Annotated in this window: 54 protein-coding genes, 1 pseudogene and 1 riboswitch (1 of these 56 only partly in view); of the genes and pseudogenes, 29 read left to right on the top strand and 26 right to left on the bottom strand. The window is 71.3% G+C overall.

Annotated elements, in window-relative coordinates:
- From AB0Q96_RS11665 to AB0Q96_RS11595, 15 genes and pseudogenes are all read left to right on the top strand, one after another.
- Positions 1-335 carry the 3' portion of a hypothetical protein gene (locus AB0Q96_RS11665; protein WP_365324160.1) on the top strand. The gene continues 49 nt to the left of window position 1, outside the view, so 335 of the gene's 384 nt are visible here — the last part of the coding sequence; its start codon lies beyond the left edge, outside the window; its stop codon occupies positions 333-335.
- On the top strand, positions 332-1,132 hold the full coding sequence (locus tag AB0Q96_RS11660) for a DUF317 domain-containing protein (RefSeq protein ID WP_365324158.1): 801 nt from the start codon (positions 332-334) through the stop codon (positions 1,130-1,132). Before AB0Q96_RS11665 ends, AB0Q96_RS11660 begins: the two co-directional genes overlap by 4 nt.
- Positions 1,133-1,161: 29 nt before the next feature.
- The gene (locus AB0Q96_RS11655; protein ID WP_365324155.1) at positions 1,162-1,989 is read left to right on the top strand and encodes a DUF317 domain-containing protein; all 828 of its coding nucleotides are present in this window, start codon (positions 1,162-1,164) and stop codon (positions 1,987-1,989) included.
- 90 nt (positions 1,990-2,079) lie between these two features.
- Positions 2,080-2,610, top strand: coding sequence for a hypothetical protein (locus AB0Q96_RS11650; protein WP_086831706.1), 531 nt, complete (start codon positions 2,080-2,082; stop codon positions 2,608-2,610).
- A complete protein-coding gene (locus AB0Q96_RS11645; protein ID WP_365324153.1) occupies positions 2,607-3,359 on the top strand; it encodes a DUF317 domain-containing protein in 753 nt (250 codons plus the stop codon). The genes AB0Q96_RS11650 and AB0Q96_RS11645 overlap by 4 nt, the downstream gene beginning before the upstream one ends.
- Positions 3,360-3,405: 46 nt before the next feature.
- Positions 3,406-5,199 (top strand): TraM recognition domain-containing protein, encoded by a 1,794-nt coding sequence (locus tag AB0Q96_RS11640; protein ID WP_365324150.1) that lies wholly within the window; start codon positions 3,406-3,408, stop codon positions 5,197-5,199.
- A gap of 170 nt (positions 5,200-5,369) precedes the next feature.
- Positions 5,370-5,609 carry a hypothetical protein gene (locus AB0Q96_RS11635; protein ID WP_365324148.1) on the top strand — a complete coding sequence of 80 codons (240 nt, stop codon included), beginning with the start codon at positions 5,370-5,372 and terminating at the stop codon, positions 5,607-5,609.
- Positions 5,610-5,659: 50 nt separating this feature from the next.
- A complete protein-coding gene (locus AB0Q96_RS11630; protein ID WP_365324146.1) occupies positions 5,660-6,442 on the top strand; it encodes a hypothetical protein in 783 nt (260 codons plus the stop codon).
- 98 nt (positions 6,443-6,540) lie between these two features.
- Positions 6,541-7,353, top strand: a complete 813-nt coding sequence (locus AB0Q96_RS11625) for a hypothetical protein (RefSeq protein ID WP_365324144.1) — start codon at positions 6,541-6,543, stop codon at positions 7,351-7,353.
- 432 nt (positions 7,354-7,785) lie between these two features.
- The gene (locus AB0Q96_RS11620) at positions 7,786-9,075 is read left to right on the top strand and encodes a DNA cytosine methyltransferase (RefSeq protein WP_365324143.1); all 1,290 of its coding nucleotides are present in this window, start codon (positions 7,786-7,788) and stop codon (positions 9,073-9,075) included.
- On the top strand, positions 9,075-10,220 hold the full coding sequence (locus tag AB0Q96_RS11615) for a DnaB-like helicase N-terminal domain-containing protein (RefSeq protein WP_365324721.1): 1,146 nt from the start codon (positions 9,075-9,077) through the stop codon (positions 10,218-10,220). The genes AB0Q96_RS11620 and AB0Q96_RS11615 overlap by 1 nt, the downstream gene beginning before the upstream one ends.
- 15 nt (positions 10,221-10,235) lie before the next feature.
- The gene (locus AB0Q96_RS11610) at positions 10,236-11,519 is read left to right on the top strand and encodes a DUF317 domain-containing protein (protein WP_365324141.1); all 1,284 of its coding nucleotides are present in this window, start codon (positions 10,236-10,238) and stop codon (positions 11,517-11,519) included.
- A gap of 36 nt (positions 11,520-11,555) precedes the next feature.
- Positions 11,556-14,807 (top strand): hypothetical protein, encoded by a 3,252-nt coding sequence (locus AB0Q96_RS11605; RefSeq protein ID WP_365324139.1) that lies wholly within the window; start codon positions 11,556-11,558, stop codon positions 14,805-14,807.
- 173 nt (positions 14,808-14,980) lie between these two features.
- A pseudogene (locus AB0Q96_RS11600) lies at positions 14,981-15,196 on the top strand (DUF6087 family protein); the annotation flags it as partial.
- Positions 15,197-15,458: 262 nt separating this feature from the next.
- Entirely contained in the window at positions 15,459-16,301 is an 843-nt protein-coding gene (locus AB0Q96_RS11595; protein WP_365324136.1) for a hypothetical protein, read from the top strand.
- Here AB0Q96_RS11595 and AB0Q96_RS11590 read toward each other — a convergent pair.
- The 4 genes from AB0Q96_RS11590 to AB0Q96_RS11575 form a co-directional block, all read right to left on the bottom strand.
- Complete coding sequence (locus AB0Q96_RS11590; protein ID WP_365324134.1) at positions 16,286-17,098, bottom strand: aldo/keto reductase; 813 nt, start codon at positions 17,096-17,098, stop codon at positions 16,286-16,288. The genes AB0Q96_RS11595 and AB0Q96_RS11590 overlap by 16 nt on opposite strands.
- Entirely contained in the window at positions 17,008-18,219 is a 1,212-nt protein-coding gene (locus tag AB0Q96_RS11585) for a cupin domain-containing protein (RefSeq protein ID WP_365324132.1), read from the bottom strand. Before AB0Q96_RS11585 ends, AB0Q96_RS11590 begins: the two co-directional genes overlap by 91 nt.
- Before the next feature lie 8 nt (positions 18,220-18,227).
- Positions 18,228-18,404: a hypothetical protein gene (locus tag AB0Q96_RS11580; protein WP_365324130.1), complete on the bottom strand. Its 177-nt coding sequence runs from the start codon at positions 18,402-18,404 to the stop codon at positions 18,228-18,230.
- Positions 18,405-18,895: 491 nt separating this feature from the next.
- Positions 18,896-19,783, bottom strand: a complete 888-nt coding sequence (locus AB0Q96_RS11575; protein WP_365324129.1) for a DUF5655 domain-containing protein — start codon at positions 19,781-19,783, stop codon at positions 18,896-18,898.
- A 268-nt stretch (positions 19,784-20,051) separates the two neighbouring features.
- On the opposite strand from AB0Q96_RS11575, the gene AB0Q96_RS11570 reads away from it, so the two are divergent.
- Positions 20,052-21,425: a hypothetical protein gene (locus tag AB0Q96_RS11570; RefSeq protein WP_365324127.1), complete on the top strand. Its 1,374-nt coding sequence runs from the start codon at positions 20,052-20,054 to the stop codon at positions 21,423-21,425.
- 59 nt (positions 21,426-21,484) lie between these two features.
- On the opposite strand, the gene AB0Q96_RS11565 is transcribed toward AB0Q96_RS11570, so the two are convergent.
- A complete protein-coding gene (locus tag AB0Q96_RS11565) occupies positions 21,485-22,567 on the bottom strand; it encodes a hypothetical protein (protein ID WP_365324125.1) in 1,083 nt (360 codons plus the stop codon).
- Between the two features lie 421 nt (positions 22,568-22,988).
- Here AB0Q96_RS11565 and AB0Q96_RS11560 point away from each other — a divergent pair, with 421 nt between their 5' ends.
- On the top strand, positions 22,989-24,011 hold the full coding sequence (locus AB0Q96_RS11560; RefSeq protein ID WP_365324124.1) for a hypothetical protein: 1,023 nt from the start codon (positions 22,989-22,991) through the stop codon (positions 24,009-24,011).
- A gap of 1,032 nt (positions 24,012-25,043) precedes the next feature.
- Here the strand turns inward: AB0Q96_RS11560 and AB0Q96_RS11555 are convergent.
- A complete protein-coding gene (locus tag AB0Q96_RS11555) occupies positions 25,044-25,169 on the bottom strand; it encodes a hypothetical protein (RefSeq protein WP_365324764.1) in 126 nt (41 codons plus the stop codon).
- A gap of 96 nt (positions 25,170-25,265) precedes the next feature.
- Between AB0Q96_RS11555 and AB0Q96_RS11550 the strand changes: the two genes are divergently transcribed.
- Both AB0Q96_RS11550 and AB0Q96_RS11545 read left to right on the top strand, forming a co-directional pair.
- A complete protein-coding gene (locus tag AB0Q96_RS11550; RefSeq protein ID WP_365324719.1) occupies positions 25,266-25,937 on the top strand; it encodes an adenosylcobinamide amidohydrolase in 672 nt (223 codons plus the stop codon).
- 181 nt (positions 25,938-26,118) lie between these two features.
- Positions 26,119-26,601, top strand: coding sequence for a Rieske (2Fe-2S) protein (locus AB0Q96_RS11545; RefSeq protein ID WP_365324122.1), 483 nt, complete (start codon positions 26,119-26,121; stop codon positions 26,599-26,601).
- Between the two features lie 9 nt (positions 26,602-26,610).
- Here the strand turns inward: AB0Q96_RS11545 and AB0Q96_RS11540 are convergent, their stop codons facing one another.
- Positions 26,611-27,267 (bottom strand): cysteine hydrolase, encoded by a 657-nt coding sequence (locus AB0Q96_RS11540; RefSeq protein ID WP_365324120.1) that lies wholly within the window; start codon positions 27,265-27,267, stop codon positions 26,611-26,613.
- 114 nt (positions 27,268-27,381) lie between these two features.
- Between AB0Q96_RS11540 and AB0Q96_RS11535 the strand changes: the two genes are divergently transcribed.
- Positions 27,382-27,843: a pyridoxamine 5'-phosphate oxidase family protein gene (locus AB0Q96_RS11535; protein ID WP_365324118.1), complete on the top strand. Its 462-nt coding sequence runs from the start codon at positions 27,382-27,384 to the stop codon at positions 27,841-27,843.
- Positions 27,844-27,858: 15 nt separating this feature from the next.
- Here AB0Q96_RS11535 and AB0Q96_RS11530 read toward each other — a convergent pair whose 3' ends face one another.
- The gene (locus AB0Q96_RS11530) at positions 27,859-28,764 is read right to left on the bottom strand and encodes a LysR family transcriptional regulator (RefSeq protein ID WP_365324116.1); all 906 of its coding nucleotides are present in this window, start codon (positions 28,762-28,764) and stop codon (positions 27,859-27,861) included.
- 74 nt (positions 28,765-28,838) lie between these two features.
- On the opposite strand from AB0Q96_RS11530, the gene AB0Q96_RS11525 reads away from it, so the two are divergent.
- Positions 28,839-29,876: a DMT family transporter gene (locus AB0Q96_RS11525; RefSeq protein ID WP_365324114.1), complete on the top strand. Its 1,038-nt coding sequence runs from the start codon at positions 28,839-28,841 to the stop codon at positions 29,874-29,876.
- A 38-nt stretch (positions 29,877-29,914) separates the two neighbouring features.
- On the opposite strand, the gene AB0Q96_RS11520 is transcribed toward AB0Q96_RS11525, so the two are convergent.
- Positions 29,915-31,246, bottom strand: a complete 1,332-nt coding sequence (locus AB0Q96_RS11520; protein ID WP_365324112.1) for an aminotransferase class I/II-fold pyridoxal phosphate-dependent enzyme — start codon at positions 31,244-31,246, stop codon at positions 29,915-29,917.
- A gap of 35 nt (positions 31,247-31,281) precedes the next feature.
- Here AB0Q96_RS11520 and AB0Q96_RS11515 point away from each other — a divergent pair, with 35 nt between their 5' ends.
- Both AB0Q96_RS11515 and AB0Q96_RS11510 read left to right on the top strand, forming a co-directional pair.
- A complete protein-coding gene (locus AB0Q96_RS11515) occupies positions 31,282-31,950 on the top strand; it encodes a pyridoxamine 5'-phosphate oxidase family protein (RefSeq protein ID WP_365324110.1) in 669 nt (222 codons plus the stop codon).
- Between the two features lie 10 nt (positions 31,951-31,960).
- Entirely contained in the window at positions 31,961-32,608 is a 648-nt protein-coding gene (locus tag AB0Q96_RS11510; protein ID WP_365324108.1) for an FMN-binding negative transcriptional regulator, read from the top strand.
- A 52-nt stretch (positions 32,609-32,660) separates the two neighbouring features.
- Here the strand turns inward: AB0Q96_RS11510 and AB0Q96_RS11505 are convergent, their stop codons facing one another.
- The 3 genes from AB0Q96_RS11505 to AB0Q96_RS11495 form a co-directional block, all read right to left on the bottom strand.
- Positions 32,661-33,740 carry an EamA family transporter gene (locus AB0Q96_RS11505; RefSeq protein ID WP_365324106.1) on the bottom strand — a complete coding sequence of 360 codons (1,080 nt, stop codon included), beginning with the start codon at positions 33,738-33,740 and terminating at the stop codon, positions 32,661-32,663.
- Positions 33,741-33,913: 173 nt separating this feature from the next.
- Positions 33,914-34,933 (bottom strand): EamA family transporter, encoded by a 1,020-nt coding sequence (locus AB0Q96_RS11500; protein ID WP_365324104.1) that lies wholly within the window; start codon positions 34,931-34,933, stop codon positions 33,914-33,916.
- A gap of 41 nt (positions 34,934-34,974) precedes the next feature.
- Positions 34,975-35,484, bottom strand: a complete 510-nt coding sequence (locus tag AB0Q96_RS11495; RefSeq protein WP_365324716.1) for a Clp protease N-terminal domain-containing protein — start codon at positions 35,482-35,484, stop codon at positions 34,975-34,977.
- A gap of 280 nt (positions 35,485-35,764) precedes the next feature.
- On the opposite strand from AB0Q96_RS11495, the gene AB0Q96_RS11490 reads away from it, so the two are divergent.
- Both AB0Q96_RS11490 and AB0Q96_RS11485 read left to right on the top strand, forming a co-directional pair.
- Entirely contained in the window at positions 35,765-35,977 is a 213-nt protein-coding gene (locus tag AB0Q96_RS11490) for a hypothetical protein (protein WP_365324103.1), read from the top strand.
- A 69-nt stretch (positions 35,978-36,046) separates the two neighbouring features.
- Complete coding sequence (locus AB0Q96_RS11485) at positions 36,047-36,475, top strand: SRPBCC family protein (RefSeq protein WP_365324101.1); 429 nt, start codon at positions 36,047-36,049, stop codon at positions 36,473-36,475.
- A 70-nt stretch (positions 36,476-36,545) separates the two neighbouring features.
- Here the strand turns inward: AB0Q96_RS11485 and AB0Q96_RS11480 are convergent, their stop codons facing one another.
- Positions 36,546-37,169, bottom strand: coding sequence for a PadR family transcriptional regulator (locus AB0Q96_RS11480; protein WP_365324100.1), 624 nt, complete (start codon positions 37,167-37,169; stop codon positions 36,546-36,548).
- Between the two features lie 185 nt (positions 37,170-37,354).
- Here AB0Q96_RS11480 and AB0Q96_RS11475 point away from each other — a divergent pair, with 185 nt between their 5' ends.
- Positions 37,355-38,164 carry a PhzF family phenazine biosynthesis protein gene (locus AB0Q96_RS11475; protein ID WP_365324098.1) on the top strand — a complete coding sequence of 270 codons (810 nt, stop codon included), beginning with the start codon at positions 37,355-37,357 and terminating at the stop codon, positions 38,162-38,164.
- Positions 38,165-38,482: 318 nt separating this feature from the next.
- On the opposite strand, the gene AB0Q96_RS11470 is transcribed toward AB0Q96_RS11475, so the two are convergent.
- Both AB0Q96_RS11470 and AB0Q96_RS11465 read right to left on the bottom strand, forming a co-directional pair.
- A complete protein-coding gene (locus AB0Q96_RS11470; protein ID WP_365324096.1) occupies positions 38,483-39,274 on the bottom strand; it encodes a type II CAAX endopeptidase family protein in 792 nt (263 codons plus the stop codon).
- A gap of 63 nt (positions 39,275-39,337) precedes the next feature.
- A complete protein-coding gene (locus tag AB0Q96_RS11465; protein WP_365324095.1) occupies positions 39,338-40,846 on the bottom strand; it encodes a glutamate--cysteine ligase in 1,509 nt (502 codons plus the stop codon).
- A 484-nt stretch (positions 40,847-41,330) separates the two neighbouring features.
- Between AB0Q96_RS11465 and AB0Q96_RS11460 the strand changes: the two genes are divergently transcribed.
- Positions 41,331-41,930 carry a hypothetical protein gene (locus AB0Q96_RS11460; protein ID WP_365324093.1) on the top strand — a complete coding sequence of 200 codons (600 nt, stop codon included), beginning with the start codon at positions 41,331-41,333 and terminating at the stop codon, positions 41,928-41,930.
- 304 nt (positions 41,931-42,234) lie between these two features.
- Positions 42,235-42,441 carry a DUF5999 family protein gene (locus AB0Q96_RS11455; RefSeq protein WP_365324091.1) on the top strand — a complete coding sequence of 69 codons (207 nt, stop codon included), beginning with the start codon at positions 42,235-42,237 and terminating at the stop codon, positions 42,439-42,441.
- A gap of 76 nt (positions 42,442-42,517) precedes the next feature.
- On the opposite strand, the gene gcvP is transcribed toward AB0Q96_RS11455, so the two are convergent.
- A complete protein-coding gene (gene gcvP / locus AB0Q96_RS11450; RefSeq protein WP_365324090.1) occupies positions 42,518-45,403 on the bottom strand; it encodes an aminomethyl-transferring glycine dehydrogenase in 2,886 nt (961 codons plus the stop codon).
- A 180-nt stretch (positions 45,404-45,583) separates the two neighbouring features.
- Positions 45,584-45,682, bottom strand: a riboswitch (glycine riboswitch).
- 113 nt (positions 45,683-45,795) lie between these two features.
- Between gcvP and AB0Q96_RS11445 the strand changes: the two genes are divergently transcribed.
- Positions 45,796-46,179 carry a PRC-barrel domain-containing protein gene (locus AB0Q96_RS11445; RefSeq protein ID WP_365324088.1) on the top strand — a complete coding sequence of 128 codons (384 nt, stop codon included), beginning with the start codon at positions 45,796-45,798 and terminating at the stop codon, positions 46,177-46,179.
- Positions 46,180-46,221: 42 nt separating this feature from the next.
- Here the strand turns inward: AB0Q96_RS11445 and AB0Q96_RS11440 are convergent, their stop codons facing one another.
- The 10 genes from AB0Q96_RS11440 to AB0Q96_RS11395 all read right to left on the bottom strand — a co-directional run bounded on the left by AB0Q96_RS11440 (position 46,222) and on the right by AB0Q96_RS11395 (position 56,526).
- Positions 46,222-47,652, bottom strand: a complete 1,431-nt coding sequence (locus tag AB0Q96_RS11440) for a DNA polymerase IV (RefSeq protein WP_365324086.1) — start codon at positions 47,650-47,652, stop codon at positions 46,222-46,224.
- Between the two features lie 122 nt (positions 47,653-47,774).
- Entirely contained in the window at positions 47,775-48,386 is a 612-nt protein-coding gene (locus AB0Q96_RS11435; RefSeq protein WP_365324084.1) for a MerR family transcriptional regulator, read from the bottom strand.
- Positions 48,387-48,569: 183 nt separating this feature from the next.
- Positions 48,570-49,043 carry a bifunctional nuclease family protein gene (locus tag AB0Q96_RS11430; protein WP_329418820.1) on the bottom strand — a complete coding sequence of 158 codons (474 nt, stop codon included), beginning with the start codon at positions 49,041-49,043 and terminating at the stop codon, positions 48,570-48,572.
- 53 nt (positions 49,044-49,096) lie between these two features.
- Complete coding sequence (locus AB0Q96_RS11425) at positions 49,097-49,837, bottom strand: MerR family transcriptional regulator (RefSeq protein ID WP_365324082.1); 741 nt, start codon at positions 49,835-49,837, stop codon at positions 49,097-49,099.
- Between the two features lie 28 nt (positions 49,838-49,865).
- Positions 49,866-50,813 carry an FHA domain-containing protein gene (locus AB0Q96_RS11420; protein WP_365324714.1) on the bottom strand — a complete coding sequence of 316 codons (948 nt, stop codon included), beginning with the start codon at positions 50,811-50,813 and terminating at the stop codon, positions 49,866-49,868.
- Positions 50,814-50,895: 82 nt separating this feature from the next.
- Positions 50,896-51,927, bottom strand: coding sequence for a DUF881 domain-containing protein (locus tag AB0Q96_RS11415; protein ID WP_365324080.1), 1,032 nt, complete (start codon positions 51,925-51,927; stop codon positions 50,896-50,898).
- 5 nt (positions 51,928-51,932) lie between these two features.
- Complete coding sequence (locus AB0Q96_RS11410) at positions 51,933-52,265, bottom strand: small basic family protein (protein WP_015032176.1); 333 nt, start codon at positions 52,263-52,265, stop codon at positions 51,933-51,935.
- Positions 52,262-53,194 (bottom strand): DUF881 domain-containing protein, encoded by a 933-nt coding sequence (locus AB0Q96_RS11405; RefSeq protein ID WP_365324078.1) that lies wholly within the window; start codon positions 53,192-53,194, stop codon positions 52,262-52,264. Before AB0Q96_RS11405 ends, AB0Q96_RS11410 begins: the two co-directional genes overlap by 4 nt.
- A 111-nt stretch (positions 53,195-53,305) precedes the next feature.
- A complete protein-coding gene (locus AB0Q96_RS11400) occupies positions 53,306-55,801 on the bottom strand; it encodes a mannose-1-phosphate guanyltransferase (protein WP_365324077.1) in 2,496 nt (831 codons plus the stop codon).
- A gap of 116 nt (positions 55,802-55,917) precedes the next feature.
- The gene (locus AB0Q96_RS11395; RefSeq protein WP_329418828.1) at positions 55,918-56,526 is read right to left on the bottom strand and encodes a CDP-alcohol phosphatidyltransferase family protein; all 609 of its coding nucleotides are present in this window, start codon (positions 56,524-56,526) and stop codon (positions 55,918-55,920) included.
- Between the last annotated feature and the right edge of the window lie 174 nt (positions 56,527-56,700).

Here is a 56,700-nt window from a genome sequence, read left to right as displayed (position 1 = left end):
GGCAGCTCGGCCTGCTGACCGACCACCTCGCCCAGCTCCCTCCCCACGAAGCGGTGCAGGTCATCGCTCATGTACTCGACCCGGACGGCGGACTGCTCGACCGCGTCACCGGCCTCATGTCCGTCAGCAGCACGTTCGCGAAGACGCAGGCCGAGCGGGGCGTCCTGCCGGCCGAGGTGTGGCTCGCTCTCGGCCGGGCCACCAATGAACTCGACGCCATCGGAGGAGACCTGGACGAACACTGCGAGCCCCTCCATCACATCAACAACCGGCCTGCCGCCCAGACGACAAAGCAGCCGTCCCCTGCTCCACTCGTCATCCGGCGGCACCGATGAAGAGGACCTGGCGGGGCTGGGGACCGGACGAGCAGGCCGAGCAGCACTACCTCGTTTACCCCCGCGGCCTCGTCGGCGGTGGTGACGTCCGGCACATCTCCGAGTTCCTGCGCGCCTCGGGCTGGCGCGACCACTCCAGGACCGGCGGCCCCCTGGCCATGGAGAGCCCGGACCGCACCGTCCGCATCTCTTACGACCCCTACGTCCAACCCGGCGGGTGGATGATCCACGGTGCCGCGACCGGCCACAGCGCCGAGTGGGCGGCACGCCTGGGCCGGCAGACCCCGGTGGAGATCGTCGCCGGCCTCACCGACGCCCTCACCCGTCCGCGCTCCGCGCACGCCCCCAACGTCTGGGCGCCACTGCAGGAGCAGAACTGGCACACGCGCTTCGAGGGCGAGCACTACACCGCGACCAGCCCCGACGGCACTGCGTGGATGCAGTATCACCAGGGCCCCGAAGGCGAGGCGATGTGGTGGACCGGGGCGAAGGACCGGCAGGGCAACGGCTGGACCGCGAACTTCTCGCCGAGCACGCCGATGCACCTGGTGCAAGCCTTCTCGGCCGAACTCGCCAACCCCGACCCCGTGATGCGTCCGCGCGGACACGTTCCGCCGAGCGCGCAGATCCGCACCTGGTCGGTCTCCGTCAAGCCCTCCCAACTCAGCGCGTGGCAGCAGGCCCGGATCACGGCCGCCCGGGCCGCCACCTGGGCCCGTAACAGCGCCCGGAGTGCCCGGCCGCGCGCCACCGCCCGCCCTTACACCCCCGCCAGCGACGCCCGGACCCGCCGCTGACCCCGTTCTTAGCCAGATGGAGGACCACCGTGATCACCTGGCGTCAGCTCGACGCCTTCGCCAACGAGTACGCGAGCAAGCTCGGCTCGCGGGTCTCCCCGCGCTACCTCGCCGGCCCCGGCGACCCCCGGCACGTCACACACGCCCTGTGCGCCGCCGGCTGGAGCACGCCCTGCGACCCGCTGCACCCGGTCATCCGCATGCAGAGCCCCGACCAGCAGCACGAGCTGGTCTTCAAACCCTGCGCCCAGTACACGCGCAACTGGTGGACGGTGCACAGCGGATTCGGTCCCAGTAACTGGTACGCCGCGTTCAGCGGCTCCACGCCGGTGGAGATCGTCGCCGGGCTCACCGACACCCTCCTGCTCCCCGAGCCGGAGGAGACCGCCCGGGAAGACTTCGCGGCCATCCTCACCGAACGCGGCTGGGAGCACACCACCGATGAACTCGGCGGTCACCAGATCATGTCGCCCGACCGCACCGCGATGGTCGAGCAGCGGATCTCGCCCTCCATGGGCCGTTGCGGCTGGGAGATCGAGGTCGCCCGAAGCCACGGACCGCATGGGCCGGAGGGGCTGTTGTGGCGGGCCTCGTTGGACGTCCGAACGCCCGGCCATGTGCTCGGCGCCGTCGCGACCGCCCTGTCCGACCCGGCACCCGTGCCGCGCCCGCGCTTCGCCATCGACGAAAGCCCGCACCTGGCCGTGGGCCGGGAAATCGTGATCGGCGAACAGATCGTGACCGCGCACCAACAGCGTCTCGCCGAGGCTCGCCGGCACCGTCCCACCACGCCGCCGGCCGCGGCCAGGCCGGCGCCGAACCCACCCGTCGACGCGTCGCCCGCACGCAGCCGCTGACCACCGCCTTCGACACAAGGAAACACCCTGACCACACCGTCCACCACCTTCCCTTCCGACCCGCACGCCCTCCTGCTGAGGCGGCTGGAGGTGTTCCTGATCGAGAGCGAGGCGATCCTCGCCGCCTGGGACGCCTACTCCGACGAGCACACCGACGCCGACGGCTGGCCGTACGACGAGGTGTCGTACGGCTGGCGCATGGTCCAGCGGGACTCCGAGACCTGGAGAGCGTTCCAGGAGGTCCGCCCCTCGGCCCGGGAGCTGCTCGCCACGGCCGCCGTCCAGCTCCAGCACATCAACGCCGATGACATCGAGCCCCGATGGGCGTGGCAGCTCGCCGAGCTCGCCCGCGCCCTGGAGAAGCTGGAGACGCTCCAGCGCGGGCATGCCGAAGTCCGCGAAGCCCGCCGGGACCTGCCGCCGGTGTCGCAGGAGGAGTTCGTCGACTCTCTTGCCGAGCGCAACGAGGAGGCGTGGGACTGCCTGGACACCTGGGCCACCCAGGGCCGGGCCCTCCTCGACATCCACGCCGTCGCCCTCAAGGCGCCGACACGGATCCTGGGTGCCGTACCGGCCCCGGCGGCGTCGCCGGTACGACGCCCGGCGGGGAGGCGCGGGTGAGCGTCAAGGTCGAGCAGGCACTCATCTCCCCCCGCTACCTCGCTGGCCCCGGCGACCCGGCCTGGGTCACCGCCGCCCTGCACGCCGGCGCCGGGTGGAGCCACGGCCACGACCCGCTCATGCCCCGTGTCATCCTGACCAGCCCTGACCAGAAGTCGATGCTCCGCCTCGAGCCCCATCCGAACGAGCCGTGGTGGCACCTCTCGCATCGCGACGGCCGCACCGGATCGGTCTGGAACGCCTCCTTCGACGGCGGGACGCCCGTCGAGCTGATCGCCTCGGTCACCGACGCGCTCACCGACCCCGGCTACAACGCGCGGGCGATATCCGCCCCCTACCAGCCGCTGTGGGATGCCGGATGGGACGCCATTGGCAAGGGGGAGTTCCGCTCGCCGGACTGCCGTGTGAGGGGCGAGCACTTCCGTCTCTCCGGCAGCCGCAACTGGCGTATCACGGCCAGCCTCGACGAGGACGACCCCGTGTGGAAAGCCTGGTTCAGCGGCGGGACGCCCCGAGTTCTCGTGGCCGCGTTCATGCAGGCGCTCGCTGATCCGGAGCCGGTACGCCGCTTCCACGAGCAGACCGTCGGTCTCTCCCGCCGAAGGATCACCCTGCACTGGCGGGAGTGGCCGGCCGAGAGTGTCGCACGCGCGCTGCCGGAGCGGATCGAGCGTCTCGCCGCCCGCCGCGCCAGTCCGCCACCGCCCGCGCCTCCCACCCCGCCGTCGGCGCCCCGCCGCGCCCGCTGACGCTCCCTCGCCCCACCAGGGTCCGCACCGTTCAAGGAACCACCGCTTGCGCTCCGCTCCCTCCTCCAGTTCCGACGGCTACGACATAGCCCTGAAGGTCCTCCTCGGCGCCTTCGCCGTCGGCCTTCCCCTCGCCTCCGTCGCCTGGCTCGGCGGCAACCTCGCCGCCTGGGCCACCGGCACCGGCACCTGGGTGCCCTACCGGCCGGCCGATGCTCTCCTGCGTCCCGAACAGCTGTGGCCGCAGGCCGGAGAAACGTCTCTGCTCCTGGCCACCCGCGTCATCCCCGTGCTGGTGACGCTGCTGCTCGCCGCCGCTGGTGGAGCCGTGTGGCTGCGATACAAGAACCGAGGTGGTGGCCGGAAGAAGAAGGTCGACGGGATGGCCAAGGCCCGCGACATCGAGCCGCTTCTCGCCAAGGCCATCGAGTCCAAGGCGCGCTCGCTGCGGCCGAGCCTGAAGGCCGCCAAGCACATCGAGCCGCGCGACGCCGGCGTCCTCCTCGGCAACCTCGCTGGGACCCGTCACGAGGTCCGCATGGGCTTCGAGGATGTCGCCGTCGCGATCATGGCCCCGCGCTCCGGCAAGACCACCAGCTTGGCGATCCCCTCCATCCTCGCCGCGCCTGGACCGGTCCTGCTGACCTCGAATAAAGCGGCCGGCGACGCCTACACCGCGTGCCTCGACGCGCGCGCCGCCGTGGGACGGGTGTGGTCGATGGACCCGCAGCAGATCGCCCACGCGGAGCGGACCATGTGGTGGAACCCGCTCGCCGACGCCAAGACCCTCGACGGCGCCGGACGGCTCGCCGGGCACTTCCTCGCCGCGAGCGTCGACGCCTCCCAGCAGGGCGACTTCTGGTCGAAGGCCGGCAGCAACATCCTGTCCCAGCTGCTCTTGGGCGCAGCCCTGGACGAGCGGCCGATCACCGACATCATGCAGTGGCTGGCCTTCCCGGCCGACCGCACCCCGCTCGACATCCTCCGCGATCACGGCTTCGCCGCGGTCGCAGCCCAGCTCAAGGGCACCGTCGAGGGCCCGCCCGAGACGCGGGACGGCATCTACGAGACCGCCCGCCAGTACGCCGCTGCCCTGCTCAACAGCGAGATCGCCGCGTGGGTCACCCCGCAGAAGGACGTCGCAGAGTTCCGGCCGGCCGAGTTCGTGACGTCCACGGACACGCTGTTCCTGTTGTCGAAGGACGGCGGAGGCGGCGCGAGCGCGCTGATCGCGGCGTGCGCGGACTCCGTGATGCGGGCGGCAACCGCCCAGGCCGAGCGCGCCGGCGGCCGGCTGGACCCGCCGATGCTCGCGATCCTCGACGAGGCCGCCAACGTCTGCAAGATCTCGGACTTGCCCGACCTGTACTCCCACCTCGGGTCGCGCGGGATCATCCCGATCACGATCCTGCAGTCCTACCGCCAGGGCCAGAAAGTGTGGGGCGACGCGGGCATGGACGCCATGTGGTCGGCGGCCACCGTGAAGGTCATCGGTTCCGGGATCGACGACCCGGACTTCGCCGACAAGCTGAGCAGGATGATCGGCGACCACGACGTCGAGACGACCAGCACGTCGGTCTCCGAGTCCGGCAAGTCCACCTCGATCAGCATGCGGCAGGAACGGATCCTGCCCGCCGACGCCATCCGCGCCCTCCCCAAGGGCAGCGCGTTGTGCCTGGCCACCGGCATGCGCGTCGCCATGCTCGACCTGCGCCCCTGGTACGCCGAGCCCGGTGCCGACGAGCTCGCCGCCGCCTCCGCCCGCGCCTCGCAGGCCATCACCGCCCGCGCCGTCGCCAAGCAGCAACCGTCCAAGGGCGACTTCGAGCAGGCCGCGTGACGGTCCTCTTCCCCTGCCGCTGACGGGCCTCGGCCCTGTCCGCGCCCACCGGCCCCTCGAACAGGACGTTCCTGAACGGAGGTTCTCCCACGTCTCTCAGCACCCCGATCGCGCATGGCGTCGCCTGTGCGCTCACCGGCCGGATCCGTCCCGGCACCGCACCTCGTGACGTGACCGTGAACTTCGCCGCCCGTCGGCAGGCGGTGGCCGGCGACGGCCCCCGCTCCTGCCGCGGTCCGATCACGGCCTTCGCCCAAGCGATCCCCGCCACGCTCTTCGGCCTGCCCACGGACGCTGATCCACTGCCCACCGCCCGCGATCACCACCTCCTCGTCCAGACCGGCACCCGCATGCCCCCGGTCGCTTCCCCGACCGTCACGCGAACCACCAAGTCGGGGCGGGGCCTGTGACGCCGTCCGAGCACGAACACTCCGTCAGTCCGCAGTCACCGGAGATCCCGATGCCTGCTCGTCTCCTCGCCCTGGCCGAGGAGTTCGCCAGCTTCCACGACGACCTGCGACTCCTGCGCGTCGGAGAGCACCTCTCGCGGGAGATCGCCGATGCCCTCGCCATGCGGGCGGGCGCCATCTCCTGGTACGTCCAGGATGTCCAGAAGGCCGCCGCACGGATCCGCCTGCCCCTCACTCCCATCGCCCACGACGTGTACATCCGGATGACGCTGCTCGCCACGCAGGCCGCGACAGCCGCCGACGACCTGCGGATCACCGAGAGCCTCCTGCACACCCTCTCCGCTGAGGAGATGGCGCAGCGGCCCGGTGGCCGTACGAAGCACGTCCAGGACACGCTCATCGAGGCGGGGCGGCACGTGGATGCGGCCAGGACCCTGACCGCCCTGGGAGCACCCGACCTCGTCGGTGCCGCCGCCGACCTCGCGGGCGCGGTGCGCGCCCAGCACGGCGCCGAGCCCGCCGCTGTGATGTCGTCCTCCCAGTACCTGTGCCTCCTGGCCGTCGCACAGGGCTACGTCAGCGTGGACGCCCGAGCGGTCGAAGAAGCCTGGCTGCGGTTGGACCGGCTGTCCATGGCCACGGTCCGCTCCTTGGAGGCTCGGAGCTGGGTCACCCGCGCGCCCCACCCGCTGGAGACGTCGCTCTCGGTGCGCTTGTACCTGACCGACGCCGGCCGCATAGCGCTCGCCTCTCGGCTCGACCGTTCCCCCGCCCCCGCTTCGAAGCGGCCTGCCGCGCTCGCGGCGCAGCCCGCCCGAACCCGGCTTCGCTGATCCAAGGACCGCCGCGCCGGCGCCTGCGCTGCGCCCCCCGGGGGCAGGGCCGGTGCTCGCGCTTCCCTCGTCTTCTCTTCTCCAAGGAGTCCCGCTTCTTGACACACCCGTTCACTCCCGGCCCCATCGATGAGGACCTGTGGGCCCTGACCCAGTACCTGCTGAAGTGCGGCGACTTGCTGGACGACCTCACGCGGCAGCCGGGCGAGACATCACAGCGGCTGGCGGACACCATCCGTACGGGCAGCGCCCTGTACCGGACCTCGCTGCACACCGGCAAACTTCTGGCCCAGGCGTCACTCTCCGACGCGGCGACCACCGTCGACGGCCAGGAAGCGATCACCGTCCTCCGTCGACTCACCGAGGCCACCTCGAACGCCGCCGCGCGCGCATCGGACGCCGTCTCCGCCCTCGCCCACGGCGACACCGCCTCGGCCGACCAGTTGCTGAAGCAGTCGCGCGCGCACCTGTACCGAACGCCAGTGGCCGTCCAGGACGTCAGCGGCGCCCTGCTGCGGCACGACGGCTACCTCTACGCCCAGGAACAGGCGGCGCGGGAGAACCTCGGCACCAGCGCCCCCACCGTCAAGGTCAGCGAAGCCCAGCGCAGGGGCCTCGCCGCGTTCGCCCGCGGTGAGGCCGTCGTCCACGAGAGCGCCGCGGGCACCCGAGAAGTCATTGCCCCTCTGTACGCGCACATGAGGGGGACGACCATCGACGCCCTTCTGGACAAGGGACTGATCAGCCTCACCCAGCTCGTCCAGCAGGACCGGTACGGCGTACGGCTCACGACCGCCGGCACCCAAGCCCTCCTGTCGGCGCGTCCGGCACAAAACCGCGGCCTCGTAAGCACCACGCCGGCACCGGTCAAGGCGAAGGGCACCACACCGCCCGCGCGTACGCGACGGTGACGCCCCTGCCCGGTAAGAAGCCGCTCCGCCGGCCTCCCGCGCATCCGGGCGCACCGCAGCTTCCGTCCCCGGCGCGACGGCCAGGGAAGCCGGCCCGGCTCGCCATCCCACCGCCCACCACCTTCGTCCGTCCCCCGCGGTCTGCACGAGGACATCACCGACCACATCCCCGTGCCGCCCTCGGTCGCCGTCCCGCTCGATCCGGCCCGCGCCGCCTGGCGGATCACCGATCGCGTCCTGCCCCGTTACACCGCCGCCGTGGCCGACTCCCGTGAGGCCGCCGCCGCTCTGGCCACGCGCCGCATACAAACCCCGCGCCGCACCCTGGCCCGCGCCGCACCCGCTGACGCTCCCTGCCTACCCATAGACCGACCGAGGCACCCACACAAGGAGACCGTACTGTCCAACTTCACTCATGCACTCGCCCGCGTCGTGATCCCGCCGAAGGGGCTCGTGCTCGACCTGTTCGCCGGCCCCGGCGGCTGGAGCGTCCCCCTGCACCGCTTCGGGATCCGCGACGTCGGGCTGGAATGGGACGAATGGGCCTGCAAGACGAGGGCGGCGGCCGGTCTGCTGACGATCCGCACCGATGTGGCGACGTACCCGGCATGGATCTTCGCCGGCAGGGTCCGGGGGTTCATCGCTTCGCCGCCTTGCCAGGCATGGTCCATGGCGGGCAAGCGCCTCGGCCTGGTGGACCAGCCACTCGTCCACCAGGCGGTCGCCGATCTCGCCGCCGGCCTCGACACCCGCACCAAGCTCCTGCTCGCCTGTCGCGATGAACGCTCCCTGCTCGCGGCCGAGCCGATGCGCTACCTGCATGCCCTGAACGCCGTCGGTGAGCCGGAGTGGGTGGCCATGGAAGAGGTCCCTGACGTGCTGCCGCTGTGGAAACAGTACGCGCAGATCCTGAGGTCCTGGGGCTTCTCCGTGTGGTGCGGCATCCTCAACTCTGCGGACTACGGGGTGCCTCAGACCCGGCGGCGGGCGATCCTGCTCGCCTCCCGTGTCCGTACCGCCGAACCTCCGGCGCCGACCCACGCCCCGGTCGCCGAGCCCGAGAGCCTCTTCGGGCCGGGTCGCGCCCGCTGGGTGTCCATGGCCGAGGCCCTCGGTTGGGGAGCGACCGACCGACCCGTCCCGACGGTCTGCGCCGGCGGCGGGCCGGGCGGCGGGCCCGAACCGTTCCCGTCGGGCTCCCGCAAGACCCTCACCGACGCACGGGAGCGCGGCACCTGGATGCCGCATCCGGACGGAGTGGTCCTGAACTCCCGTCGCGAAGGCGCAGGGTGGGCGGCCCGGTACGGCACCCGCGAGAACCGTGCCGCCACCGCCCCGGCGTCGACGTTCACCTCCGAGGCGCATCGCTGGTCGTGGTCTCTGCGCAGCAACAACCAGGCCAACGCCACCGTCCGGTCCATCGAGGAGCCGGCAGGCACGCTGTTCTTCGGACACCGCGCCAACGAGTGCACCTGGGTCGCCGAACCGGTCCCGACGTCGGCGCAGGACGCGGACGTGCCCGTGGTGCCGGAACCGATCCGGATCACCGCTCGCGAGGCCGGCCTGCTGCAGACCTTCCCCGGCGACTACCCGTGGGCCGGGAACAAAGGCCAGCAGTTCTCCCAGATCGGCAACGCGGTCCCCCCGCGTCTGGCCGCTCACCTCCTCGCCCCGCACCTCGGTGTCACCCTCGACCCCAACGACTTCACCCTGGCCGCTTGATGCCCCATAACCTCGATCCAGACGAGGACGACCTCGACACGAGCGCGGCGCCGCCGCCGGTGTTCCACGTCGAGCAAGCCCTCCTCGGCGCCCTTCTTCTCGATCCGCGACGTCTCGGCGACATGACCGGGATCTGCGCCGACTCGTTCTCCACCGCCGCGCACGCCGGCCTGTTCGCCGCGATCAACGCCCTGCCGCCGCCCGACCTGGACGAGCACGCGAGGAACATCACGTGGCTCAACAAGGTGCTCGCCGCGGGCCGGGAGCAGGCACGCGGCCTGACAGCCTCCTACCTGCACACCCTCATCCAGGTCTGTCCCTGGCCAAGGCACGCGGCGGCCTACGCACGGATGGTCGAGGCCGAACACGCCCGCCGCCGGCTACGCGCCGCCGCCGAGCACCTCCTCCAGACCGCCCACGACGACACCCTCCCGCACCCCGTCCCGACAGTGCTCGCCGAGGCCGACGCGCTCGCCGCGGTCGTGGACGACATCGCCACACGCTTCCCTTCACGCGCCGGCGCCCTGCCCCGCACCCCGGCCTCCCCGCCGGCCATCGTGCCGGACCACACCGATGCGGCGGAGGAGGAGCAGTTGCTGCTCGCGACCGCCACCGCCCGCCCCGCCGACATCGAGTCCGTACGGTGGCTGCTGCCCGAGGACTTCACTCAACCCCTGCACGCCGGCCTGTGGCAGTGCCTCACCACCCTCGTCCGCCGCCACGAGCCCGTCGACCCCGTCACCGTCCTGTGGGAAGCCCAGCAGCGCGGCCTCCTGCACGACGGAAGCGAGCCGAGCAACGTTCTGCGTCTTCTCGCCGAACCCGCAGGCTCCATCGAACACTGGAGCCAACGCGCCCTCACACGCTCGCTCCTGACCACGGTGCACCACGCCGCCCGCCGCATCCAGGCGTACTCCGACGACCCGATGAACACACCTTTCCAGCTCGTCGCCGGTGCCCGCCGGACCCTCGCCGACATCGGCGCCGTCCGTACCCGCTGGCAGCATGCCACCGGCCGGCCGCTGCCCCAGCGAGCGCGGGCCGCGCCCACCACACGGGCCGGCCCCTCGACGCGCCGCGCCCCCGTCGTCTCGCCGCCGTCTGCGCGCCCCGCCGCGAGGGCCGCCACCGGCCGAACCCCCTAACCTCGGAAGGACCCGATGCCGTACGCCTCCGCCGACGCCCACGTCCACTTCGCCCTCCACCCCGACCACCAGCCCGCCGTCATCGCCACCACGACGGGCCCCACAGCCGACGCCGCCCGCTCCCACCTGTACGACCACGGCTTCCGCAGCACCGGCCCGACCACAATGGTCCTGGCCCGCATCGACCGCGAAGAGCCCCACTACACCGCCCGTGCCGCCGAACAGCTCCAGCGGTACGGCTTCACTACCGAGATCGACCCCGCCCTCCAGGACGAGATCGACACCGAATGGACCTGGGCGAACCACCCCATGCCCTGGTGCACACGCGACGAGATCCGCGAGGTCGGCGCCGCGGCCCAGCGCATCCACGACGACATCGCTACCGGCCACCTGACCATTCACCTGCACGCCGACAACGGCCACACCACCGTCGCCGTCGGCTCCTACACCACCGGCGTGCGCCGGCACATCCACCTCGACGGAGAGAACCATCTCCGGCAGATCTCCACCTCGTACGACACCGAAGCCGAGGCAGTCGCCGAGTTCCACCGGCTGTACTCCGTCGCCGTCCGCCCCGGCCCTGCCCCGCTCACCGACCTCGAACAGGCCGTCCGCCGGCTCCTCGCAGGCAAGCCCCCGTCCACCGCCGAGGAGACCTCCGAGCCCACGGTCGAGCCTCCGGTCGCGGAGCCCGGCGAGCACGAGGCGTTCCTCGCCGCCCTCTTCGACGAGGACCGTCAGTGGGAGAGGTACCGCCCCTCCGACGAGACGACCATCGCCTCCCACGAATCCCTCGCCGTGCGAGCCGAGTTCGACCACGAGGCCCGGCACCGCACCGACGTGGCCTGGACGGTCGCCGAGTACGACGGCCCGGTCGGCGAGCGCCTCTGGCACGCCACCCTCACCGCCGGCACCCCCGTGCCCCTCATCCGCGCGATGCTCCAGTACCTCGACGCCCCGCCCCTCACGGCCGCGTACGGCCCGGACGACGTTCTCCACGACGCTGCCTGGCACCCGGCGAGCCACCCCGCCCGCACCACCTGGACCGCAGCCGGCGCCATCACCTTCGAGCACACCCTGCACGCCACGACCGACCGCTGGATGCTGTACGGCGGGGACAACCTCGACCGAGCGGCGTGGACTATCCGCCTCTCAGCTGGCGTTTCCCACGACCTCCTGGCCCACCTCGTCAGCACCGCTGCCGATCTCTCCACGCCACAGCCCCCTTCCGTACGCCGACCGCCCTTGGGCGCGCCAGTCCCCGTCGTCGTTCCGCAGCGCCGTGGCTGGCTCCGTTAGCCCGCACGAGACGACGAGCACGGGCATGATGGCCAGGTGACAGAGCCTCCAGCCCTCCCCCCTGCGCCGGATGACAGCAGCTCCATTCGTCGGGAGCGCATTCATCAACGATTGCAGCATCTCGGTCCCGGCCCAGCAGCCCTGTTCGAGGACATGTGTCGCCTGGTCGACCACGACTTCCAGCTCAACAGCCGATCCATGCTGATCTTCCACCTGCTCAGGGAGCTGGAGAGTTCGGTCAGGGCCGTTCTTCTACCTGATGAGGCCCGCGTACCCCGCGAAGCGGGCGCGGGTACAGCTCACAAAAAGGCGGTAGAGGCCATCCTGGCCGCCTTGAGCATCGAGAAGACATCGCCAGCGGGGAAGGCGTGGCTCAAGGCGGTCGGCACACTACAGGGACGGGCGCACAGGAGGAACCTCGAACATCCGCAGACAGTGGATGCAGACATCCTTGAGCGAGTCGACAGCCTGGAAGGCATGCTCGACGCCGTCCTCGACGCCTTCGAAGCCCACTACTTGGCGTCCGTGGAACGTCTGGAGGCCCTGGCCGACATACCGGAGCCCACCACAGCGGACGCGCAGCGCCTACGTAAGGACTTCCCTCAAAACCAGATCACCTGGGAGAGGTTCTTTTCCCGGCTCACTACCCCGGCATGGCTCGGACCACTGCGCAGCGCTGGGTTCTTCGCGGATCTCCCACCTGTGACGGTCGACGACGAGGGGAACCAGGTCTCCTATCTTCGCTGGCCGGCATCGGCATACCTCGCCCGTGTTGCGGAAGCTGACCCCGAGCAGGTACTCGTCATCGCCCGAGATGTCCCGGAGACGGACAACCCGTTCGTCAACCTCGACCTGGTGGAGGCAGCTCTACGCATGCCGCCTGCCAAGGCTGCAAAGCTCGCTCCGAGGGCCGCAACCGCAGCGCGCCGTAGTCGCGAACTGATCAACCCACTTCGATACGCGGCCCTCGTTGCCCACTGCGCCGAGAACAGCGATCAGACACCCGCACTCGGCTTGATGGCTGCCCTGATCGACGAGGCACAAAGCGGCGGTCGGCTCGATGAGTGGGAGTACGAGCAAATCCTGGGGCACTACGCGCCCCGCCTCGCCGAGTCCGTGGGGCTGCCGTGGCTGGAGATTCTTGCCGACCTCCTAGATCAGGCGAGCGGGACTCCTGAAGAAGCGGCAAGCCGGTCTGGGATGGACATGTCCCGGACGTATTGCCCGACTCTCGAACAGGATCGCCCGCACCCCTACCAGCTGCGAGAGGCACGCCTGACAGCAGCAGTCCGAGATGCCGCTCGCCGTCTTCTGACCTCGAGTCGGGCGGACCTTCACGCCGTTCTTGCCGTGCTCGACACCTACCCGTGGCTGATCTTCCGGCGTCTACGTCTTCACGTGCTGGAGCATCACGGCGACCTCACGCCGGCGCTGGTCAGTCAGGCGCTGTCCGACCGACAGTTGGCAAGAGACGATGCCCTCGCACTCGAGTGGCTGCGCCTGGCCCGGGCCCGCTGCGAACAGCTCGAACCCGAACACCGCGATGTTCTGATTCAAATCGTCCGGGAGGGGCCTCACACAGATACGTGGAAGGAAAGCCACCGTCGATACGCCAACGAGGAGATCAGCGACACAAAGCTGAGGCACCTCACGGACACATGGCGCCGGGAGCGCTACGCCTCGATCCGACCTATCCTGCCAAGCGATTTGCAGAACGACCTCCAGCGGCTCGAAACGGAGTACGGCCCGGCGGACTCGCTCGACGACATCAAGGAGCCATTCGTGTGGACTCCGCCAAGTTCGGTAAGCACGGACGAACTGGCGGCTCTCAACACCACTGAGCTCGTTGCCCGCGTTCGCGCCTTCACCCCATCGGCCGACTGGTTCACTGGGCAGTCCGAAGGGGACTTCGCGGTCCAGCTACGGTCGGCTATCAGCCAGCAGGCACGCACCCACAGCTCACGATCCGCACTGTTCGCCGACCTGGACGATGCATATCTTGTTGCCGCGCTCGGCGGCTTCACCGATGCCATCCGCCGCGGCGAGGACCTCGACAGCGAAGCCCTCGTCCAGTTGGCGGCCACTGCCACCGAGCGGTCTGCCAGTCCGCGAACCCACGACATCCTCCGCGAGAGCGCCCAACTCTTGCACGGAATGCTCGTTCGTCCCACGGCACAGCCGATACCTGACCTGGCCGAGGCCATCTGGCGAACCCTCACCTCCACCCTCCGCACTACCGACCTGCCCGCGGCCGGCGACACCGATCACTGGAGTGACCCGCGCGCCCAGGCGCTGCGCACCATGGTGACTTGGGCGCGATGGCGCCGCACCCACGATGCCGACTTTGGGCGCCTGTTCGGCGTTCTGGATGAACTGACCGAACCCGACTCACTTGCCGGCTCGCCCATCGCGGACCTGATTGTCACCGTCGTCGGCGAGCGGTTTGCGCAACTGACCGACCTCGACCATGACTGGGCCGATCGCCACGCCTATCTCCTGACAGGAAGCGAGCCGCTGGCACGCCTCGCGTGGGAGGCATACCTGGAGGTTTCACCGAACTACCGGCCCGCCATCGAACTCCTTCTCGGCGCCTACCGCACTGCGGCTTCCACCCGCACCGAAGACGGCACCAACCGACAAGAACACCTCCGCATTAAACTCGGCTCAGACATCCTTGCGCGCTACTGGGGCGGCCTCATCGAACTGGACGGCGAGGACAGCATCATCCGCGACTATTACGCCAACTCCAGCGGTGAGGCCCTCAAGCAGCTCGCCTGGAACATCGCCTCTGACCTCCGGACTGGTCCAGACATCCCCACTGCCGTCATCGAACGTGTCCGCCTCTGGTGGGAATGGCGAAAGGCGATGCTCGCCGGAGCACCCGTCGGCCCAGAGTCACCGGAACGACGAGAGCTGCTGGATATCCCCGGGGCGTTGGTGGGTAGCGGACGATTCCCGGCCACCTGGTGCCTTGATCAACTCGACGACCTCCTCCAGACCACCGGATCCTTCGGCCGGAGCACGCACGTCTTCCGCTACCTCACGAGCATCGTCGAAGATCACACCGGCCCGGTGCTGAACCTCCTACAGCAATGCCTCGCTTCACCGTCCATGGACCCCTGGCTTCCCAGCCTGCGCGAAGTCGACATCAGCACCCTGTTGCGCACCGGCCTACAGGCTCCCGAGCACACCATACTTGCCCGAGGCATCATCAACCGTGCAGCCGCCCGCGGCTACCAGCAGTTCCGCTCCCTACTGACCGCACAACCAGCGGACCCCGCCTCCTGAGCCGCCCCGCTTCGGACAGGCACCCTCACTCGCGGACGTCGTACGCGTTTCTGAGAGACGGTGCAATGCCAGTCGGATGGCTGGCGTGAGAGCTACACGGTCCCTGCCGAGGGCGCTGATGCGGCCACCGGCGTCGAGCAGCGGGACACCCTCGGCATGGGTTCCCGCGTCGGCGTGCCGAGCGCCAGGCCGCCTCGAAGGGCAGGCTGCGCGCGGTGCCGCTGGGTAGTTGCCCACGCCGTGGGGCTCATGTCGCCCCCGGCGCGCCGAGGGCGATCGAGGAGTGGACGGGCACGGAGTGGGTGGTGGTCGGCGTCGTGGAGAACCTGGCCGCTGCCCAGGCCCTGTTGTACCCGCCACCGCCCACGCGGGAGAAGCCTGCCGAGTAGGACCGGCCCGCGATGGGCAAGGGGCGTGGTCGGCATCGGGAGCCGTCCCCGGCTGAGGAGCGGGATCAGCAGGTGCAGGCTGCTTGAGAGGCTGATGGCAGACTCCGATGGCCGGCCCCGTCTCGGGCGAGGGCGGCTGCCCGCTCGCGAGCCGTTCTGCGTGGCGGCACGAGTCTGCTCACGACGGGTGTGAAGGCGCGAACGGTTCGGAGACGCTCGGTGTCGGGCTTGGCGTTCCGGCCTCTGGGGTACGTTCGGGCGCATGACGCTGCGTTCGGTGGATCTGCGTAAAGAGCCGGTGGAAGCCGTACTGGACCGTGTCGAGCGGTCGCTGGGGACGAGTCTGGACCGCGAGAGTGTGGTGCGTAAGCGCCGCTCGGTGGGTGCGCGGACGGACCGTGGTACGTGGGTGCGCATCGAGCGCCGTGGGCTGGACCGGATCGGGGTCCAGGGCGGGGACGGCACCGCGTCCGCGGAGGCGTTGTCGGATGTCGCGAAGCCAGCCTGGTTCGCCGTCGTGGCCTGGCGGGACGAGACGGATCCGGTGATGTGGCGGGCGGACGAGACGGAGCTGCTGCCCGGGCCGCCGGTGGGCAACGCCGTGCTGACAGGGGAGCCCCGGCTGTCCGAGATGTGGTGGGCCGGGTTGAACGCCTCCCTGGATGCTCTGGGTTCGCAGCGCACCAACCGGATCGCGACGCCGGACACAGAGACCCTGACGCAGGAGCTTGTCGCGGAAACGATCCGCGGTGTCTTCCCCGACGTCGATACGTCCGTGGGTGAGTGGCGTCCGGCCCATGCGGACCTCAACTGGGCGAACGTGACGGCGCCGGTGTTCTGCGTGTTCGACTGGGAGGACTGGGGCATGGCCCCGCGCGGTCTGGACGCGGCGAACCTGTGGGGGGCGTCCCTCGCCATCCCGTCCCTGGCCGACCGCGTGCGCAGCGAGCGGCGTGACGACCTGGAGACTCGGGATGGCCGGCTGATGATGCTGTTCGTCGCCGCGAAGATCGTGGGCCCTTACGCCGACCCGGACGACCCCCGGCTGGGGGCCGCCAGGGAGACGGCTGAGCGCGTGGTGGGGGAACTTCAGTCGCGTTGCTGACGACGGGCGCGCAGGAGCCGCCGGTACGCCTGGACGGCCTGGTCGTCGACCTCGTACGCCAGGGCGTCGACCAGCTCGCGCAGGTGGGTGGCCTTGTCCGTACCGACCGCGACCGCGTCGACCGGGGGCAGTCGGAAGGCCGAGCGGTAGACCGCCTGGACCGGTGTGGCCGGTCCGGCGTCCCGCAGGAAGATCCGGGGGTCGAACCTCTGCCATGGCGGCTCGCTCGTGCTGCCGCCGAAGGGGCTCATGCCCCAGACCTGGACTGGTCGCCACCGCCTCACCAGTGCCTCGGCCGCTTCGAGAATGTCGGCGCCCACCAGGAGACCGGCCCGGATCATGAGGACGTCAGGGCGGGGTACGTCGAGGTCCGCGAGCGGGCGTGGGTCCCAGCTCGAAACGCCCCATCCGCCGCACAGTCCCGCGCGTGCGGCGTCGGCCAGGACCGCGCATGCCCGCGCCAGCGCTTCGGCGCCGGGGCGTGCGTGCTCGGGGTTGTGGAGGAGCACGGCCTGCGGTTCTCGTCCCAGATCCTTCGCGGCCCGCTCGACCGCGGCGCGCAGCCGGTCGGGGGCGAGGGAGTGTTCCCCGGGAAAGTACCCGACCTTGGTGGAGATCGAGAACTTCGGCAGGAGGTCGCCGGCCACCGCGCTCAATGTCTCGTGGGAGCGGTGGTGGAGGTAGTTCGCGGCGGTGTCGAGCCGCGTTACGCCGAGCCCGGCGGCTGCTTCGAGTACGTCACGGGCGTGACCAGACCGGTATAGCCCGAGAACGACGTCTCCGTCAGTGGTTCGCACAGCCCCTCCGTGATCAGCAGGTCGGCCAGGGTGGTGGTGTCTGCGTCGGCGCCGTCGAGGTGGACCGGGTGGCCCGACAGGAGTGCGCGAAGGCCCTCCTCCGCCCGCGCGTGGAAGGTCAGCTGCTTCCCGCCGCCGCGGACCTGAACCGTGTCGCCGGACCGGGTGATGTGGGGGGCGAACTCGGTGACGGCCACGACGCCGTCGAGCCGACCGAAGGCCGCCACGTGGGGCATGTGGCGGGCGGGTGGGGTGCTGGAGCGCAGTTCGTCCAGGTACCGCTCGGGACTGTAGGAGGCGGCCAGGGTGCTGAGCTTGTCCGCCAGTCCCTTGGGTCCGGCGTCGCCGGCGCCTTCCAGGTTGCGTCGGAACGCCTCGTCGGCGCGGGCGGTGTCGGAGAGGAAGTTGACCCATGTGACACCGGTGCGTTTGGTGAACCCGAACGTCACGTGCAGCGAGTGGCCGTCGCTGCCGGAGCCGAGGCGGGTAGCGGTGTGCCAGAAGCCACGGGGGATGTGCATGACGTCCCCGGCCCGCATCGTGCCCTTCCACAGCACCTCATCGGAGGGCGTGCGGTTGCGTTCCGCGTCGCGGTACATCGGCGCGGGCCGGGACGGCCCGCGGACCTCCCACGACTTCTTCCCGGACAGTTGCACGGCGATGACTTCGTGGTCGTCCCAATGCAGATGGAATCCGTCGGTGTCGCCGACCGCGAGGTAGGCGTTGGCGGAGGTCAGCTCGCCCGACCACCAGCCCAGGGCCCGGCAGGCGACTTCCAGCGTCGGGTCGAAGAAGTCCACGTGGTCCAGCACCACGGTGCCGCCCTCGTTGAGGATACGTCCCAGGGCCGCCATGTCGGCCTGGCTCACCGCCTGCCTGCGCCGGTTGACGTTGGTGGACAGGAAAGTGGACGGGTGGATCTCCTCGCCCTCGGCGTAGCAGCGCAGTTGCGGGTTGGCCAGGTGGCGGCGCTTGATCAGGTCCAGCAGCTTGTGCGGGGTCAGCAGGCGGGCGGGCAGGTCCGGGTCCGTGAGTCGGCCGCGCGCGAACGCGGTCCCCACGGAGCCCGGCCCGTCCCAGCCGAGAGCCTTCTCTATGTGGGTGACGAGCCGGTGATCCATGGCGTCCCTTACGCCTTCGGGAGGTTCAGGTCGCGGTTCTCACCGTCATCACCCGCGCTGTTCTGCGAGCTGGTGATATCGGACCGCTCGGACTCGCTCCGGTCATGTGCGGTCGCCAGCTCCTCCACCGCGATCAGAAGCGCGGGACTGGTCCCCGACGTCTGCGTGGACACCCTGTCTGCCATCAACGCTCTCCCCTCGGTCACTACCGCCCGGGTCCGGGCGAAGGAACGAGTTAACCCGCGTCCAGCAGATGCCAGTAGAGCGAAATTCGGACATACGTACGGACCTGCTCTCCTCGGCCGCCTCCGCCGTCGTACGTCTGGCCAGCGTGACGCGGGACCACTCGTTGCACTCGCGCGCCCGTGCGATCCACCCCAGGGCGTAGACGGAAGAGTTTCGGGTGAACCACCGGATACCGCAGGGTGGCTTCCGCGCCGCGGACGCTCCCGTTCGCCTCGCGGATCTGCTCGGGTCAGGGTGACAAGCGCCTCACACGGTCAGAGGCACCAGGATGCAGTGCAGGGGAACAGAGCGCGGGATCGCCGGTTGGCCAAACCGGCGATCCCGCCGATCATGGATGTTCCACCGCCACGCCCTGCCCCTCCGTCGAAAGGCGTCTCCCGACAACCGCAGACCGCCCGCGAAGTGCACACGCCAGAAGGCCGGCAGTCGATCACGCCGCCGCGTAGCTCGCCCGGAAAAGATCCTGCGCCCTCTCCACGTCCCTCGGCGTACGGAGCTGCACCTCCAGATCACCCGTCCCGTGGTGACCGAGACCGGACACGTCCCGGGTAAAGCCCGGAACAAGGTCGACGTCCTTCGGGTCGACCTTCAGGTAGACCAGGAGCTTGCTCCGCTGCGGCGGACACACACAGGCGAAGTTCCGCAGCCGCTGGTACGCCCGGTACATCTTGCGCTCGACGCGGTTAACGCCGTCCCCGAGCCCGAGCAACGCATCGTCGACCGCGCTCGCCAGCTCCACCATCGACGCGCCCTGGACGCCGGCTGCCGCCTGAGCGACCGCCTGCCGGCGAGCCTGGCGGGCCACCCGCGTGGCGCCGCTGACGGACGCCACGGTTTCAAGCCCAAGCAGATCGCTGCCGAAGAGTCGGTAGCGGACCAGGTCGATCGAGCGCCGATGCTCGCGCACGGCGTGCACGTCGTAGCGGGTGAAGTCGCCGGCGATGCAGATCAAGCGCGGGCCGCTCCACCGCACCTGGGACGCGGTCGTCGCCCCGAGCCGGTCGCGGACCAGGTGCTCGAACTCGGCTCGGTGGTCTACCAGCCAGCTGAGATAGAACAGCCCCTGGTTGATGACGCCGGCGTCGACCCCGCGCTTGTACTCGACGATGACCGGTGATCCGTTCTCGTCCAGCCCGAGCGAGTCGATCCGGCCCCCGTGGACCGGTCCCGTGCCGTACTCGCTCGCCAGGAACCGGACGCCCAGCAGCGTCTCCATGTTCTCCTCGACAAGACCCTGCACATCAGCCTCAACCTCGGCAAGACGCGGCGTGACCTCGGTCATGCTGCCTTTCGTGGTGAACAGCCTCAGCCCCGCCACCGTCCTCTCTCCGATTACGGGGCTGCAACGCCGGACGGCGATCGAATTGTTTCCATCCGGGCCTTCGGACTTGTGAAGATGGAGTGAAAGACCACCTCCGGCCCGTCGGGGACGCCCGCGCCCCACGACGCCGAGCGGGATCCTGGATCCCGCGTACGTCCCACAGCATCACGGACAGGCGCCAGGAGCACTGCTGTTTAGCAGGTCAGCCCCGGTGGCTCAGTAGATAGGGGCTGACGCGGAGGTCGAATCCTGGGATCATCAGCTGATGACAAAGGTCGGGGATCGTGCGGCACTTCGCCGACTGGTGGGTAACGTCACCGCCTTGCTCGGCGACCGGAACACTCACAAGACGCTGACCGAAGCTTTCGCCGTCCTGGGCATGCCGCCGGTCGATGAAGGATCGAAGCGCGAGCGCGTTGAACGCAGCTTCGCCCAAGTTCCAGACAGTGATCTCCTCCAGCTCGCTGAACGCTGGCTGCAGACGCAGAGCTTCGACGCCTCGACCCGCAACCAGCTCCAGGACGCGTTGTGGGCAGAGGTGTCGCCACCAGAGATCCCCATGCGAATCCGCCGTGAGCTCGCCCGGGCCATCAACCCGACCGTCCTGGTGCAGCACGCGGCCCGGTTCATGGCGATGCTGGACCGCTTCTGGATCCTCGACGACGATCCCCTCGCCGCATGGTCCTTCACCCCGAGCACGACAAGCCTGCGGGCCCGTATAGAGCGGCACCTCATCAGCAACCCGGACTGGTCAACCGAGGACCTGTTCGAGGGCCTGGGCGCATTCGAAGCGGGCGATGCCAGGTTCGCCCGCTTCCTCGAAGCGACCGTAGCCGCGGACGTCCTGCTCGACGAGACTGTACAGCGCCACCTCGCGGGCACGATCAACGAACACCTGCGCCCGGCAGCGATCGAGCTTAGGGAGACAGGCGACGACGGCGGCTATCCACGCTTCACCCTCGTTCCCACCCAGCTGGCCCGCACGCGGCGTCCGAAGAACGTCATCTTCGCCTCGCCCACCAAGCCCGATATCCGCTTCCGCTCTGCCGTGGACAACGACATCGAGCTCGTCAGCGGCGACGCTCTGGTTTACGACCGCATCGTCACCGACGACGGCATCCGCTGGCGCGACCTGCAGTCCTGGTGGCAGGAGACCCAGCAGATCCCCGATGACACCGAGGCCAAGAACACCCTCTACGCCCAGCTCCGCAGCAGCCTGCCCGCCAACTCTCCCGGCCAGCGGAACCTCTTCGACTGCTACCACCGGGTCCTCAAATCCGCGGTCTACGACATGCCGGCGCTCCTGCCAGAGGTATGGCTGCACTGGGATCCCAAGACGGTCAAAGAACGAGGCACCCAGGCCCTTCTGCGCTTCCGCATGGACTTCCTGCTCCTGCTACCCCTTGGCCAGCGGATCGTCCTCGAAGTCGATGGATCCCAGCATTACACCCGCGACCACGGCCGGACACCCGACACCGCCAAGTACGCGGAGATGATGGCTGGCGACCGGAACCTCAAGCTCCGAGGCTACGAGGTCTACCGCTTCGGGCACGACGAGCTCCGCGACGAAGCCTCGGCCCATACCCTCCTGGGCGGGTTCCTCCCCGAGCTCTTCCGTCGCTACGGCGTGAACAGCTAGCCAGGCATGGTCCGGCTGGCCATGGCGCACCAGCCACTGAACGAGGCGGCGCGCCGGCGTCAGACAGTCCTCCGCCGCAGGCGGTTGAGCTCTTCCCGGCGGCTGGCGGCCACCCGGTGTAGGTGTGCGACTGTGTCGTGGTGTCCGTGGCAGTTCGGGGCGCACTCGGCAGTCATGCCCGGAAGGTTGCCGGTTACTTGTGCGATCTCTTCGGTCGGGCTGCCTGTGAAGGCGAGCGCCTGGTTGTACTCGGCGATCTCGCAATCGTCTCGGGCGTCCGTCATCTGCAAGTCGAGGCGCCCTGGTGCTCGTTCAGGGCCGTCGAACCAGATTCGGCATCCTCGCTGCCCGTACGCGCAGGTACAGCTGCGCATGTCCTCTTTGAGCGCGATTCCACAGAGCGGGTGCGTCAGGTGCTCGATGATTACATCGTGGTCCGTCCAGCGTCCACGGGCAAAAGTGAGACGGAATCCGTAGGTATTGGTGTGCTTGGTGAAGCCGGCCATGTCCAGCCAGTTGGCTGCGAAACGGAACATCGGGAGCCGGCGCAGCAGGGCGCTTCCGAGGTCTGCTGTCTCCCGCCAGGCTTCTTCAAGCCAGCGGTGCTCGTGTGCGAAGGCCCGTTCGCCCGGCGTCAGGCCGGGGTGCCTGCAGGGGGACGACTCTCCGTGCTCAGCCGCGGTCAGGTTCCTGATCTCCTCCGCCTGGCTCCAGGCCCGATCGGGAACGCCTTCGAGCCGGAGGCATGCCGTAGTTCCGTGGAGTCCGACGTCGAGCCTGCCGTGGCCGGCGCCGAGCAGGCGTAGGCCGCTGATCCCGCGAAGGTCGTCCTTGCCGCCGGACGAGAACAGCCCCCAGGCGATCAGCTCGGCCAAGCCGTCGGGGTCGGAGTCGGCCGCGAAGCGGATGACGGGACGCCGTTCGTCCGGGATGACCCGCACGATGCGAAGCGGTCGGGTGGTGTACGTGGTGGGGTACTCCAGCAAGGCACGCAGGACCTGCCCTTCGAGGAACGCCTGATCGCCTCGGGCGGAGGGGATGAGAGGGCCTCCTTCTGGAAGCCGGGCAAGGCGTTCCTTGGCGCCGGCCCAGGTTTCCCCGGTGTAGCGGCGGCACAGGTCGATCACGTGGCTCTTGGGCACGACAGTCTCCTTCGTGCGCTGCCGGATCCCAGCGCGGGAAAGAGTTGCTGCCAGCGAGAACGACGGTGATGCAGGGTACGGCAGAGCATGCGAGGGCACCTGGGGCTTTCAACACGCTGCGCCATCGATCCGGACAGGCGCACGACGAGGGTTCCCTCAACCCGGATCGGACCGTAAACGAGCCGTAGCGGACAACGCAAGCATTCACCCCCGTCCGGGTGAACGGCGCCGCCGGAATCGCCACATAGGCACCCGTCGAGTACAGGGCCAGTTAGATTGCTGCTGCGGCTGACCACCGCTCCCCGGAGATGCATCGGCCCTTCTTCTCTCCACGCTCGGGTGAACCGGTCCCCAGTAGCCCCCTGCGCATCCTTTCGGATCTCAATTCCGCACGTCCTGGGCCGAGACGTTCAGGAGACCCATGAGCGCGATGCACCAAGACGTTTCCTTGCGCCGGCGCCTCTACACAGGCGAGAGCGTCCAACAGGCCCGTCGGGCTATTGATTCGCTTGGGCCCGATGCGCCCCCGATCCCCTCGGCGGATTCGCCGACTCAGCAGCACTTCGAGGCGCGCGTGCTTCTCGGCCTCCTGGAGTTCCGGAACGTCTACACCCGTTATCCCCTCGGGATCTCCGCGGTGCACCCAGAGCCGGATGGCGTTGCCCTGCGCGTAGAGAGTGAGGAGAGGGCGGCCGAGATCCTCTTCAACCTCCTCCCCACGTACGTATCGGACCACGAGGTCCACGGGGTGCCGGGGCTCCGCATCACGCAGCGAGATCGCACGGCCATTGAACTGCGCGTGCTCGGAGAGCCCACCCGACTGCGACTGACCGGCCTGCCGGCGAGGCTCTGGCGCAGCGCCATCGCTGGGATGCTCGACAAGTGGATCGACCCGGACGTCAAGCTCCTGTGCTGGAAGTCCTCACCGACGGCATGGACAGGTGCCGAGCGTGGGCATCAGGTTCGATGGGAAGGCCCCCGCGACGACTTCACGCAGGCGCAGCAGCGTGGTGCCTGGCTCGGCAGCGGGCTGCTGCGCCGAGCCGCCCTTCTGCACACCGTGTCCAACACGTTCCTCGTTGACGGGTACGGCGGCGCTTCCGACGTGGCACGGCTGGTCCTGCGCTCCTCCCACGTGCGCGGACAGGGGCCCGGGCCACACAACATCGTCGCCGCCCTCGCAGACCCGACGTTCGGCCTGCCTCTGCACCTCACGCGGTTCCGCGGTGACACTGACGACACCTACAGCGGCGACCAGCAGTTCGTCCTGGGTGACGTCGGCAAGACGGCCATCCTCGATCTCCGAGCCACGACAGAGGGACCCCACTCCCGCCTGCAGCCGGAACTCTGGCAGAAGATCCTGCGCCGGCTACCCAGCTCGGGTTTCGCGAACGGCCTGTCACCGGGCACCCTCGCCGGGCTCTGCGGCTTCGGAGCGGCCTAGAAGATTGATGACGATCTTGGTTTCTGGCCCCGCCGCGTGAGCGGTGGAGCCAGACTCGTCTGGCGATGGGGACTGGGTCGGGGAGACAGTCGGGCCGGATGTCTGGGAGCCGGGGCTTGATTCCGGCAGGGAGCATATTCGCGTTCCTGGACGAGCACCGGGCTCGGCTGTTCTCGGCGGTGATGTTCGAGGACATGTATCCGTCGGCGAAAGGCTGCCCGGGTATGCCGCCGCAGACCTGCGCTGGAAGGCCGCCTGCGGGCTGGGCCCGCACCACACGGCGTTCGATCCGTCGCTGCTCGCGTACTTCGGCCGTCAGCCGGCCCGCTCCGCCTGCCGAACCGGATGTTCGACGCCGTGAGGGAGGTCGTGAAGCCCACCGGCGTGCTCAACGGCTGAAGCCGCCGTGGTTCCGGTTGACGCGCTGGGCCATGCGATCCCGCTCTGCCGCTTCGGCTGCAGTCGGCCCGCAAGCCTTACCGGACCCGAAGGGCTGCCCGAGCCCTTCTCATGCCGCAGGAAGCAGGAGGCGTGATTTATCGGCCACCGCTGACCGCCCTCACTGCGTCACCCGGTGCCAGAGCCCCCTGCCCGGGTGGGGGTATCCCCGCGCGGGCGGAGGTGGCGCATCGGCCGTGATGCCCACGGCCGATGCGCGGTGGCTGCGGGAGACCCGGCTCAAGGATCGCGCCGCCCGCCACGTGATGCGGGGAGTTCGGCTCCTAGGAGCGCGCGGGTCTCGAGGACGAACCATGAAGCGGCGTCAAACCCATGCCCTATATTCATCCGCTCGACCCTAGGTTGCAGCCCCGCAGGCAGTTACGCAGTGTGCCGGACGCAGTACCTCCAGTGGGCTGCCCTCGCAAGCCCCCACAGGCCCCCGCGAGAGCACTCCTGGGGAGAATCTGGGGAGTATCGACGGCGCTGGGGAGCGGCTGGGGAGAATCGGCCGCGTAACGCAGCACGAACCTGAAAGACGCTGAAAGACTCATCCGCCCAGGTCAGAGACGGGTACAGCCTCATCTGTGCTGGTCAGCGCCACCAGGTAGACAACTTCATGACGTACGTGCCGAAATCGTCGGCCTCGACGATCCCGGGGAGCGACCCGCCCTCGCGCAGGGGCGTGACGTAGCGGGTCGCGGTCACCTCTGTAAGCATGTTCCGAGGCTGTCCAATCGTTCCAGGAGCCCTTGGGGGCGTCCGCCCCCAGCCTAGGGTGCGGCCCCGGCCCCCGCGTTAAGGTGCGGGGTGCTCCTGCGAACCCCTCCCGCCACGCCCGCGCTCGCCGACGCCGTCCTGCTCGGCCACGAGGAGGACGGGCGCCGCTGGCCCCTGCTGGTGTGGGCGCCCGGGCCCGGCACCCGGATGGTGTCGAGCGCCGTCCTCGGCGGCGGCATCGGCGCCCGCGACTGGGTGGTCAACGCCCAGGTGCCCCCGGGGTATTCGCGCCGCGACCCGGTCGCCCATCTGGGCTCCCTCGCCGCGGGGGCCGGGCTGGACGGCGCCGGGGTGGGACTGATGACGGCCGCGTCGGTCGAGGACCGCCGGTTCGCGGCGGACGGCGGCGCCGAGGCCGTCGTGACGGCGGGCATCGGGGTACGGGGCTGGGCGGCCGTCCCGGAGACCGGCGCCGTCGGCGCGCCGCGCCCCGGCACCATCAACATCATCGTGTCGCTCCCGGTGCCGCTCACGGACGCGGCGCTGGTCAACGCCGTGGCGACGGCCACCGAGGCGAAGGTCCAGGCCCTGGTGGAGCTGGGCGCCGACGCCTCCGGCACGCCCACGGACGCGGTCTGCGTCGCCTGCCCCGCCGACACGCCCGGGGTGACGCCGGAGCCGTTCGCCGGTCCCCGCTCCCTGTGGGGCGCCCGCCTGGCCCGCGCGGTGCACCGGGCGACCCGGGATGCCTGCGCGGACCTGCTGTGACGGGCGCGCCGGACCCGCGGGGCCCCGCTGCCGGCGTGCCGTCCGGCCCGGAGCCCGCTGTCCGCGCCCTGTGAACTCCCCACGGACCGTGGCGGGTCGTGGTGTTCTTCGGGAAACATGACGCGGGTCGTCCGGGAATCCGGGCGGCGGCGGATCGGAAGCGGATAACAAGGGGTGTGGCATGAGCGGTGTGGGACGCAGGACAGTCGTCGCGGCGGCGGGCGGCGCGGGCCTCGTCGCGGCCCTCGCGGCCTGCGGCGGCGGCTCCGCGGACGGTGACGGCGCGACGGGCGCCAAGGGTGACGGCGGCGGCACCGAGGGGTCCGGTGGTGCCGACGCCTCGGGCGGCACGGACGCCTCGGGCGGGGCCTCCCAGACCCCGCCGCTCGCGCGGACCGGCGACATCCCGGTCGGCGGCGGAAAGGTGCTCGCCGACCGGGGCGTGGTGGTCACACAGCCCAAGAAGGGCGAGTTCAAGGCGTTCTCGGCGCGCTGCACCCACGCGGGCTGCACGGTGGCCTCGGTCGCCGACGGGGTCATCGTGTGCCCCTGCCACCAGAGCCGCTTCGACTTCTCCGACGGCAGCGTCAAGGGGGGCCCGGCGCCGAGCCCGCTGGAGCCGACCCCGATCGAGGTGACGGGCGACGCGATCAGGCTCGGCTGACCCCGAGGGTCAGCAACGCGGCGCGGGCGCCCGGCGCGGGGCCTTCCAGCAGCCGAGCACCTCGTCGGTGGTCGCGATGGTGGCGACCAGGGCGAGGGTGTTCCGGATCATCGCCGGGGTGTAGTCGGCCGGCACCCCCGCGATGGCGTCGCCGGGCACGACGACCGTGTAACCGAGGTTGACGGCGTCGAAGACCGCGTTGGGGACGGCCACGTTGGCGGAGACGCCGGTGACGACCAGGGTGCGGCAGCCGAGGTTGCGCAGCAGGGCGTCGACGTCGGTGCCGGCGAGCGGCGAGAGCCCGTGCAGCCGGCGTACGACGAGGTCCTGGTCGGCGACCTCGATCGGTTCGGCGATCCGTACGGCGGCGCTGCCGGCGTGCTGCTGTACGGGGAGCCGGGCGGCGGCGCGGAAGAGCCGGGCGTTGTGGTTGGCGCCGCGCCCGTCGGGCCGCCGCTCGGCGACGGCGTGCAGCACCTGGACGTCGGCCCCGTGCGCAGCGGCGACCAGCCGGGCCACGTTGCGCAGGGCGCCCGACGAGCGGGCGACGGCGGCGAGTTCGGGCAGCGCGCTGTCGCGGCCGACGACTCCCTGCTGGCATTCGACGGTGAGCAGCACGGCGCCGTCGGGTGCCAGCTGTTCCCTGAGTTGTTCCGCGTGCCCCACGGTCTCCTCCTCGGTTGCCACTGACGCGGCCGCCCCGGCACGCTCCTTGCCAGCGGACGGCGGTACCCCCCATGATTTCTGACACCTCGTCAGAAATCCAGAAGGGTGCGGACGATGACCGTCGCACAGCGCCGTGGACGCCGGATCATGATGACCCCGGCCGAGCTCGACACCTTCCTCACCGAACAGCGCACCTGCCGGGTGGCGACCGTGTCGGCCGACGGACGGCCGCACGTCAGCGCCCTCTGGTTCGCCTGGGACGGCAGCTCGCTCTGGCTGTACTCCCTGACCCGCAGCCGCCGTTGGGCCGAGCTGCGCGCCCGGCCGCGGATCGCGGTGGTGGTGGACGACGGCGAGGAGTACGGGGAGCTGCGCGGGGTGGAGCTGTCGGGCACCGTGGAGTTCGTGGGCGAGGCCCCGCGCACGGGCGAGCCGTGCGCCGAACTGGAGGCCGCCGAACGCCTCTTCGCGGCGAAGAACTTCGGCCTGGACACCATGCCGCACGACGGCCGGCACGCCTGGATGCGCCTGACCCCGGAGGCCGTCGCGTCCTGGGACTTCCGCAAGATGGGGTAGCTCCGGCGGCGGCCCTCAGTCGCCCAGCGGCGCGCCCGCCTCCCGCAACGCGTCGACCACGGCGCGGATGGACGGCCGGCGCCCCGCGTCGGTGCGCCAGGTCGCGTAGATGTGCCGCCGCACGGGCTGGCGCACCGGCACGAAGGCGACCCCGTCCATGGCCGTCGGCCGGCCGAGCCGGGGCGCGACGCAGACGCCGAGCCCGGCGGCGACCAGGGCGAGCTGGGTGTGGTGGTCCCCGGCGACATGGGCGATCCGGGGCTCGACGCCCTTGGAGCGGAGCGTGAACATCAGCCAGTCGTGACAGAACTCGCCGGCCGGCCAGGACACCCAGTCCTCGTCGGCGAAGTCCTCCAGGTCCACCGCCGTCCGCCCGGCGAGCGGGTGGTCGGCGGGCAGGGCCACGTCGGCGGAGTCGTCGAGCAGCCTGGCCCGTTCGAGACCGGCCGGGACGGGCGCCCGCTTGTTGTTCCAGTCCAGGACCACGGCGAGGTCGCTGTCCCCGCGCAGCACCTCGCGCACCCCCAGGTCGGGCTCCAGCTCGGCGGTGTGGACGCGCAGGTCGGGGTGGGCGGCGCGCAGGGCGCGGATCGCGGTGGGGAACAGCCCGCGCATCGCCGTCGGGAAGGCCGCGATGCGCACCTCGCCGACCACCTGTCCGCGCTGTGCCTCGATGTCCGCCTGGGCGAGCTGGACCTGGGAGAGGATGCGCGAGGCGTGCTCGGCGAGCAGCAGTCCGGCGTCGGTGAGCCGTACTCCGCGCCCGTTCTTGGCGAGCAGCTGCTGGCCGATCTCCCGCTCCAGTTTCGACAGCTGCTGGGAGACGGCCGACGTGGTGACGTGCAGCCCTTCGGCGGCACCGCTGACGGAGCCGTGCCGGGCGACGGCGTCCAGGGTGCGCAGGCGCTCCAGATTCAACATGTAAGCGATACTACGACGACGACTCCAGGAATTCTCGCTTGTACTAAGAGATGGGGTCGGTCACCCTGAACGGCATGAGCAGCCCCGCCCTCCCGTCCCCGTCCCGCCCCCGGACCTCCCTCGACTGGCGCGTCCGTTTCGGCGTGCTGGCCCTGATCTGGGGTTTCAGCTTCCTCTTCATCAAGGTCGGCACGGAGGGCTTCGCCCCCTTCCAGGTGACCTTCGGCCGTCTTCTGTTCGGTACGGCGGTGCTGGCCGTCGCCTTCGTGGTGAAGCGTGACCGGCTCCCGCGCGGGGCCCGTACCTGGGGCCATCTGACGGTGGCGGCGTTCCTCCTGAACGCCCTGCCGTTCTCGCTCTTCTCGTACGCCGAGCTGACCATCCCGTCGACCCTCGCGGGCATCTGCAACGCCACGACCCCGCTGTGGGGCATGCTCCTGTCGCTCGTCGCGCTCTCCGAGGACCGGCCGACCCGCGTCCGCGCGGCGGGCCTCGGCATAGGTTTCATCGGCGTCCTGACGGTCCTGGGCGCCTGGCAGGGCTTCTCGGGCCTGGACGTCACGGGCACGGCGCTGGCCCTGCTGGCCTCGTTCAGCTACGCGGTGGGCTGGATATACGTCCGCCGCACCCTGTCCGGCACGGGCTCGTCGAACCTCGCCCTCGCGGGCTCCCAGGTGGGCCTCGCGACGCTCCAGCTCGCGGTGGTCACCCCGCTGTTCACCAGCCTGCCGACCCACGTCGAGATCCTGCCGCTGCTGTCGGTGATCGCGCTCGGCGCCCTGGGTACGGGCTGCGCGATGCTGCTCCAGTACGGCGTGGTGGCGGAGGTCGGCCCGACGACGGCGTCCATGGTCACGTACTTCATCCCGGTCATCGCGACGGCCGCGGGCATCGCCGTGCTCGGCGAGCACCTCACCTGGAACACCCCGGTGGGCGCGGTGGTGGTCCTCGCGGGCGCGGCCCTCACCCAGACCCGCGGCACCCGCCGCCGCTCCGGAAAGCCGGCCCCCACCACGGCGCCCACGGCCGCGGGCACCACGACGGCGGGCCCCCCGACCGAGGCGACTTCGGCCACGACTCCCCCGGCCCAGGTCACCGCCACCCGCGTCTGACCGCCCGCCCACCCTCCCTCACCGTCCATCCCCCCGGCTCACCCGAAGCTGCGGGCCTGCGCAGGTCCCGCCGCGTACGCGACGGCGTCGGCGAGGGGTTCGATGTCCGCAGAGGTGAGCCGGGAGACCGTCAGCCGGACGGCCGGGCCCGTGTCCATGCGGAAGCGGGCGCCGGGGGCGACCGCCCAACCGGCGGCGAGCATGCGGGAGACGGCCCCGGTCTCGTCGGAGACCGGCACCCAGACGTTCATGCCGCCACGCCCGTGCGCCTCGACCCCGCGCCGGGCGAGCGCGCGGACGAGGCCGTCGCGCCGCTCCCCGTACGCCGCCGAGACGGCGGCGGGGTCCACTGCCCCCGTGGTCCACAGGTGCACGACCGTGCGCTGGAGCAGCCGGCTGACCCAGCCGGGGCCGAGCCGCTGCCGCCCGAGCACCCGGTCGACGGTCTCCCGGTCCCCGGTGAACGCGGCGATCCGCAGGTCGGGGCCATAGGCCTTGGCGACCGAGCGGACGAAGACCCAGTGCCCGGCGCCGGTGGCGAGCGGGTGCGGCGGCTCCGCGACGATGCCGTGTCCGTGGTCGTCCTCGATCAGCAGCACGTCCGGGTGGGCGGCGAGGACGGCGCGCAGGGCGGCGGCCCGTTCCGCGCTCACGCAGCCGCCCGTGGGGTTCTGCGCCCGGTCGGTGACGATGACCGCCCGCGCGCCGCCGCGCAGCGCCCGGGCCACGGCGTCGGGCAGCGGCCCCTCGTCGTCCACGGCGACCGGTACGGGCCGCAGCCCGAGCGCCGGCACGAGGTCGAGGAGGCTGCCCCAGCCGGGGTCCTCCACGGCGACGGCGTCGCCCGGCCGCAGGTGCGCGGCGAGCACCCGCTCGATCGCGTCGAGGGAGCCGGAGGCCACGCCGACGGGCCCGGCGGGCACCCCGTCCGCGTCGAAGGCGGCCCGCGCGAGCCGCGCGAAGCCGGCGTCGACCGGGGCCTCCCCGTACAGCGCGGGCCGCTCGGCGTAGTCGCGCGCGACCGCGGCGAAGGCCTCGTCGAGGCGGGGCAGCAGCGCCGGGTCCGGGCTGCCCTCGCTCACGTCCCGCACCCCCGCGGGGGCCTCGACCCGGATCGAGCCGCGGGCCGTCGTCGCGGGCGCGGAGCGGATCCGGCTGCCCCTCCGCCCGTCCGTCTCGATCACACCGCGCTCGCGCAGGGTCCGGTAGGCGGCGGCGACGGTATTGGGATTCACCCCCAGCGAAGCCGCCAACTCCCTCATAGGGGGCAGCAGTTGTCCGGGCGCGAGGGCACCTTCACCCACGCCCCGCTCGACACTGGCGGCGATCTCCGATGCGCGACGGCCTTCGATCCGATACTCTCCTAGCACAAACCCAACTATGCACTAGTGCAATGGAGAACGCAATGCCGGAGACGGACTCCTACACCCCGACCGACCGCACCGTCCCCACCCGCTCCGCCCAGCGCGCCTCCTACGACCGCGCGTTGGTGCACTCGATCCTCGACGAGGCGTACCTCTGCCACCTCGGCTTCGTCCGCGACGGCGCCCCCGTCGTCCTGCCGACCCTGTACGGGCGGATAGGCGAGCGCCTGTACGTGCACGGTTCGACCGGCTCCCGCCCGCTGCGCACGGCCGGGCGCGGCGAGTCGGCCCCGGGCCTTCCGGTCTGCCTCACGGTGACCCACGTGGACGGCCTGGTGCTCGCCAAGTCCGCGTTCCACCACTCGATGAACTACCGCTCCGTCGTCGTGCACGGCACCGCCCACCAGGTCACCGACCCGGAGGAACTGCGCACCGCCCTCGACGCCCTCGTCGACCAGGTCGTCCCCGGCCGCGCCGCCGACTCCCGCCCGGGCAACGCCAAGGAGCTCGCCGCGACCGCCGTCCTGCGCCTCGACCTCGACGAGGTCTCCGCGAAGGTCCGCACCGGCGGCCCCAACGACGACCCCGAGGACCTCGCGCTCCCCCACTGGGCCGGCGTCGTCCCCGTACAGCGCCGGTACGGCACCCCGGTCCCGGCCGCGGAGCTCGACCCGGCCGTCGCCCTGCCGGACTACCTCGCGGCCCTGTGAGGAGCGCCCCGTGCTGATCCATCCCTGGGACTCCCCCCGGAACGACGCCGAGTGGCACGGCTGGCTGTCCTCCCACGACTTCGGCCAGCTCGCGGTGAACGGCGCGCCGGGCGAACCGCCGTGGGTGCAGCCGATGCACTTCCGGTACGAGCCCGAGCCCGGCCCGCACGGCCGGGTCATCGCCCATCTCGCCCGCCCCAATCCGCTCTGGCGGGACCTGGAGCGGAACCCCGCCGTGCTCCTGAGCGTCGTGGACGACTACGTCTTCGTGCCGGGCCACTGGACCGCACCCGAGGGCGCCCCTTCCGAGCACGGCACCCCCACCTCGTACTACGCGGCCGTCCAGCTCCGCTGTGTCGCCCGGATCGTCGACGACCCGGCCGAGAAGGCGGAGCTGCTCGACCGCCAGGTGGCCCACTTCCAGCCGGAGGGCGGCACCGCGCCGGTGTGCCCCGGCGAGGCGCCCTTCGGGCGGATGCTGCCGGGCATCCGGGTGCTCTGCCTGGACGTGACCGAGGTGCGGGCGAAGTTCAAGTACGCGGGCAACAAGCCCCAGGAGGTCCAGGACCGGGTGGCGGACCGCCTCGCCGAGCGCGCGGGTCCGGGCGACGCCGCCGCCCGGGCCCACCAGCTGCGCCGCCGCGCCCCGGGGGCGTGAACCGCCGGGGCCCCGGCCCCGTACGGACCGGGACCCCAGCCGGCCGACGCCCTCAGCCCCGTACCGCCACGGTCTCCGCCGCTTCCGCCGCTTCCCCTTCCTCTGTGGCCTCCCCTGCCTCCGCCATCTCTGCCGTCTCCGCCGTCTCCAAAGGCCGACGACGGGCCGTGGCGGCCGAGCGGGCCTCGGCGAGGGCGAGCCCGGTCACCGCGGTGAGCAGCAGCAGGGTGCCCCCGACGGTCGCGCCGGTGAGCTTCTCGCCGAGGACGGTCACGGCGATGACCGCCGCGCTCACCGGCTCCAGGAGCATGATCACGGACACGGTCGCGGCGCGGACCACGGCCGCCCCGGCGAAGTACAGGGCGTAGGCGAGCGCGGTCGGCACGGCGGCGACGTACCCGAGCAGGAGGAGCACCTGGGCGGGGTCGCCGGTGTGGGGCACGAGGCCCTCGGCCGCGGCGAGCGGCAGCAGGCCGACGGCACCGACGGCGAAGGCCCAGGTGGTGGTCGACAGGGCGTCCGCGCCGCCGCCGTCGCGGCCGAGCCACCGGGTCAGCAGGGTGATCGCCGCGTATCCGGCGGCGGAGACGAGGGCGAGCAGGACGCCGAGCGGCCGGATCTGCGCGCCTCCGCCGCCGAGGACGAGCACGGCGAGTCCGGCGAGCGCCCCGATGACGGCGGCGGCGCCGCCGGCGCCGATCCGCTCGCCCATGAGGATCCGGGCGCCGACCGCGATGAGGACGGGTCCGGCGCCGAGCGTGACGACGGTGCCGACGGCGAGTCCGGTGAGGTCGACGGCGGCGAAGTAGGCGCTCTGGAAGACGCTGAGTCCGACGCCGGTGCCGAGGATCCGCAGGAGCCGCCGCCCGCGCGGTTCGACGGTGACGGGCCGCGGCCGGCGCCGCAGGGCGAGCGCCCCGAGCAGCAGGGCGAGCCCGCCGACGCAGCGCCAGAACGAGAGGGCGAGCGGGCCCAGGTCACTGGCCCGGAAGAGCAGCGCGGCGGCGGCGCCCGCGGTGCCCCAGGCGATTCCGGCGACGATCAGGTAGACAAGGCTCCGGCCGGTGGACAGGCCGGTTGACGGGCCAGCTGACAGGCCAGTTGACAGGCCGGTGGACGGGGTGTTCGGCATGGGTGCGCTCCGCGAGAAGACGGGGTGAAGGGTCGTCGGGCTCCGCGGGCAGGCGTCGACGACCTGCTCGGGGGCCTGTGTCGGCCCGCCCGAGCCCGGTCTTCGTCAGGGAAAGAGGCCGCCCGCGCTAGGCGGCGGGAGGCGGAAGCACGGTCGCATGCATGATCGGCACCTTAGGGCGCGGACCGCTCGACCGACAACTCCCGGTCGTCGCCGGCGCCCGGCCCGCCGCCGGCCGCCGCGGTGACTCCTTCGGCCGAGCCCGCCACCACGCCCGGGGCCGCCGCCTTCGGCGTGGCGGACTGGGCGATGAAGGCGCCGACCAGGACGACCGCGCCGCCGATGATCTGCGGCGCCGCCAGGTGCTCGCCGAGCAGGACCCAGGCGAGGACGGTCGCGATCACGGCCTCCAGGCAGGCGACGACACCGGCCACCTGCGGGGAGAGCCGGCGCACCGAGACGACGCCGGTGGCGTAGGCGAGCACGGTGGCGATCAGCACGATCCAGCCGAGCAGCAGCCAGGCCGGGGCGCCGGTCCCGTCCATGTCCGCCGTTCCGCCGAGGACCGCCCAGTCCATCTCCCAGGGGCGGGCGAGGACCGTGAGGACGAGGGCGCCGACGAGGAGCGCGTACGCGATGACGCCGAGCGCGTGGACGGGTTCGGCGTCGTCGCCGCCCTGGTCGGCCAGGACGAAGTAGCCGACCTGGCAGCAGGCCGCGGCGAGCGCGAGGACGAGGCCCAGGAGGTCGAAGCTCAGCCCGGACCAGACCTGGACGACGCAGGCGAGTCCGCCGACGGCCAGGACGACGCCGAGGGCCGCCCTGCGGGTGACCGGCCGCCGCTGGACGAAGCGGACCCAGCCGAGCACCAGCGCCGGGGCCAGGTACTCGATGAGGAGCGCCACCCCGACCGGGATGCGGGAGATGGAGGCGAAGTAGAAGCCCTGGACGCCGGCGACGCCGAGCAGTCCGAAGCCGGCGAGCAGGGCGGGCTTGCGGCGCACCAGGTCGCGGTGGCGCCAGGCCACCGGCAGCATGACGAGGGCGGCACCGGCCACCCGGAGCCACACCACGTGGAGCGGGTCGAGCCCCGCCTCGATGAGCGGCTTGGCCGCCACTCCTGAACCGCCGAAGGCGACGGCGGAGACCAGGGCGAGTCCCAGGCCTGCGTTTTTCTCCTGAGACGCGTGCATCGGGCCATCATGACAGGACGCCGTCAGGTGCGTAACCCCCGTTACACCTGTTGAGACAGCTCCCCGGTGCGGGCGGCCAGATCGTGCCGGTCGACGCCCGCGCGGCGGAGCACCTCGGCGGCCCGGTTGCCGGGATCGGCGGCGAGCGCGGCGAGCAGGTCGAGTCCGCGGACCCGGCCGTCGCCGCGCGACGCGGCCCGTTCGAAGGCGCCGGCGAGGGCGGCCGCGGCGGCCGGGGACCAGCCCGCGGCGGCGTTCTCGGCGCCCCGCAGGACGGGCAGGTCCGAGCCGGTGTCCTCGACGGAGCGCTGCCAGCGCAGCCCGTAGCCGATGGAGCGCTGGACGAGGTAGCCGAGCACCCGGGCCCGTTGGTGGGGGCTCTCGAAGGCGGCGGCGGTCTCCGGGTCGGCCTCGACCAGGGAGTGCAGCAGATGGGCGGTGTCGACCTGCCGGTCCCCGTCCCGCAGGGCACGTCGCCGGGCGCCCGTCACCGCGGTCACCAGCTCGACGGTGAGCGCGTCCGTGAGCTCGGCGCGGCGTACGGCGGGCAGCCGGGGCAGCGAGGGGCCGGGGACGCCGGGCGGGCCGGGCCTGCCGGGGGCAGGTTCGGGAGGGACGGGAAATCGCACCCTTCCACCTCATCAGTCCCGACAAGCCGGGGCATCCCCGGCGAGAAGCATGTGCGCGTCCCACCGGAGGTGGGCACGGACGATCGGTTCCTCCTCCTTACGGATGAGATCGCGCGACTTCTCCCTCGGGGTAGCGCGCCGCCTTGCCTTCGCCCCGCGCCCCGTGCGCAACCGCCGGACCGTCCCGTATCGTCCTCCAGGCATGTTCTGGATGGTGGCCCTCCTCGCGCTCGACGGGCGGCAGTACGTCTACCGCGTGTACGCACCGCGGGCGGCGCTGCCGGCCGACCTCTTCTGGGCCGCCTTCCACTGCCACGACGAGAGCGGCGGCCCCCGCGCCTCGGACCGCTTCGACTCGGCGCAGATCTGGTGGATCGGTGACGAGCCCGCAGAACTGACGGTTCATCAGTATTGAATGTTGACGCCGCCGACGCTACGTTCCGCGACACCGAAAGCCGACTGGTACGCGTGAAGGGGTGGTCGTATGGCCGAAGTCAGCGCGGAGGCACGGATCGAGGCTCCGGCCGAGAAGGTGTGGGCGCAGCTCACCGACTTCGCCTCGTACGGGGAATGGAACGCCACCCACACCAACTTCCCGAACGGTGGCCCGGCCACCCTGGAGGCGGGCGCGACCTTCGCCGAGAACATGAAGCTCATGGGCTTCCCGGCCGAGGTGACCTGGACGGTGGAGGAGCTGGAGACGGGCCGGGTGTTCGCGATCCGCGGCAAGGGGCCGATGGGCGTGACCGTCGGCACCCGCTACGCCCTCACCGCGGACGGCGGGGCCACCACCGTACGGATCGAAGGGGAGTTCACGGGTGCGGCCGTCTCCCTGATGGCGGGCAAGCTCAAGGACTCGGCCACGGCGGCGCTGACCGAGTCCCTGCGCAAGCTGGCCGGCCTGGTCGCCTGACCGGCGCGCTCCGTACGACGAGGGGCCCCGCGGCGTGTCGCCGCGGGGCCCCTCGCTCCCGCCGTCCGGATCAGCGCTCGTCGGCCAGGATGAGGTACAGCTTCTTGCGGGCTTCGTTGATGACCTCGACGGCCTTCTGCCGCTGCTCGGGCGTGCCGGTCTTCCAGACCTGACCGAAGGCCTCCATCAGGCCGAAGCCGGCCTGCCGGATCTCGTTCACGGCCTCCCAGTCGACACCGCGCCCGGCCTCCTCCCACGGGGCCTCGGGCCCCGCCTCGGCCTCCGCGCGTCCGGCGTCGGTGAGCGTGAACAGCTTCTTGCCGCCCTCGCTCTCGCTGGTGATCAGGCCCTCGTCCTCCAGCATCTGGAGCGTCGGGTAGACCGAGCCGGGGCTGGGCTTCCAGGCCCCGCCGCTGCGCTCGCCGATCTCCTGGATCATCTCGTAGCCGTGCATCGGGCGGTCCTTCAGCAGGGCCAGGATCGAGGCGCGCACATCGCCGCGCCGCGCCCGGCCGCGGCCTCCGCCGCGCCCACGCCCGCCGAAGCCGCCGCCGCCCCAGGGGCCGCCGCCGAAGCCCGGCCCGAAGGGGCCGAAGGCGGCGCGGCGCCCTTCGAATTCACCACGAGGGCCGGGTCCGCAGTTTCCGCGCCCGCCTCCGTGGCCGTGCCCGTGCTCGTTTCCGTAGGTACGCATCGCAACGCTCCTTCCATCGGGATTCCATCGTTGAACTGTCGCGATGCCTCGACGATATATCGGAACTGTTCGGTGAGCAACAGCCGAGCGTCCACCGGCCCGCCGACCGGCCCCGTCGCCGACCGGTCCAGTGCTCCGCGATTGGCCTTGGCCTGTGCTTTCGTCCCTCCGGTACGGTCCGGCACATGCGGATTCGAATCGTCGACGCCTTCACCGACCGGCCCTTCTCCGGCAACCCCGCCGGAGTCCTGCTCCTCGACTCCTTCCCGGACGACGCCTGGCTCCAGCAGGTGGCCGCCGAGGTCAACCTCTCGGAGACCGCCTTCGCCCACCCGCTGCCGCCCGGCGGCGACGCGGACTGGGCGCTGCGCTGGTTCACCCCGACCACCGAGGTCGACATGTGCGGCCACGCCACCCTGGCCACCGCCCACGTGCTGCACACCACGGGCACCGCGACCGGCACGGTCCGCTTCGCGGCCCGCTGCGGGATCCTCAGCGCCACCGCCGAGCCCGACGGCACCCTGACGCTGGACTTCCCGACCTCCTCGCTGACCCGGGTGGACGCCCCGGAGGGCCTGGCGAAGGCGCTCGGTGCCGAGCCCGTCGCCGTCCACGACACCGCCGCCCACATCGGCGACCTGGTCGTCGAGCTCCGCGACGAGGCGACCGTGCGGGCCCTCGCCCCGGACTTCGCCGCCCTCGCCGTCCTGTCCGAGCGCGGGATCATCGCCACCGCGATCGCCGACCGGCCCGAAGGCGCCTACCAGTTCGTCTCGCGCGGCTTCTTCCCGGCCGTCGGCATCGACGAGGACCCGGTGACGGGCAGCGCCCACACCGCCCTCGCGCCCTACTGGTCCGCCCGCTTCGGCCGCGACGAGCTGACCGGCTTCCAGGGCGGCGCGCGCACCGGCGTCGTCCGCACCCGGCTGCGTGGCGACCGCACCCTCCTCAACGGCCACGCGGTCACCGTCATCGACGGCGAACTGCACGGCTGACCCCGGACGCGACGAGGGGCGTACGGCCGATGCCGTACGCCCCTCGTCGTCTTGGCCCGCCGCCCGCGACGGTCCGCCGCCTCACTGCGTGGGCGGCCACGTCACGGTGCGGGCTCCCACGTCACGGCGTGGGCGGGCACGTCACGGTGTGGGCTCCCACGTCACGGTGCGGGCTCCCACGTCACGGCGTGGCGGCCACGTCACGGTGTGGGCTCCCACGTCACGGTGCGGGCTCCCACGTCACGGCGTGGCGGCCACGTCACGGTGTGGCCGCCGCCTCACTGCGTGGGCGGCCACGTCACGGTGCGGGCTCCCACGTCACGGTGTGGGCAGCCACCCCACCTTCCCGGCGAGCAGCCCGTAGCCGACGAAGGCCACGATGTCGAGCAGCGCGTGCGCGACCACCAGCGGCCCCACCCGACCCCAGCGCCGGTAGAGCCACACGAACACCACGCCCATCACCATGTTGCCGATGAAGCCGCCGATGCCCTGGTAGAGGTGGTACGAGCCGCGCAGCACCGCGCTCGCCGCCATCGAGGACCTCGGCGACCAGCCCAACTGGTCGAGCCGGCGCAGCAGATAGCCGACGACCACGACCTCCTCCAGCACGGAGTTCTGGATCGCGGACAGCACCAGGACGGGGTACTTCCACCACACGTCCGGCAGCGATTCGGGCACCACCGTGAGGTTGAACCCGGTCGCCCGCGCCCCCAGGTAGAAGGCCAGGCCGGCGCTGCCGATGCCGGCCGCGACCAGCGCCCCGCGCCCCAGGTCCGGCCACGGCCGGGTGCGGTCGAAGCCGATCGCCCGCAGCCCGCGCGTCCCGGCGCCCTCGCGCAGCAGCAGATGCGCGACGAGGACGACCGGGACGAGCGCGGTGGCGATGCCGAACAGCTGCCAGGACAGGTCCAGCCAGGGCCGCCCGGGCGCGTAGGAGCCGTTGAGCGTGGCCGCCTGCTCCTTGAGGGCGCCGGGCTTGGTCAGCGAGCCGATGAAGCTGATGAGGGCGGAGACCCCGCTCGCGCCGAGGGACAGCGCGAGGACGATCAGCGTCTCGTCGCGCAGGACCCGGCGCGGGAGGCCGTCCGGGGGCAGGGAAGCGTCCACCACTCGTTGCTCCGACACCACACCTGTCTCCCATTCCCCACAGCGACCCGGGTACGGGAACCCTACCTACGAGGCGGCCCTCACCCCCACCGGCCAGCTGTGCACGGGCTCGCCGGTCAGCATCAGCTCGCGGTAGCGGCGGGTGGTCGCCGCGAGCGCCGCCGCGCGGTCCAGTCCGGAGTCCAGCGCCCGGTGGAAGGTGTCCGCCTGCCACGAGGCCCCGTTGACCCGACGTCGGCAGCGCTCCTCGATCACGCCCAGGTAGAAGTCGCGGTCCCGCGGCTCCACGTGCCAGGCGTCGAGCCCGGCCGCCGCAAGCGGCAGCAGCTCGTCGAGGACCAGCCGCACCGCCGGTACGGTCGCGACGCCGCCCGAGCGGCCGGAGCGCGGCCAGCGCAGCTCGGCCTCGATGCCGTGGCGGCACGCGGTGTCGAAGTTGTGCTCGGCGTCCTGGAACGCCATCCGCTTCCAGATCGGGCGGGTGTCGTCGGCGAGCGCCCGGACCAGCCCGTAGTAGAAGACGGCGTTGGCGACGACGTCGGTGACGGTCGGCCCGGCCGGCAGCACCCGGTTCTCCACCCTGAGGTGCGGGACGCCGTCGACCCAGCCGTACACGGGCCGGTTCCAGCGGTAGACGGTGCCGTTGTGCAGGATCAGCTCGTGCAGCTTGGGCACCCCGCCCTCGTCCAGGACGCGCAGCGGGTCCTCCTCGTCGCACAGCGGCAGCAGGGCGGGGAAGTAGCGCAGGTTCTCCTCGAAGAGGTCGTACGCCGAATCCACCCAGCGCTCGCCGAACCAGGTCCGCGGGCGCACCCCCTGGGCCTGGAGCTCCGGGGTCCTGGTGTCGGTGGCCTGGGTGAACAGCGGCGGCCGGGACTCCCGCCACAGCTCCCGGCCGAAGAGGAAGGGCGCGTTGGCGCCGACCGCGATCTGGACCCCGGCGATGGCCTGCGCCGCGTTCCACACGGAGGCGAAGCGGGGCGGGGTCACCTGGAGGTGCAGCTGCACCGACGTACAGGCCGCCTCGGGCACGATCGACGACGAGGTGCAGAGCAGTCGCTCCACCCCGTGGATGTCGAGCGTGAAATCCTCCCCGCGGGCCACCAGGATCTGGTCGTTGAGCAGCTTGTAGCGGTCGGCGGCGGAAAGGTTGTCGAGGACCGCGTCGTCCCGCGTGAGCGTCGGCAGTATTCCGATCATGACGACGCCGGCGCCGAGTTCGGCGGCCTTGCGGTCGGCATATCCGAGCCCGGTCCTGAGTTCCTCGGCGAGCCGGTCGAAAACATGGCCGCCGAGCCGGTGCGGGGCGATGTTCACTTCCAGATTGAACAATCCGAGTTCGGTCTGGAAATCGGGGCTCGCGATACGGTCGAGCACCGGCGCGTTGAGCATCCTGGGCAGGCCGTCCTCGCCCGCGAGATTGAGTTCGATCTCCATGCCCATGAGATTGCGCGGCCGGTCGAATCGTTTCTCCGCCAGGAGTCTCGCGAGTCCCGCGAGACACTGCTGCAGCTTTCGGCGGTAGCGCTGTCGGTCGGCCGGGCCGAACCCGTCCGTCACGACCTTCTCCCCCATCGAAGGGTCCCTCCCCGAGTGGGCAGCCGCCACGACGGCCGCGAGCGTCACGGACGATGATGCCCACCCGACTGATCCATAACGCCTGCGGGTGCGACACGTTGGCCGATAGGGTGGACGAGCTCTCCACCGGCAGTACCCGAGAGCACCGGGCAATTGACATATACCAAAGTCATATTGCCCCGCACCGGGGGATCAGGATTCGGCCGACCCCCTCCTGCGACAAACCGCAGGCAGACGTTCCTCCGGACGCCCGCATTCCACTGAATCACCGTGGAAATACGACCGGATGACTCCTTGCCAGGAATATCGGCGCCGTCTAGCGGAAACACTGTGTGAACACGTGTCGTATAAACTCCGCGCACGAGGCAGAGTGTTGGCGCCCGGCCATGACCTCATGGCCCCCTGCTCTGGCCCCGTCGCCGACAGCGCCGTCGTACCTGCCCACGCGTCACCGTGTCTCCTGAGTGAGAGGCGACCCATCATGCTCCGACCCTCCCCGGCCCCCGCGCCGGCCCTTCGCAGTGTCCTCACGGCCCTCGGCTCGCCGACCGCCGTGAGCGAGACCCGCACCCCCGCACTGCGAGCCGCTCAGGGACCGCTGAGCCCCGAACTGCCGTTGCCCGTCCACGTGCTGGGAGTCGCCGGCGCCCCCGGCCCGGCCGGCGGGCCGCCCCACACCCGGCTGGCCGGGTGGCGCTTCCTGATCAGGAACGGGGACCGCGCCATCGCCGCCGCGGACACCCGGCCCACCCCCGACGGCTGGTCCTTCTCCCACTTCTTCGAAGGCCCCTACGTCGCCGCCACCGAACGGGCCCTGATCCAGGCCGAGGCGCTGCTCACCCCGTACCAGCCTCGGCTCCTGTCCGTACCGCAGCTGTACATGCTGACCCTGTGGCTGCACGCCGACCCGGACGCCGACGGGCACACCGCCGTGCCCGGCGCGGCCGACCTGCTCGTGCCGCTCTCCCCCGCACCGCCCGGGATCGCCGCCGACCGCCCCTACCGGGTCGCCGACCTCCTGCCCGTGCTCAGCCTGCGCCTCGCGCCGCCGCCGCTCCTGGGTTCCGCGGCGCCCGCCTGATCCACCCCGCGCGCGGGCCGCGCCCCGGGAGCCGACGGCCCCGGGGCGCACTGCTGTCCGACACCCCCTCCCGTTCGGACTAGCCCGCTCGGACCACCCCGAACCCCCCGAAGAGACCGTGCAGTTGAGCTGAACCGCCCCTGCGGGTGATGCGTCTTCCCAGGAGAGGACGAGCTGCCGTGAAATACCTGCGGAACACCGTCCATGGGGCAAGACTGGACCGGAACCGAACCGACCTACGGGGGCGGCGATGCATCGTAAGAGCCGCAGGACATCCACCACGACGCAGCGAAAGAACCCACCCATGTGCCAGCACCAGCCCGCCTGTCCCACCGCCCACTCCACCGACCGGGAGGCGGCACGTCTCGTGGCACACCACCCGGAGCAGGGCTGGAGCCTGCTGTGCAACGGGGTCCTGCTCTTCGAGGACACCGGTGAGCTGCTGCCGGACGGCCAGATCATCGCCCCGCACCGGCCGCTGACGGCGGCCAGTGTGACGACGGCGGCCTGAGCCACCCCGAGGAAACGCCGAGGGCCGGCCCGGAGAAAGCTCCGGACCGGCCCTCACGTCGTGCTCAGGGTCGTGCTCAGTGGTCGTACTCGTCCAGCGGCGGGCAGGAGCAGACCAGGTTGCGGTCGCCGAAGGCGCCGTCGATCCGGCGGACCGGCGGCCAGTACTTGTCGGCGGCCGAGACACCGGCCGGGAAGACCGCCTCGTCACGGGTGTACGGGTGGTTCCACTCGCCGCCCAGCGCCGCCGCGGTGTGCGGGGCGTTGCTCAGCGGGTTGTCCTCGACCGGCCACTCGCCGGAGGCGACCTTCTCGATCTCGGCCCGGATCGCGATCATCGTGTCGCAGAAGCGGTCGAGCTCGCTCAGGTCCTCGGACTCGGTCGGCTCGATCATCAGCGTGCCGGCCACCGGGAACGACATGGTCGGCGCGTGGAAGCCGTAGTCGATCAGACGCTTGGCGATGTCGTCGACGCTGACGCCGGTCGCCTTGGACAGCGGGCGCAGGTCCACGATGCACTCGTGGGCGACCAGGCCGGCCGGGCCGGTGTAGAGCACCGGGTAGTGCGGCTCCAGGCGCTTGGCGATGTAGTTCGCCGCGAGCACGGCCACCTGGGTGGCGCGCTTGAGGCCCTCGCCGCCCATCAGGCGCACGTACGACCAGGAGATCGGCAGGATGCCGGCGGAGCCCCACGGGGCGGCCGAGATCGGGCCGACGCCGGTCTCCGGGCCCGCGGTGGGCTGGAGCGGGTGGTTCGGCAGGTACGGGGCGAGGTGCGCGCGCACGCCGACCGGGCCGACGCCCGGGCCGCCGCCGCCGTGCGGGATGCAGAAGGTCTTGTGCAGGTTCAGGTGCGAGACGTCGCCGCCGAACTTGCCCGGCTTGGCGAGGCCGACCAGCGCGTTGAGGTTGGCGCCGTCGACGTACACCTGACCGCCGGCCTCGTGGACCTCGGCGCAGATGTCGGCGACGTGCTCCTCGAAGACACCGTGCGTGGACGGGTAGGTGATCATCAGCACGGACAGCTCGTCGCGGTACTGCTGGATCTTGGCGCGCAGGTCCGCGACGTCGACCTCGCCGTCGTCGGCGGTCTTGACGACGACGACCTTCATGCCGGCCATCACCGCGGAGGCGGCGTTGGTGCCGTGCGCGGAGGACGGGATGAGACAGACCGTGCGCTGCAGGTCGCCGTTGGCGCGGTGGTACGCGCGGACGGCCAGCAGACCGGCCAGCTCGCCCTGCGAGCCGGCGTTCGGCTGGATGGAGACCTTGTCGTAGCCGGTGACCTCGGCGAGACGCTCCTCCAGCTCGGTGATGAGCGTGAGGTAGCCGCCGGCCTGCTCGACCGGGGCGAACGGGTGCATCTGGCCGAACTCGGGCCAGGTCACCGACTCCATCTCGGTGGTCGCGTTCAGCTTCATGGTGCAGGAGCCGAGCGGGATCATGCCGCGGTCGAGCGCGTAGTCGCGGTCCGAGAGGCGGCGCAGGTAGCGCAGCATCGAGGTCTCGGAGCGGTGCGCGTGGAAGACCGGGTGGGTCAGGAACACGTCCGAGCGGAGCGCGTCGACGGGCAGCGCGTCCTCGGTGGCGGCGTCCAGGGCCTCGATGTCGGCGGTGACGCCGAAGGCGCCCCAGACGGCGGCGAGCTGCGCGCGGGTGGTGGTCTCGTCACAGGACAGGGAGACCAGGTCGGCGTCGACGCGGTACAGGTTGACCCCGGCCTCACGGGCGGCCGCGACGACGGCGTCCGCGCGGCCCGGCACCCGGGCGGTGAGGGTGTCGAAGAAGGCGCCCTGGACCAGCTCCACGCCGCCCGCCCTCAGACCGGCGGCCAGGACGGCGGCGTACCGGTGGGTGCGGCGCGCGATCCCCTTCAGGCCCTCCGGGCCGTGGTAGACCGCGTACATGCCGGCCATGACGGCGAGCAGCACCTGGGCGGTGCAGATGTTGCTGGTGGCCTTCTCGCGGCGGATGTGCTGCTCGCGGGTCTGCAGGGCCAGGCGGTACGCCCGGTTGCCGTCGGCGTCCACGGAGACGCCGACCAGGCGGCCGGGGAGCGAGCGGGCGTGCTTGTCCTGGACCGCCATGTAGCCGGCGTGCGGACCGCCGAAGCCCATCGGGACTCCGAAGCGCTGCGTGGTGCCGACGGCGATGTCGGCGCCGAGCGAACCGGGCGAGGCGAGCAGGGTCAGCGCGAGCAGGTCGGCGGCGACGGTGACGATCGCGCCGAGCTCGTGGGCCTGGTCGATGACCGGCTTGATGTCGCGGACGGCGCCGGAGGCACCCGGGTACTGGAGCAGCACGCCGAAGACGCCGCGCTCGGCGATCTCGGCGGGGACGCCGGCCGACAGGTCGGCGACGACGACCTCGACCCCGGTGGGCTCGGCGCGGGTCTGGATGACGGCGATGGTCTGCGGCAGGGCGTCGGCGTCGACGAGGAACACGCCGTTCTTGACCTTGCCGACGCGGCGGGACAGCGCCATGGCCTCGGCGGCCGCGGTGCCCTCGTCGAGCAGCGAGGCGCCGGAGGTGGGCAGACCGGTGAGGTCGGCGACCATGGTCTGGAAGTTCAGCAGGGCCTCCAGGCGGCCCTGCGAGATCTCCGGCTGGTACGGCGTGTACGCGGTGTACCAGGCCGGGTTCTCCATGACGTTCCGGAGGATCACCGGCGGCGTGAAGGTCCCGTAGTAGCCGAGGCCGATCATCGGGGCGAGCACCTGGTTGCGGTCGGCGAGCTCGCGGAGCTCGGCCAGTACCTCGGCCTCGGTGCGGGCGGCCGGCAGGCCGAGGGCCGCGGCGTTCTTGATGACGTCCGGCACGGCCGCGGCCGTCAGCTCGTCGAGGGAGCCGTACCCGACCTGGGCGAGCATCTTCGCGCGAGCCTCGGCGTCGGGCCCGATGTGCCGCTGCTCGAAGGGAATGCCCTGCTCGAGCTCGGAGAGCGGAATGCGGTTGGCGGTCATGCTGCGGGGGCCTCCTGGTCGTCACGACCTGCGAGGGGCACCACGGCGCGGGTGCCCGGACGGCCTCCCCCTCTGTCATCTCAACCTGAGAGCTTCACCGGCCACGCCAAACGGCAAGACCGGCTTTCACCGTCGGTGAGAGCGGATGCCGTCGACGCCCGCCCTGCTTTCCAGAGTGACCTCGTCCGCGCGGTACAGGGGCCTGAGAGATTCCGGGGAGGATTTGCTCCTTCGGCGCCACCGAAAGGTTTCTTCGGCGGACTCTCCCGCGCAGGGTCGACAGCCACAGCCAGCCTACCAGCGCGGTTGAGCCTGGCATCGCTCAAGTGGCCGACATCCCAGTTGTGCACTTTCGTAGGGGTGTAGAGCAGTTGCGACCAGTTGGAGGGACCGTGCAGACCGATATCGATCCGCGCAGCCTGATCGGCCGCAAGGCGTTCGACCGGAACGGACACAAGATCGGGACCGTGGACGAGGTGTACCTGGACGACGCGACGGGCGTCCCCGAATGGGCCGCCGTGCGCACCGGCCTGTTCAGCCGCGACGCGTTCGTCCCCCTGGAGCCGAGCGAGCTGGTGAGCGACGGACTCCACATCCCGTACGAGCGGGCCCTCATCAAGGACGCCCCCGACTTCGGCGTGGGCCGCCACCTCTCCCCCGAACAGGAGCTCCAGCTCTACCGCCACTACAGCCTGGCCCTCCCGCCGCCGCCCCAGGACACCCCCCAGGACGCCCCCCGGGACTTCGGCCGCCTGGCGGGCCAGGAGGACGCGTAGCGCCCACGGGAGGACCGCCGAGCCCGGCCGGGAGGCCGGGCCTCACCCCGTGTCCGCGTCGGTCCCCTCCACCAAGGGCAACGGATCCGAGAGCTCCAGATCCGGATCGTCCACGGAGAACGTCCGCACCCGCCCCGGCACCACCGCCCCCGGCTCCTCGAACCGCACGGTGACCCGCCCGACCCCGCTCCCCTGCACCCACCCGGCCCCGTACTCGGCGTGCCGCACGTCCCGCCCCGGCGCCCAGTGCCGCTCGGCGGTCTCGGTGGCCGTGGGGGGCGCTGGCTCGGGCGTCCCGGGGCCCGCGGGGTCCCCAGGGGCGGCCTCCGCCTCGGCCCGCGCTTCCGCCTGGGCCTGCGCTTCCGCCTGGGCCTGCGCTTCAGCCTCGGCCCGGGCCTCCGCCTCGGCCTGCGCGAACAGGTCCTCCTGGGTGTAGTCGGCGAGCCCGCTCACCCCGACCCCCAGCAGCCGCACCCCGCCCGTGGTGTCCACGAGGTCGAGGAGCCGCGCCGCGGCCTCCCGGACCACCACGGGGTCGTCCGTCGGCCCCCGCAGCGTCTCGGAGCGCGTGAGCGTCGAGAAGTCGTACCGCCGCACCTTCAGGACGATGGTCCGCCCCGAGTGCCCCGAGCCCCGCAGCCGCGCGACGCACCGCTCCGCGAGCCGCTCCACCTCCAGCCGGATCCGCAGCCGGTCGTGCAGGTCCACGTCGAAGGTGTCCTCCACGGAGACCGACTTCGCGTCCCGCTCGGCCACCACGGGCCGGTCGTCGTGCCCGAGGGCCATCAGGTACAGCGAGCCCCCGTGCGCCCGCCCCAGGAGCCGTACGAGCTCGTCCTCGCCCGCCTCGACCACGTCGGTGACCGTGACGATCCCGGCCCTGCGCAGATGCTCCCCGGTGGCCGGCCCGACGCCGGGGATGATCCGGACCGAACGCGGCCCGATCAGCTCCCGTTCCGTACCGGGCTCGATCAGCAGCAGTCCGTCCGGCTTGGCCTCCTCGGAGGCGATCTTCGCCAGCATCTTGGACCCGGCCAGTCCGACCGACCCGGTCAGACCGGTCGTCGCGAGGATGTCCCGCCGCAGCCGCTCCCCCGTCGCCCGCGCGCTCGCGCTGTCGTCGGCGAGCCCGCCGGCCTCCAGGTCCACGAAGGCCTCGTCCAGGCTGAGCGGCTCGACGAGGGGCGAGAGCCGCCCGAGCAGCTCCATGACCTGCCCGCTGATCGCCCGGTAGAAGGCGAAGCGGGGCACCAGATAGGCCGCGTTCGGCGCGAGGCGCCGCGCCTGCGCCATGGGCATCGCCGAGTGCACCCCGAAGCGCCGCGCCTCGTACGAGGCCGTCGCGACCACTCCGCGCGGCCCGAGGCCGCCCACCACCACCGGCTTCCCGCGCAGGCTCGGCTTCGACGCCTGCTCCGCCGCGGCGAAGAAGGCGTCCATGTCGAGGTGCAGGATGGTGGGCGCGGCTCTCACGCCTCCGATGCTGCCCTACGCCACTGACAACGCACCGGCGCCCGCGCCCCGCGCGTCCCGACAGGCCCGAGAGCGGGCCCGGAGGCGGGCCCACGGACCCGCCGCGGACCCGCCGCGGAAGCTCAGACCGCCCGGTCCCGGCGCCGCCGCGCCAGCTCGTCCGCCGGGTTGTGCCCGATCAGCGTCTCGCCGGTGTCGATGCGCTCGCCGTGCAGCTGCGAGAGCGCCGCCTCGACGTCCCGCCACACCACGCCGACGGCGATCCCGAAGACGCCCTGACCGCCCTGGAGCAGGTCCACGACCTCGTCCGGCGAGGAGCACTCGTACACCGTGGCCCCGTCGCTCATGAGCGTCATGCGCTCCAGGTCGCGGAAGCCCCGGGCCCGCAGGTGCTGCACGGCCGCCCGGATGTTCTGCAGCGCCACCCCGGTGTCCAGGAAGCGCTTGACGATCTTGAGGACCACGACGTCGCGGAAGCTGTAGAGCCGCTGCGTCCCGGATCCGTACGCCGGCCGCACGCTCGGCTCGACGAGCCCCGTGCGCGCCCAGTAGTCCAGCTGCCGATAGGTGATGCCGGCCGCCGCACAGGCCGTGGGCCCGCGGTAGCCGACTTCCTCCGGGCCGGAGCTCACGTCCCCGCCGAGGTCGCCCACACTGCCGTGAAGCGGATACGGGCCCTTCTCCCCGGGGGCACGCCCCAGGAAGCCCCCTGCCGTACCGTCGCCGCTGCTCATCACGCCGACCCTCCGTCCTTGACCTGCCCACTCGAAGGTAGGCAGTCACTCGGGGTGCGTCAACGATCGCCACACTCGGCACGCCGAGTGATAATCACCCTGAGAGTGGTTTCACGTGCCCCTCTCCGGGGAAAGGCTACTCGAATGTGCCGACAGGACGGCTTCGGCCAGGGCCGTGCGGGCCTACTGACTGCCGGTCTCGAAGTCCTCCGGTGAGATCTGGTCGAGGAACTCGCGGAACTTCTCCACCTCGTCCTCCTGCTCGTCCGGAATCGCGATCCCCGCGTCGTCGAGCACACCGTCACTGCCGTAGATCGGCGTCCCGGTGCGCAGGGCGAGCGCTATCGCGTCGGACGGCCGGGCACTCACCTCGACACCGCTGGCGAAGACCAGCTCGGCGTAGAAGACCCCGTCACGCAGATCCGTGATGCGGACCTCGGTGAGCTCCTGGCCCACGGCCTCCAGCACGTCCTTGAAGAGGTCGTGCGTCAGCGGCCTGGCAGGGGCCATGCCCTGCTGGGCGAAGGCGATGGCGGTCGCCTCTCCCGGTCCGATCCAGATGGGGAGGTACCGATCGCCTCCCACTTCACGCAGGAGCACGATCGGCTGGTTGGAGGGCATTTCCACCCGGACACCCACAACGTCGAGCTCGTTCACACAGCAACCCTAGGACGTGCCCGACCGGTTTGGGTAGTCGGGCCGTCCTCGGATCACTGGAGCCGCACTCCCAGCGCGGTCTGGACCAGTGCCGCGTGAAGGCGTACGGAGAGTCCGGCGAGCTCCTTGGCGGTCGCCTCGGCATGGGCCCTGGTCTGCGGATTACGGTGCCGGCGCAGCGGTGCGACCATCTGCTCGACCAGCCCGGCCTCGCGCTCCGCGGCGGCCTTGACCGCCCTCAGATGCCGGGGTTCCAGACCGAATCTCCCCAGATCCGCCAGCAGTTTGGCGACGGTCACGGTCTCGGCGTCGTAGCCGCCGCCCTCGATCGGGGCGATCAGTCCGTACGACTCCCACTCGACCAGCTCGACCTCGGTGACCTCGGCGGCGGCGAGCAGTTCCGCGCGGCCGATCCGGGCGGCGGTGGGCCGGTCGCCCTCGGTGTCCCAGGCCCCGTCGAGCAGGTCCCGCTGCGGACTCGGCGAGGGCAGCCTGATCTGCTCCCCGCGCTCCAGGGCGTCCAGGTGCTCGCGGATGACCTTCAGCGGGAGGTAGTGGTCCCGCTGCATCCGCAGGATCTGAGCGAGCCGCTCGACGTCCCGCGGGCTGAACTTCCGGTACCCGGAGGCCGTGCGCTGGGGCTCGACGAGCCCCTCGGCCTCCAGGAACCGGATCTTGGAGATGGTCACTTCGGGAAACTCGTCGCGCAGCCGGCTCAGCACCGTACCGATGCTGACCAGCTCGCCCGCGGCGGCGGTGCCGTGTCCGGCACCGCCCGTCGGTGTTCGCAGCATGGACCTTCCCTGAAGGTTCTCCGGGGCGTCACACGCCCCGCTGGCTCGCGAAGAACACGAGCCGGTACTTGCCGATCTGCACCTCGTCACCGTTGGTCAGCACGACCGAGACCGACTCGATCGGCTCCCGGTTGACGTAGGTGCCGTTGAGGCTGCCGACGTCCGACACCTGGAAGGTGCCGTCCGGCTGCCGACGGAACTCCACGTGGCGACGCGAGACGGTCACGTCGTCCAGGAAGATGTCGCTCTGCGGGTGACGGCCGGCCGTGGTCAGCTCGCCGTCCAGGAGGAAGCGGCTGCCCGAGTTCGGACCGCGGCGCACGATCAGCAGCGCCGCACCGCCCGGCAGGGCCTCGACCGCGGCCAGCGCCTCGGCCGACAGCGACGGGAGGGCGGTCTGCCCGGTGACCTCCGCGTCGTAGGCCTCGAGCCCCGAGATGGAGATCGTCGAGGTGGTCTCGGAGGCCCGCTCCGGAACCAGTCCGCCCCGCAGCGGCGCACCGCAGTGGGAGCAGAAGCGGCTGTCCGCCGTATTGCGGTGACCGCACCTCGTGCACACCGGCATGGACGCGCCCTCCTGCCGCGGCTGCCCCGCGGAGGTCTGTGTCGCGTACGGGTCGGACACAAACCCTCCACCCGTACCTGAGGTTGATGGTTCTCCGAAACCTATGCGCGCGGCACCGGCAGGGTCAACAGACGACGCGCCCGGCGCGCCCGGAACGTCACCGCCCTGGCCGCCGACCTCGTCGCGGAAGAGCGGGCGCTCGCCGCCCTGCTCCTCGCTCTGGCCGTGGCGCGGCGCGCGGTGCCTGGCGTTGCCGCCGTCCTCGCTTGCGCTCTTGCCGAACAACTTCGAAAACCACTTCACGGGCGATTCCCCTTGACCGAAACAGACCCGCCCGTGGGGCAGGACGAACCCTGACTCAACACACCTGCCGACCCGGACATCTTCACAACGTCCGTAACCACTCGACAGTTTCCACCACGCACCACCCTTGTGGTGCGGCGACCCCCCGCAACGTCCTGCGCTTGTCGCGTGACCGTCATCCGCCCCCGCCTCACTGCGAGGACGACTGAGCGTAGTCAGGCCGCTTCGCAGGCCGCAAGGCGTCGACGACGATCTTCCCGGAACGCTGCACCGTGGCCGTGGCCTGCTCCTTCTCCAGTGTCTGGACGACTCCGCCGGGGATGTTGAGCGCGGGCTCGAGATCCTCCGGCTTGCCGATGACCTTGAAGACGTACGGAGCGGTCACCTTCGTTCCATCGATCCGCATGTCGCTGCCACTTCCCGAGAAGTAGCTGTCCGCGACCACCCGCACACCGTCGACCTGGATGGCCTCCGCGCCCGCGGCGCGCAGCTCCTGGATCGCGTCGAGCAGCATGTCCGACTCGATGGCGCCGCTGGAGTCCGTGATCGTCAGGGTGATGCCGGGGCCCTCGGCGGCGACGGTGCCGGCCAGGATGCCGAGCTGCTGCTGCTTCTCCTGGGTCTGCTTGCGCGCCTCCTCGGCCTGGTCGGAGCTGGACTCCAGCTCCGAGCGCTGGCCGTCCAGGCGCGTCTTCTCGTCCTCCAGGCGCTGGGTGCGGTCGTCGAGCTCGTCGAGGATCCGCACCAGGTCCTCCTGGCGGGCGCCGCGCAGCGCGCTGTTGTCGCTGGTGGAGCTGACCTGGATGGCCAGACCGAGGCCGAGCACGAACAGCAGCAGGGCGACCACCAGTTGGGCCCGCGTCACCCGCGGCGGCCACAGACTCGCGGCCAGCCGCTGCCGACCGGAGATCTCGGGCCGGTCGGGAGCCGGGGTGGGGGCAGGAGCCTGGGCCGGGACCGACGCAGGGGCCGGGGCGGGCTCAGGAGTCGGGACGGGGGCCGGGGCCGGGGGCGGGGTCGGCGGCGGCTCCGGAGCGGCGGGCTGCTGGGGCTCGCGCCGAGGACCCGGGCCCTCGGCCGCGGACGGACGCTCCTCCGGACGCGGCGCCGGCTGCCCGCCGTCCGCCCGGTTCGCGTCGTTCCCGCGGTTCGCGTCGTTCCCGCGGTTCACGCCGTCCGCGCGGTCCCCGTCGGACTCGTCGTGCCTGTCGTGCTCGCTCATCGGCCTCACGCCCGGAACACGTGCCGCCGGATGGCGGCCGCGTTGGAGAAGATCCGGATGCCGAGGACGACGACCACACCGGTCGACAACTGCGCGCCCACGCCCAGCTTGTCGCCGAGGAAGACGATCAGCGCGGCCACGACCACGTTCGACAGGAACGACACCACGAAGACCTTGTCGACGAAGATCCCGTCGAGCATGGCCCGCAGGCCGCCGAAGACCGCGTCCAGGGCGGCGACCACGGCGATCGGAAGATAGGGCTCGACCACCGCCGGAACCTCGGGCCGGACCAACAGTCCGACCACGACTCCCACGATCAGGCCCAGTACGGCGATCAAGATGTGCCCTTCCCTGTGTCGGCCGTGGCCCGCCCGGGGACCTTGGCCGCCCCGGCTCCCCTCGGCTCTGCTGTACGTACGATCAGGCTCGGCGCGGCCGGCAGGCGTACGTCGCCCTCGGCCGAGATGCTCGTCCGGATCCCGAAGTTCTCCTGAAGCGCGTGCAGGTACTGGCCGTCGGCGCTGTCCTGGAACGCGGTGCTCAGCCGTTGTCCGTCGCCGACGGCGAGAACGGTGTACGGCGGCACCAGTGGCTTGTTGTCGACCAGTATGGCGTCGCCCGCGGCCCTGATCGCCGACAGCGCGGTCAGCCGCTGCCCGTTGATCGAGACGGCCTCCGCGCCCGACTCCCACAGCCCGTTGACGATCCGCTGCATGTCACGGTCGCGCACCCGCCCCGTGTCCGAGAAGCCGGCGCTCTCCCGGGGACCGCCACCGCCGCCGTCGGCGGCGCCCTTGGCGTCGTCCACGACCAGCTTCACCCCGGGCCCGTGCACGGCGGTCGCACCCGACAGCAGCGCGAGGACCTCGCCCTGGTCGCCGCCGTGCTGCTCCAGCGCCTTGCGCTGCCGCTCGCCGACCTCGCCGCGAAGCCGCTCGACGTCCTGCTCCAGCTTGTCGGCGGCCGAGGTCTCCGACTCGATCCGGTCGATCAGGTCCTGCCGCTCCTTGGCCACGACCGGCGCGGACACCCGCGCCTCGGCCGCGCCGAGCGTCACCACGGCCGCCGCGAGCACCAGACCGGCCGCGAGGCCCAGCTTGGCCCGGATCGTACGGGGCAGCCCGCCGCCCTCCGCGGCGCGACGGGCCGATGCCTCCGCGTATCCGTCGTCCAGCGCGTGGTCGATCACGTTGTTCAGCAGCGACATGGACGCGTCCGGGCGCGGAGGGGGTGATCCTGTGCTCCGAACGGGGGGCTGCTGCGACATGCCGCACATCGTCGCACGTCGCACGGCCTACCGCCGAATGGCCCCTCCGCCGGGCCGGGAGGCGCCCGCGGGCACCTCCCGGCCCCATCGGCCCGTCCGGACCGCGTCCCCCTAGTGACCTGCGCTGTCGACGACGCCGGACCACTCGTCCAGCAGCGCCTGGGCGGACGCGTCGTCCGGACCTTCCGCCCACAGATGGGTGACGGCCTCCGCCGGGTCGGGCAGCACCATCACCCAGCGCCCGTCGGCCTCCACCACCCGCACGCCGTCGGTGGTGTCCACGGACCGGTCCCCGGCCGCCTCCACCACCCGGCGCATCACCAGGCCCTTCACCGCCCACGGCGTGGCGATGTCCCTCTTCAGGACGTGGGCCCGCGGGATCCGCGCGTCGATCTGGCTGAGGGTGAGCTGCGTCCGCGCCACCAGACCGATCAGGCGCACGAACGCCGCCGCCCCGTCGAAGACGCTGCTGAACTCGGGCACGATGAACCCGCCCCGGCCGTCTCCGCCGAAGATCGTCGACTCCTCGCGCCCGACCCTCGTGAGGTCGTCGGGCGAGGTCGTCGTCCATTCGACCTGCGTGCCGTGGTACGCGGCGACCTGCTCGGCGATCCTCGTCGTCGTCACCGGCAGCGCGACCCGCCCGGACCTGCGCTCGGCGGCCACCAGGTCGAGCATGACGAGCAGAGCCCGGTCGTCCTCGATGATCCGCCCGCGCTCGTCGACCAGCGAGAGCCGCTCGCCGACCGGGTCGAACCGCACCCCGAACGCGGCCCTGGCCGACGCCACTATCTCGCCGAGCCGGACGAGACCGGCCCGCCGGCTCTCCGCCGACTCGGTCGGCCGGGTCTCGTCGAGACCCGGGTTGATCGTCAGCGAGTCGACCTGGAGCCGCCCGAGCAGGCTGGGCAGGACGAGCCCCGCGCTGCCGTTGGAGGCGTCCACGACGACCTTGAGCCCTGCCTCGGCGATCCCCGAGGTGTCCACGTTGCGCAGCAGCGAGCCGGTGTACGAGTCGAAGACGCTGGCCGGGAAGGACAGGTCGCCGATCTCCCCGGGGAACGCCCGCCGGTACTCCTGGCGCGCGAAGACCCGGTCCAGCTTGCGCTGCCCCGCCTGCGACAGGTCGGCGCCGCGCTCGTCGAAGAACATGATGTCGACGGAGTCGGGTACGCCCGGCGACGTCCGCACCATGATCCCGCCGGCGCTGCCGCGCGCCGTCTGTTGCCGCGCCACCGGCAGCGGCACGTTCTCCAGGTCGCGTACGTCGATGGCGCTGGCCTGCAGGGCGGAGATCACCGCCCGTTTGAGCGCCCGCGCCCCTCGCGAGTGGTCGCGGGCGGTGGTGACCGTCGCGCCCTTCTTCAGCGTGGTGGCGTACGCGCCGGCCAGCCGCACGGCCAGCTCGGGGGTGATCTCCACGTTGAGGATGCCGGACACTCCGCGTGCTCCGAAGAGGTGCGCCTGTCCTCGGGACTCCCAGATGACGGACGTGTTGACGAAGGCGCCGGCCTCGATCGTCTTGAACGGGTAGACCCGGACGTTGCCCTGCACGATCGATTCCTCACCGATCAGGCACTCGTCCCCGATGACGGCCCCGTCCTCGATCCGGGCCGCCCGCATGACGTCGGTGTTCTTGCCGATGACGCAGCCGCGCAGGTTGCTCTGCGGCCCGACGTAGACGTTGTCGTGGATGACGGCCTTGTGCAGGAAGGCGCCGCTCTTCACCACGACGTTGGATCCGATCACGGTGTGCTCGCGGATCTCCGCGGTGGCCTCGACCTTGGCGTAGTCGCCGATGTACAGCGGGCCGCGCAGGACGGCGTCGGGGTGGACCTCGGCCCCTTCGGCGACCCAGACGCCGGGGGAGATCTCGAAGCCGTCGATGTCGACCTGGACCTTGCCCTCCAGGACGTCGGCCTGGGCCTTCACATAGCTCTCGTGGGTGCCGACGTCCTCCCAGTAGCCCTCGGCGACATAGCCGTAGATCGGCTTGCCGTCCTTCATGAGCCGTGGGAAGACGTCACCCGACCAGTCCACGGGAACGTCCGCTTCGACGTAGTCGAAGACCTCGGGCTCCATGACGTAGATGCCCGTGTTCACCGTGTCCGAGAAGACCTGGCCCCAGGTCGGCTTCTCCAGGAATCGTTCGACCTTGCCTTCCTCGTCGACGATCGTGATGCCGAACTCCAGCGGATTGGGCACCCGGGTCAGACATACGGTGACGAGGGCGCCCTTCTCCTTGTGGAAGGCGATCAGGTCGCTGAGGTCGAAATCGGTGAGCGCGTCCCCCGAAATCACGAGGAAGGCGTCGTCCTTCAGTGCCTCCTCGGCGTTCTTCACACTCCCCGCGGTACCGAGCGGTTTCTCCTCGTTGGCGTACGTGAGCTCCATTCCGAGCTCTTCGCCGTCCCCGAAGTAATTTCGGACGAGGGAAGCGAGAAACTGCACGGTGACGACGGTCTCGTTGAGACCGTGCCTCTTGAGCAGCCTCAGGACATGCTCCATGATCGGCCGGTTCACGACCGGCAGGAGAGGCTTGGGCATGCTCGAGGTCATGGGGCGCAGGCGGGTGCCCTCGCCACCGGCCATCACGACGGCCTTCATGTCGGAAGCGTCCTCCTTGAAGAGACGACGGTCCTGCCGACTTCACCTGCCCGCTGTTCGGCCCTCGGGCGTCCTCGTTCCTGCCGGCGACGCTGCACGGCACGGGACGGACGGGCTCAATCGGCCGCGGTATCCGCCTTCACGAGTCGACGGACCTGGACCACGTAGAGGATCCCTGCCCACCAATACAGAGTTGTACCCCATCCGGCGAAGGCCCACCCGAAAACTTCAGCGAGTGACGAAAGCCAGCCCGTTCCGTCACTAAGCAGCAGCAACGGGAACGCGTACATCAAGTTGAAAGTGGCAGCTTTCCCGAGGAAGTTCACCTGGGGCGGCGGATAGCCGTGCCGGCGGAGGATTCCCACGGCGACCAGGAGCATCAGTTCACGGGCCAGCAGTGCGGCGGTCAGCCAGAGCGGAAGGATCTCCCGCCAGGTGAGTCCGACGAGCGTGGAAAGGATGTACAGCCGGTCGGCGGCGGGGTCGAGCAGCCGGCCGAGGTTGCTGATCTGATTCCAGCGCCGGGCCAGCTTCCCGTCGAGATAGTCGCTGACACCACTCAGGGCCAGGACGAGAAGGGCCCAGCCGTCACTGTTGGGTCCGCCGAACACGGGTCGGAGGATCAACCACAGGAAGAGCGGCACGCCGACGAGGCGAGCCATGCTGAGGATGTTGGGGATGGTGAGGACTCGGTCCGTCTGAACGCGAGTCTCCTGGACCTCCACCCGGGGGCCTCCTGTGCGAGCGAGTTGACGATGTGCCCCATGACCTTACCCTCAGCCACGAGCACCCGTTGCACAGGGGGCCCGTAAACGCAGAAAAGCCCCGCACCATAAGGTGCGGGGCTTTCCCACAATGATTGTTCGGCGGCGTCCTACTCTCCCACAGGGTCCCCCCTG

The organism is Streptomyces sp. NPDC093111 (assembly GCF_040683955.1).
Taxonomy (GTDB): domain Bacteria; phylum Actinomycetota; class Actinomycetes; order Streptomycetales; family Streptomycetaceae; genus Streptomyces.
This window is presented reverse-complemented; position numbering and strand designations above follow the sequence as displayed.

Coding starts and splice junctions, on each gene's coding strand:
- AB0Q96_RS11660 (WP_365324158.1), top strand. CDS start 332: ATGAAGAGGACCTGGCGGGGCTGGGGACCGGACGAGCAGGCCGAGCAG.
- AB0Q96_RS11630 (WP_365324146.1), top strand. CDS start 5,660: ATGCCTGCTCGTCTCCTCGCCCTGGCCGAGGAGTTCGCCAGCTTCCAC.
- AB0Q96_RS11615 (WP_365324721.1), top strand. CDS start 9,075: ATGCCCCATAACCTCGATCCAGACGAGGACGACCTCGACACGAGCGCG.
- AB0Q96_RS11610 (WP_365324141.1), top strand. CDS start 10,236: ATGCCGTACGCCTCCGCCGACGCCCACGTCCACTTCGCCCTCCACCCC.
- AB0Q96_RS11595 (WP_365324136.1), top strand. CDS start 15,459: ATGACGCTGCGTTCGGTGGATCTGCGTAAAGAGCCGGTGGAAGCCGTA.
- AB0Q96_RS11585 (WP_365324132.1), bottom strand. CDS start 18,219: ATGGATCACCGGCTCGTCACCCACATAGAGAAGGCTCTCGGCTGGGAC.
- AB0Q96_RS11580 (WP_365324130.1), bottom strand. CDS start 18,404: ATGGCAGACAGGGTGTCCACGCAGACGTCGGGGACCAGTCCCGCGCTT.
- AB0Q96_RS11570 (WP_365324127.1), top strand. CDS start 20,052: ATGACAAAGGTCGGGGATCGTGCGGCACTTCGCCGACTGGTGGGTAAC.
- AB0Q96_RS11560 (WP_365324124.1), top strand. CDS start 22,989: ATGAGCGCGATGCACCAAGACGTTTCCTTGCGCCGGCGCCTCTACACA.
- AB0Q96_RS11555 (WP_365324764.1), bottom strand. CDS start 25,169: ATGCTTACAGAGGTGACCGCGACCCGCTACGTCACGCCCCTGCGCGAG.
- AB0Q96_RS11545 (WP_365324122.1), top strand. CDS start 26,119: ATGAGCGGTGTGGGACGCAGGACAGTCGTCGCGGCGGCGGGCGGCGCG.
- AB0Q96_RS11535 (WP_365324118.1), top strand. CDS start 27,382: ATGACCGTCGCACAGCGCCGTGGACGCCGGATCATGATGACCCCGGCC.
- AB0Q96_RS11530 (WP_365324116.1), bottom strand. CDS start 28,764: ATGTTGAATCTGGAGCGCCTGCGCACCCTGGACGCCGTCGCCCGGCAC.
- AB0Q96_RS11525 (WP_365324114.1), top strand. CDS start 28,839: ATGAGCAGCCCCGCCCTCCCGTCCCCGTCCCGCCCCCGGACCTCCCTC.
- AB0Q96_RS11515 (WP_365324110.1), top strand. CDS start 31,282: ATGCCGGAGACGGACTCCTACACCCCGACCGACCGCACCGTCCCCACC.
- AB0Q96_RS11505 (WP_365324106.1), bottom strand. CDS start 33,740: ATGCCGAACACCCCGTCCACCGGCCTGTCAACTGGCCTGTCAGCTGGC.
- AB0Q96_RS11500 (WP_365324104.1), bottom strand. CDS start 34,933: ATGCACGCGTCTCAGGAGAAAAACGCAGGCCTGGGACTCGCCCTGGTC.
- AB0Q96_RS11490 (WP_365324103.1), top strand. CDS start 35,765: ATGTTCTGGATGGTGGCCCTCCTCGCGCTCGACGGGCGGCAGTACGTC.
- AB0Q96_RS11485 (WP_365324101.1), top strand. CDS start 36,047: ATGGCCGAAGTCAGCGCGGAGGCACGGATCGAGGCTCCGGCCGAGAAG.
- AB0Q96_RS11480 (WP_365324100.1), bottom strand. CDS start 37,169: ATGCGTACCTACGGAAACGAGCACGGGCACGGCCACGGAGGCGGGCGC.
- AB0Q96_RS11475 (WP_365324098.1), top strand. CDS start 37,355: ATGCGGATTCGAATCGTCGACGCCTTCACCGACCGGCCCTTCTCCGGC.
- AB0Q96_RS11465 (WP_365324095.1), bottom strand. CDS start 40,846: ATGGGGGAGAAGGTCGTGACGGACGGGTTCGGCCCGGCCGACCGACAG.
- AB0Q96_RS11460 (WP_365324093.1), top strand. CDS start 41,331: ATGCTCCGACCCTCCCCGGCCCCCGCGCCGGCCCTTCGCAGTGTCCTC.
- AB0Q96_RS11455 (WP_365324091.1), top strand. CDS start 42,235: ATGTGCCAGCACCAGCCCGCCTGTCCCACCGCCCACTCCACCGACCGG.
- gcvP (WP_365324090.1), bottom strand. CDS start 45,403: ATGACCGCCAACCGCATTCCGCTCTCCGAGCTCGAGCAGGGCATTCCC.
- AB0Q96_RS11435 (WP_365324084.1), bottom strand. CDS start 48,386: ATGAGCAGCGGCGACGGTACGGCAGGGGGCTTCCTGGGGCGTGCCCCC.
- AB0Q96_RS11425 (WP_365324082.1), bottom strand. CDS start 49,837: ATGCTGCGAACACCGACGGGCGGTGCCGGACACGGCACCGCCGCCGCG.
- AB0Q96_RS11415 (WP_365324080.1), bottom strand. CDS start 51,927: ATGAGCGAGCACGACAGGCACGACGAGTCCGACGGGGACCGCGCGGAC.
- AB0Q96_RS11405 (WP_365324078.1), bottom strand. CDS start 53,194: ATGTCGCAGCAGCCCCCCGTTCGGAGCACAGGATCACCCCCTCCGCGC.
- AB0Q96_RS11400 (WP_365324077.1), bottom strand. CDS start 55,801: ATGAAGGCCGTCGTGATGGCCGGTGGCGAGGGCACCCGCCTGCGCCCC.